Here is a 47,509-nt window from a genome sequence, read left to right as displayed (position 1 = left end):
TATATTGTTCTATCTGTGTTGCGAGAACCAAGCAACCTCATATCAGGCGCGGAACGCGCCGTTGAGCCTGTGGACCTGCCTCAATGGAGGAGGAATGAAGCAGGAAGCCGCGCCCGAGAGCGCGGGGTAGTTCACATCCGTCTCACCCAGCCCTTCATGATGATGGTCTATCAGATTTTCTCGCCCTCTACCGGAAACGTTCGACCAGGGAGGCGTACGAGAGGGCCGTCCGGCGTTATCTTGAGTACGTCTACGACCTCCCCGGAGGGGAGCGCAAGGAGTACGATTATAGCGGGCTCTCGCTCCGATACCTGCAGGAAGACCGCGACCCCTTCACGGATCTGCGGGGGTTCATCGGTTTCCTGGGGACCATGCTCCGAAAACTGTTGGCCTCCATTGGACGGCCTCCCTTCTGTGGCTGGAGGAGACCAGCCTGTAGCTGAAAGCGCGCGAGCAGAAGCGTCTTGCCACCCGTCTCCTGAAGGGTGGCGCGCAGACGATGGATGCATCGATCGATCATTAGTTCCTCCAGCGGATCCTTCCTTACCTCTCTCCTGGGGCGGGCGCTCGTCCTGGTTCTTGCATTGTCGGGTATGGGGATCGGAGAGGCGTTTTTATCTCCTTTGATGATACTGATCTCGATGCCTCCCCCGCCCGGCTCTATGTGCAGGGATCGACGAGAAAGGTTAGTTCGGTAATATTAGTATAAATTGATATAATAATGTAAGTATTATATATAGGGTACATTAGAGTATAACGATGTAATACAATGCAAGCCGATGCAAGGTGTTACATTGCGGATATCTGGAATACAAGTGCAAGGGGCAGGCGCACTTGATCATGGCTTTGGATCTCTGAAAGGAGAGAACCCTGGGGAGGAGGTTTATGGCTGCATACACAATGAAAAATTCGTTTAACCATGAAAAAATTTAAACAAGTCTTACATTATGCCATTAGTCGTTCATGTCACGCTCCCAATGTCGGCAAAACAGTTCTCTACAAGATCCTGTATTTCGCCGAATTTGACTTCTATGAGTTATATGAGCGGAAGTTAACCGGCGAACGTTATTTCAGGCTTGAGCATGGTCCCGCTCCAAGTCATTTTGACGCAATTTTAACAGAACTGGAGACTGAAGGAAAAATAACTCAATTTATGGCAAAATATCACGGCTACGATCAAAAAAGATATGTTTCGAATGAGGAGCCTGACATAAGTTTATTAAGCGCCGAAGAGCTACAGCATATAGAAAATACCCTCGCAAAATATTCCAATATGACGGCGGCGCAAGTGAGCGCGTTGTCTCACATCGATCTCCCGTGGATGGCCACCGAACCTAACGGAGAAATTGACTACGAACTTGTGTTCTACAGAGACCCGCAAACTTCAGTGAGAGAATATGAACAACCTGTCTCCCCCTAATATCGCTTTTTGGGGGAATTTTGGCGGGATTTTAAAAAACTGAAGAAAAAATATAAGACTCTTGACAGTGATTGGGAAGTCTTTCAAAAGGCGTTTGTTGCGAAATATCCTCATCTATTACCCGAAACGTATCGCATCCCCTTAGGGCAAGAAGCAGGAGATGATCCAGTATATAAAGTAAAGCAATTTCGATGCCGATGTCTCAAAGGCGGCGCTCGGAGCGGTCTAAGAGTTATATATGCCATCGATCCTGCATGCAACGTTGTTACGTTTATAGAGATCTATCACAAAAGCCAACAAGAAAACCATAATGTAGAGAGGATACATGTATACTTCCAACGAAAGCGGGATTTGAGAGAGTAACTCTCAATCTCATGGGAAACCCGGACCTCTCCTAGAGTGATGTCCAGAACATCGTCACCGGGGATCAGGTTCTGGTGTGCCTTGAGGATCTCGACCGAAAAGTCTCGGCGCCGGAGAATCCCGGATGATGCCCTCGCTTCCCGGATCGGTCCGGATCGGCCGGGGGAGACTCAAACCGCCCGGTGCGTGAGGGGCGCCGCGCTCCCCCGGGAAAAATTGTTTTGGTGGGGGTGCGTGCCTTCCTCCCTCTGCCCTCCGTTCACCCGATGGCGACGAGACCGAGCGCTTTGTTGGTCGTCCTGATGGACTCTTCCGGGTCCTTCACGGTCCCCATCATGGCGCGGATGCAGTCGACGTTCTCGGGGACGACGTCGGCCTCCTGGTGGATGGCCTGGAAGCAGTAGAACTCCCTGCCGTTGAGGACCGCGACCGACTCCTCAAAGACCCCGTTCTCCCAGAGGTCCGTCCTCGGCCGGCCGAGGTCCTGGGTGTACTCCCGGAGCTGGGCGTTGCTCTTGATGCCGGTGGCCTTGCGGACGATCCCGATGCGGCTGTGGTTTTCAAGGACCTTCAGCGCCTCTTCCCGCGTGGTCTCGCGCTTCAGGTCGATCTGGACAGAGTGCATGTGCATCAACGTCGTCGGGACGATCATCGCGAGGGTGACGATGTTTACGCTCGGGAGGATGGTCTGGACATCGGGGCCGTGGTGGCTCGGGATGGTGACCGGGTTGAGGACGATGGCGTCAACCGGCCCCCGCTGGATGTCGTCGGGGTCCGCCGCCCGCCGGATCATCACCGCCCGGACCCGTTCGACGCCGAAGGCCCGATCCATGGCGGTGATGAGCCGGACGAGCCCGGTGGTGTTGCACGAGACGACCCGGGCGAACTGCCTGCCCATAGCCTCTTTGTAGTTCGCGTGGGCGTTGAAAGAGAATCCGGCGACCTCGTGCTCCTCGCCGCCCTGGAAGATCGCCTTCTTCCCGAGTTTTTCGTAGACTGGCCTGTTCTTCTCCCCGACGCCACCGGGTGTGGCGTCCACGATGATGTCGGCGGCTTTGAGCATCGTCTCCACGTCGCCGGCGACCTCAAGCCCGGCCTTCTCGAACGCCGGCTTTCTCCCGAGGTCTGCGATGTAGAGGGGGTACCCGCGCTCTTTTGCAATGTATGCTTCGGCGGAGACGCTTGTCTTTGAGACCCCTATGATCTCCATATCGGGCTGTGCGGCGACCGCATCGGCTACCCGTTTACCGATGGTGCCGTATCCGTTGATCGCGACTTTTATCATGCATGATGGAATACAGACCAAAAATTAATAAAGGTTGCTGGTTGGCGAATACAATCGATAATATACACCCTTCTCAAAAACCAGATTGCCTAACTCTCCGTCTGCATCGAACGCGCGATAATGCCGGGAAAGAAGACTCCCGATAGAATCGGGAAGATTTTTGTACGGGCGCCCGGGAGAGGGGCCGGACGGCGTCGCGGCAGGATTATTACCGGTCGGTGCCATGGGAGTATTCATGGGAACGCAACCCACCCTTGCCACCGACCGTCTGCTCCTGCGGTCGTTTACCCTCGCGGACGCTCACGCGGTTCAACGGCTGTGCGGCGACTACGCTGTTGCTGCAACGACCCTCCTCCCCTACCCCTACCCGGACGGCCTCGCGGAGGTCTGGATCACCTCCATCTGCGGGGGCATCGAGCGCGGCGACGCCGCAGCCTTCGCCGTTACGCTTGCCGGGAAGGGGACCCTCATCGGCGGCGTTCGCCTGCGGATCGACGCTGATCACGCCCGCGGCGAGCTCGGGTTCTGGGTCGCGCAACCCTGCTGGAGCCGGGGGTATGCTACCGAGGCGGTCCGTGCGGTGATCGATTACGGGTTTTGCGTTCTCGGACTGCACCGGATCTACGCCATGCACTTCTCCCGGAACCCGGCGTCCGGCCGGGTCATGGAGAAATGCGGGATGGTTCACGAAGGCTGTTTCCGGGAGCATGTCCGGAAATGGAGTGTTTATGAGGATGTGGACCTCTGGGGGATCGTCCGGGAGCCGGTCTCCCGTCCCGGGGCGTCCGCTCCCTCGCCGTTGCAGGAAAAGCCCGTATAGCCGCCGAATTGCCGCTCACAAACCTTAAGCCTTCTCCTTCGCCCAGTAGGCCTCCGCCTCGTCTTCCATCTTCTCAAGCCGGTCGTAGTAGTCCGGGAACTCGTTGAGGTGGGCAAGCGCGATCTTTGCCGTCAGGAGGAGGTCGTCGTCGGTGACGTTTGTTGCCGGGTCGCGGAGGCCGTGTTCGAGTTCGACGATCATGCCGCGCCGGAACTGTTCGACGTCGAATTCCTTCCAGGCGATCCCGATCTGCTCGCCCATCGCCTTTGCCTCTCTGGTGGTTACATCTCTTCGTGCCATGCAGGTATCCTCAAATGGAGAATAGCGTTCGAACGTTATGAGGTTGACGGGTGGGAGTGTACCCCGGGGTGGCGGGTGCGGGCCCCCCGGCGGCCGCAACCGCTATCACTACCATCGGCCACTACCCTCCGGTATGCCTCAACACTCAGCCGTGGGGATACAGTCCGTCGGCTACGACCCCACAACGAGGGCGCTCCTCATCGTCTGCGGAAACGCCAACGCCTACCGCTATGTCGGCGTTCCAAAGGATGTCTACGAAAGTCTCCTTTCCGCCGCGTCGAGGGAGCAGTTCGTCCGCGAATCGGTCCAGGGCAGGTACCCCCGGGAGAAGTATCCCTGTCTGGCGGTGGGAGAGGGCGTTTGACGCGGGATATGGGTAGGTTTATGCCGCTCGTTTGCGTAATTTCGTGAGGAGTAGACTCACTCCGGGAGAGACCATGATATGACGACCGTAATTGCCGTTGACCTCGGCGGGACCAACCTCCGTGCCGCCCTGGTGACCTCCGATGCGACCGTACTCGCCCATACCGCCGTCCCGACGCCGACTCTCGGGCCGTCCGGGACGGCGATCACCGCCGCGATCGCCGCCCGGGTGGAGGCTCTCCTTGCATCGCCGCGGGGGCGGGAGGCAACGGCTATCGGCGTCGCATCGGCCGGCCCCCTGGACCTCGGCCGCGGGCGGGTCGTCAACTCGCCGAACATGGCCTTTCCGGTCGTGGAGGTCACCGAACCCCTTGGGAAACGGTTCGGGTTGCCGGTCTCTCTGGTCAACGACGCCCGGGCAGGTGTCCTCGGCGAACGGTGGTCGGGCGCCGCCCGCGGCTCCGACAACGCCGTCTATATCACCCTCTCCACCGGGATCGGCGGTGGCGCGGTGGTGAACGGCCGTCTCCTCCTCGGAGCGGACGGCAATGCCGGCGAAGTCGGGCACATCCCCGTTGATACCCGCTACAACCTCGTCTGCGGGTGCGGCTACCGGGGCCACTGGGAGGGCTACGCCTCTGCAAAGAACATTCCGCGGTTCTTCGCGGCGTGGCGGGAGCGGGCCGGCGTCGGGCCGGTCGCCTTTGACGCCGGTTCGACCCGGGCGATCTTCGAGGCGGCCCGGGCGGGGGACCCCGTCGCCCTCGCCTTCATGGAGGCGCTCGGGGAGGTGAACGCGCGGGGCGTCTCGGCCGTCATCGTCGCCTACAACCCCGACGTGATCGTGATCGACGGGCCGCTCGCCCGCTACTACGGAGATACCGTGATCCGCTTTATGGAGCCCCGCATCGACCGTTACCTTCCCCTTCCCCGGATTGCCGTCTCCGAACTCGGCGGGCGGGCGCCGCTCCTCGGTGCTGCGGCCTACGTGCTTGAGACGGGAGGACGAAGCGCATGATCGAGATCTATCCGAACCTGTACATCGGAACACAGGAAGACTATGAGGTCGCGGTGGAAGCCCACGAGTCCTGGTGCGTGGTGCACGCCTGCCGGAGCCCCTACCACTGCCTGGCGGTCACCTACTCCCCCCTCGGCACGGTGCCGCCGGACCACCCCGAGCACCTGGTCGCCCGCCGGGGGAACCGGCTGATGCTCAACCTGATCGACTCAAGGGACCCCGCCGACGTTCCGAAGGAGGCGATAGACGCCGCTCTCGTCTTCATCGACCGGTGCCTCTCGGAGGGCCGCCAGGTGCTGGTCCATTGCGGCTTCGGGGTCTCCCGGTCGGCGGCGATCGGGCTCCTCTACCTCGCGGCCTACACCGACGTCCTGCCGACGGAGAGCCTTGCCGGCGCCGAGGAGGCTTACCGCCGGATCTATCCGCCGTACAAACCCGGCCGGGGTATCCGGGGGTTCCTTGAGGCCCACTGGGACGAATATGCGAAGAAGCGGATGGCCGCGTGACCGCAGAATGCCCCTTTCGCATGTATCCCGGGCGTTCCCGCGCTCACGGTGTATCCTCTCTCGAACCGGATTTCGGGAGCGCTACCCGGCCTTTATCGGTCAGAAGGTACTTCTGGTTCCGGCTGCCCGGTTTTTCGGGGATGGTGTACCGGATCATACGGTCGGCCAGGAGCTGACGGACGACCTTGTTGAGCTGCCCTGAGACCCTCTTCTGCCCGAGTTCCCGGGACAACTCCGCTTTTGACCTCGGGTCGCCCTCCAGGAGGAGAAGGATTCTCGTTTCTAGCGACTCTGGCTGTGACTCCGGCTGTGACTCTGGCTGCGACCCCCGCCCGGGAGCCGGAGCCCGGCGAATGATCGTCTGGAACCCGCACGCTCCCGGCAAAATCCGGCTCCGGCAGACCTGCCTCGATGCAGTGTCGGATCATGTCCCGCGTTCCCGTACCCATCCGCTCGATGTATCCGGCGAGATACATGGGCTCTGCGAGGAGCGGGTTGCCCGGTACCGACCCATGGGCCTGCCGGAGTTTTTCGAGGGTCAGGGACGGTGGGAGCTCGCCCGGGTTCCAGACCTCCAGGCGGTCCGAAAAGAGCATCACCTGCACGCTGCCGTTGCTGGTGTAATCGCGGTGGGCGACGGCGTTTACAATTGCTTCCGCCACCGCCTCTTTCGGGATCTCGTATTGTACCGGCGCCTGCGGGCCGGCCTCGCGTGTACCCACCGCGAGGGCGATCTTGCTGAGGACGAAATCCACCGCCGCGTTCACGAGATCGAAGACCGTGCCTTTGTAGACCTGATAGGATGGGATCGGTTTGGCCACCTCGGTACCGTGGAAGTGGGCGCACTTGAGCTCGGAAGAGATCAGGAATCGTTGCGGCTGTTTGCCGAAGAGGAGGACAGCCGCGTTCGTTAGTTGCCCGTCGTCGAGCAGGTTCAGATGCTCCAGCAGTTCCTGGGGAGAAGCGCCATCGACGAGGGGGAACTGTCGGGTCTTTCTGGCCGTACGAATGAACCGCGCTATACGCTCCGGATCCAGATCCTCTATCTTCGCCTTCGTGCACGGAGCCGCGTCGAAGGGACCGGAGCGGATCAACTGCTTCTCCTCCAGATATCCGACCAGCGCCGTATACAGTCCTGCGACAAGTTCGGCGGAGGTGTTGAACCGCTTTCGGATCAGGCTCGCCTGCGCCCTTCTAACGAGGGAACACATCTTCGGGTGGCGGGCCTCGTCGTCCGAGCCCTTGACGTAGATGAGCCGGTGCTTTCCTTCGGCAGTGGCGAGGTCAAACTCCCGCTCGGTCGGAGAGAGCCCCTCGGCGTTCTCGACGCCGTAGTCGTTTCCGAACAGCCCGACATAGAGGTCGCAGCGTCGAACTTCGTCCAGATACAGGTCATCTATGCGGCGGTCGGCGGCCGGGACGTCTTCGAAAAGGAAGACCTCGACGAATCGCCGCATCAGTGCGTCGCCTCGCAGGTAGTCACGGAGGGCCGCCCGCTCGTCGACAAACTCCTTCTGCACGCTGCTGATGAAGATGCGAACGGGGGTCATGCTCCCGTCTCCGCGGAGTTCAATCGCAACTGCCCCCGGATGAGCCGGAGAGTTCGGATCTTTTTGATTGCTGCTTCTTCCATCCTTATGTCGCTGATCACTTTCTGCATATCTTCCTGAGAAATACCCGCCAAAAGCAAGATAATGGGTTCAGCGTGTTTGTTGTGCCGCCTCTGTAGTGTATATTTCGGTATCTCCCGCACAGGTCTTGAAGCCGCGCCGTGCGCGGGGCGAATGTGTCAGTATCCCGGCATCTCCCACGCCTGCCACCTCGTCCGCCCGCGGGCGATGAGGAGCGCCGCCGGCGGGATGAGGAAGAGGCTCAAAAACGCGTAAGCCGGGTCGAGGATCGACGCAAAGATCAGGAGGAGGAGCGCCGGGCTTATCGCGAGCAGGTAGCAGAGGAAGACTCCGGCGTGGTAGAGCATGACGTTCGGGTGAAGCCCGGTGAGATAGACCGTCACCGAGAGGGTGTAGGCCGAGACCGAGATAAACGCGACGAAGGCCGGGAGGAACGCCCCCGCTTCGCCGGCGGTCGCCGCCGCAAGCACGAGCACCGCGACCGGGAGGATGCCGAGAAGGGCGTAACTCTTCAGTTTTCCGTCGATCACCTCCGAGACCTTCACCGGCAGGAAGGCGTAGGACGAGAAAGAGTCGAACTCGGTCAGCCAGTTATAGATGGTGGCCGAGAGCACCCCGAGAAGGACCGCAAAGACCACGAGGGGGTCGATGCCCGGGATGAACCGGATCAGGACCCGGAGACAGACCCAGACGAGGGCGAGGGGGAGGAGGAACGAGAAGATCACCTTTCCGGCGCCGCCCTCGCTCCGCAGCAGGTCGAGGGCGTCCTTGGCGATGAAGTGTGCGCTCCCGAGGGCGCGGAGCCTCCCGATGAGGGGGTCGAGGCTGTTTCTGAACCGCTTTTTCCGATCCGGGTAATCGACGGTGACAAAGAGCACCGATACGGCGGCCGGGACCAGGATGAGGAGGAGGGCGAGCGCAAGCGGTTCCGGGCCCGGGTCGATGAAGAAGGCGTACGGGGGAAGACCGGCGATGCCGGAGTGCGCCGTCCGGAGCGCGAGTGCCGCAACCGCTGCAATTACCGCAACCGCTCCGGCAAAGAGCCGGACGGAGTGTGCATAGAGGGTCGAGAGGAAACAGGCCGCGGCGAGTCCGAGGAGAAAAGCGAGCATGAGAGAGACGAGCGCGAGAAGGCCCAGGGCCGGGTTGAGGGAGATGAAGGGCGTTGCCGCGGCAAACCCCGCCGCAAAGGGGAGGACGTAGAGCAGGATGTAGTAGACGGTGTCCTTCGCAAGAAACGCGGCAAAAATCCGCCGCTCCGAGACGGGGAGGCTCCGGGAGGCGTAGGCAACGAGGCTTATCTGCCCGAACCGGCGGTTCATGAACTCGCGCCCCGCAAGACCGAACGATCCCACCATCAACCCCGCGAGCAGAAAGAAGAGATGCGCAAGAAGGGCGACCGCGCTGTACGGGAGCGCATCCGAGAAGAGCGGGAGAGTGAGCGACCCGAAGAAGGCAAAGGCGGCGACCACCGCCGGAAAGAGCGCAAACCCGCGGCTCCCGAAGACGGTCGAGTGCATCCGCCACTCTTCCTTCATCATCGCAAAAAAGAGGTCAGGCACCGGTATCGCCCCGCACCAGGTCAAGGAAGAAGGGCTCAAGGCTATGGCCGGACCGGACAAGGTCTTCGACGAAGCCGGCGTAGAGGAGCCGCCCGTTGTGGATGACCCCGATCCGGTCGCAGATCTCCTCGGCGATCTCAAGGATGTGGGTGGAGAGGAAGACGGTCCCGCCGTCCCGGACGTATTCCTGCAGGAAGTCCTTGACCGTCCGCTGCACGATGGGGTCCAGGTTGATGAGCGGTTCATCGATGATGGCGAGCCGGGGCTCGTGGAGGAAGGCCTGGGAGAACATCAGTTTCTGCCGGGTGCCCCGCGAGAGGTCTTTGCAGAGGACGTCCTTTTTGTCCCGGAACTCCAGCAGGTCAAACCAGCGGTCGCACCGCTCGCGGACGCGGTCGAGGTTCCGGATGCCGGCGACGAAATGGAGGTACTCTTCGGCGGTGAGGAAACTCGGCGGCGTTTCCTGCTCGGGGATGATCCCGACAAGTCGCCGGACCCCGATGGGGTCTTCTGCCGCATCGAGTCCCATCACCCGTGCCGTCCCGGCGGTCGGCCGGACCTGCCCGGTCAGCATCCGGATCATCGTCGTCTTGCCCGAGCCGTTCGGCCCGAGCAGGCCGAAGAGTTCCCCTTCCGCGACGGAAAGGGATACCCTGTTCACCGCGGTGACGCTGCCGTAGTTCTTCGTGAGGCTCTCCGCCTCGATCATCCGTCGCACCCGGGTTCACGCTCCACCGTCTTTCTGGTGAAGGAAGATCGGCAACAGGCATGTATAATGTCTTTCTATTCTTCTCCGACCCCGCCGGGAAGGATCTGTAGGGATCATCGTATCATCACGCTCCGTTCTTCCTTCGGGGGCTCATTCACCCCGCCGATGCGAACCATCGGCGGCACAGGTAGGTATAAGAGTCCGGGTTCGCAACCGGGGCCCATGGACGAACAGGAACGGTATGTCCGTGCGAGGAGACGGGTCGAGGAGATCCGGGGATTCTATGAACACCTCGTACTCTAATCCGTAAGGGTGGGGGGTAGTTCACTGGGTGACTTTTTTCTGGGGGATTGGCGTGGCGCTCCACTGGTTCGGCGTCTATGTTGAGGGCCGGATCTTCGGCAGAAGGTGGGAAGAGAGGAAGATCCGGGAGATCATGGAGCGCGAAGAGCGGCGGTGATCCGGCGCCCCGACAGAAGCACTTATCAGGTGCGACGGGCAATGCCGGGCGGATGAAGACGGAAATACCTTACGACCGATTTGCCCATGTCCCGGAACGGATCTTCGGACTCGTCGACCTCGCGTACAACCTCTGGTGGAGCTGGCACTCCTCGGCGACCGTCCTCTTCAAACTGCTGAACCGGGCGGAGTGGAAGATGAGCCGCCACAACCCGGTCAGGATGCTCCTGGATACACCGCCGCGCTACTTCGAGCGGGCGGCGGCAAACCCGGAGTTTCTTCGCCGCTACGACGTCATTATGTACCGGTTCCGGCAGGACATGGAACCGAAGACAAGCTGGTTCGCACAGCAATACCCCGGGCAAAGACCACTGACGATCGCCTATTTCTCAAGCGAGTTCGGGCTGCACCACTCGCTCCCGTTCTACGCGGGCGGGCTCGGAGTCCTCGCGGGCGACCACGTCAAAGCAGCGAGCGATCTCGGCGTGCCGATGGTTGCCGTCGGGTTCATGTACGCCGAAGGTTACCTTCACCAGCACATGGAAGCGAACGGGTGGCAGAAGAACGTCGCCGAGGTGCTGGACCGCGACGCCGCACCGGTTCTCCGGGTGACAGGCGACGACGGCCGGCAACTTGTGGTGCAGGTCCCCCTGATCGAGCCTCCCATCTACGTTGCCGTCTGGAAGGTGCAGGTGGGAACGGTCCCCCTCTTCCTCCTCGACACCCATATCGATGAGAACCTCCCCGAGAACCGGAGCATCTCTCACCGCCTTTACTTAAAGGAACTTGAATACCGTATCCGGCAGGAGGTGGTGCTCGGTATCGGCGGCCGGAAGGTCCTCCACACCCTCGGTATCGATTACGCGGCGATGCACTTAAACGAGGGGCACTCGGCGTTCGCTCTCCTGGAACGGCTCCGGGAGCGCCTCGTTGCCGGGATGCCGTTTGAGGAGGCGCGTGAACAGGTCCGGGGCACTTCGGTCTTCACCACCCACACCCCCGTCGCCGCCGCCCACGACGTCTTCCCCGGGGATCTGATAGCGAAGTACTTCCGCAGTTACTGCCCGTCGCTCGGTCTTTCCTGGGACGAGTTCATGGCGCTCGGGGAGGACCCGCATAATCCGGGCGCCGGGTTCAACATGACCGCCTTTGCGCTCCGGATGAGCCGTTTTCACAACGGCGTCTCAAAAAGGCACGGCGAGATCGCCAGGGAGATGTGGCAGCCCCTCTGGCCCGACCTTCCGCCGGGGGAGGTGCCGATTGACGCCATCACGAACGGCGTCCACATGCCCACGTGGCTGAACCACCGGATCGAGACGCTTTTAGACCGGTACATGGATGCGGTCTACCCGAACTGGCGGGAGGACTACGACAACCCGGTCATCTGGGAGGTGGTCGACGAGGTTCCGGACGATGAACTCTGGCGCGAGCACCAGTGGCTGAAGATGAAACTCTTTTCCCGGATCCGGGAGCGAAAACGCATCAAATGGGCGGGACACCGGGATGAGCCCGCGAATCTCGCGGCCGAGGGGCTCATGCTGGATACCTCGGCGCTGACGATCGGGTTCGCCCGCCGGTTCGCGGGCTACAAGCGGGCGGACCTCATCTTCGAGGACATCGACCGGCTCGACCGGATCGTGAACAACCGCTGGAGGCCGGTGCAGTTCATCTTCGCCGGGAAGGCCCACCCGGCCGATGATCAGGGCAAGCGTATCCTGCAGAGGATCTATCAGTATTCTCAGGACCCGCGGTTCGGGGGCCGGATCGCGTTTGTCGAGGATTACGACGAACAGGTTGCGCACTACCTGGTCCACGGCGTCGACGTCTGGATGAACACCCCCGTCCCGCTCATGGAGGCGAGCGGCACGAGCGGCATGAAGGCGGGGATGAACGGGGTGCTGAACCTCTCGATCCTCGACGGCTGGTGGGTCGAGGGCTACAACGGCAGGAACGGCTGGGGTTTCGAGGGCCACGCAGAGGACAACCGGGCGGATGCAAATACGCTCTACGACCTGATCGAGAACGAGATCGCACCGCTCTACTACTCGAGGACGATGAACAACGTCCCGCACAAGTGGGTCCGGCTGATGAAGGAGTCGATAAAGAGCATCGCCCCGCAGTACTGTGCTCTCCGGATGCTCAAGGAGTATGTCACCCGGTACTACCCCTCGGTCTGCACGTATGCGGTCGAGCCCGGGAAGCGGACGGCCGGGCTTGATGAGTCCTGCCCTCCTCCCGGGTTCGACCAGTTCCGGCAGGTTCAAAGGTAACGGGGGGCTACCTAACGGTATATGGCATCCGGTTCGATACGGTTTCCTGACTGCGGTTCAGGCTCGTCCCGACACCCTTTCCGGTCACGGGCTGGGTGTTCATGAGATGTCAACCCCCTCCTCCTCTCGTCGGGACCGTGATCCGCCCGCCGGGGTTCTGACCGTCCGGATAGCGCTGCTCGTTGCCGTGATCGCGGTGATGCTCGGGGCGGGCCTCACCGTCGCCCCGCCGGCAACGCCGGCATCGGCCCTTCTCCTCTTTGTGGTCGGCTTCGTTGCCGGAGTCTTCGGCGGCCTTGTCGGGGTCGGAGGGTCGACAATCCTGCTCCCGGTCATGTACTTCTCCCTCGGCTTTTCGGAGCCCGTCGCTATCGGGACCGGGCTCTTCGTGGTCATCTTCACCACGATCTCCGGCGCCGCCGGCCACCTTGTGCGGGGAAGTCTCGACCGCCGGGTGGCGGCGCGGATCGCTCTCGGCGGCCTTGTCGGCGTCCTCATCGGGTCCTGGCTCTTCTCCTTCCTCGTCGATTACACAGGCCTCCTCGCTCTCATCCTGGGGCTGGTCTTCCTCGTTCCGTCTCTCGGGATGATCCGCGAGGGGCTCTGGCCCGGCACCCGTCCGGAGCCGGAACGCATCGGGGGCACGCGTCCCGGCCATCTCCTCTTCGGGGCCGGGGTCGGCGTCCTGACCGGGATCACCGGCCTCGGCGGCGGCTACGCCATTGTTCCGGGGCTGCTCTACCTCTTCGGGGCGCCGGTCTACGTCACGGTGGGGACGTCGCTCGCGTCCATGATCCCGATGGCGGTCGTGGGCGGCGGGGTCAAGCTCCTGGAGGGCTACGTCGCCTTCGGGGCGGGGCTGATCCTCGCGGCCGGGTCGATTGCCGGCGCCCGGGTGGGGGCCGCGACGATCGGACGGTTTCAGCCGGCGACCCTGAAACTGGTCTTCGGTCTCTACTTCTTCTACGCTGCACTCCGGTTCATCGCCGCGTTCTTCGGCATCGGAGCGCCGTGAGAAAGGTCCGGTGATCCCGTTCGCCCCCCGGCCTGCCTACGGCCGTATATCAACGTATTTATCGGGAAGTCGCCCATACTTAATATCTAGACGTGGTGGAACCCCGGAGATGGAGCGGAAAGATGTTATCCCGGTTCTCGCGGGCGGGATCGTGATCCTGGCCGTTGCGCTCGTAGTGAAACCCGCCCTCCTCGGGGAGCCGATCGGTCTCGGTTCCGCAGGACCGGTTTCGGGACCGGCACCGCCCGTATACGTCCCCCCCGCTCCGGTACCGACGGCAACGCCCTTCCCGGATGATGGTCCGGTCTATACCCGGAATTTCCGCTGGACGGCGATCGACGGCGGTGTCCAGACGACGGAGGTCCGGGTCCCGGAAGCGCTCTTCCTTGAGCACCGGGAGACGCCGCGGCTCACCGACCACGTTGCCTGGGGGCGATACGCCCTCGCGGACGCCGACCGGCCGATCCTGGAGGACCTGGCCAGTCGGATCGCACCCGCCGCGGGCAACCCCGAGGAGGGGTACTTCCGGCTGATGAACGTCGTCTTTTTCGTTCAGCAGATTCCCTATGCCCTCGACAACAGCACGGACTCCTACTTCAACGTGGTCCTCCCCCCGCACTTGAGGAGCGGCGTCGAGTACCCCAAATACCCCACCGAGATGCTCGTCGACGGGAAGGGGGACTGCGAGGATGCGGCTATCCTGATGGCGGGGCTCCTCGATGCTCTCGGCTACGATACGGTACTGCTTGAATACTCGGACCACATGGCCCTCGGCATCAGGATGGATGGATTCAACCCCTATTACGCGAGGTACACGCCGAAACACTTTGAGTACGAGGGAGAGCACTACTACTACGTCGAGGGGACGAATTACACCGTGGTCTCCTCGGAGAACTCGACGTGGGTAAAGCCGTTCCCTATCGGAAACGTTCAGGGCGGCTTGATCCAGAGCGTAAAGTCGGAGACTCCGAAGGTCGTACCCCTGCGCTACACCCTCGCACCGGTTGAGTACCGCATTTTCCCGGTCCGCCTGCCGGCGGGAGGAGCGTGACGGATATGGACTTCAACATCCCCGATCTCCCGGACCTGAAGAGTTTCAAACTCCCGAACGTCGCCATCGGCCGGAGGAAGGCGCTCATCGCCGGCGGCGTGGCGGTTGCCGTGATAGCGGTTGTCTTCGTCGGCGGGCTGCTTCTCCACGACTACATGGAATCCCGGCAGGTTGCCGCGTTCGGCGGCCACGTGGCGGCGTCGGAGGCCGACCTCTCCCGTGTCTACGAGAGGACCTCGGTCTACCTGCACTCTTCTCCGGACAGCCCATCGATTGCTGAAGCCGATGCTTATGCGCGGGAGTTTGCGGCCGTCGCCGACTACGGCATGGCCGTTACGGCATACCACCGGCAGGTCATCGGGGCCGACGCGGTCCCGGAAACGTATGCCGGAGCGCAGGCGGCCTATCTCCGGGCGCTTGACAACCTGAACCGAGCGTTCTCGCTCTGGTCTTCGGCTGCAGTCGCCTACGATATCCAGGCATATTCCTCGGCAACGAGAAACCTTGCCGCGGCGGATCAGGCATGGAAGGATTATGTTGCCGCGATAGAGGATTACAGCCGGGAACTCCGGGTCGCAGAAGAGGGGGAGGGGCTCCCTTCCACCTAGACGAGATATTTCTCAGGGACCCTGATGGTGAGGGTGAGCGACTTCAGCGATTCCGAGCGAATAACAAAGTAGAAGTCGTCATACCCTTCCCGGATGGTGAATGTCTCCTCTCTTTCCGAAAAATCGACTGTCGTGGAACTATTTCCTGTTGAGCGCGAACTGTTGTCGGGATACAGGATATCGGATCGGGAGTACTGGATCTTCTTGACAACCCGGTTCGGGTCCTCCGGGTCCCGGACCTCGATCCCGAGCCAGGGGTATTCGTTCATCGGCGTTACGCTCACGTTCAGGTCCCAGTAGGGGTAAGGGATGTGGTAGGTCCCGGTGGCGAGAACGCGGGGAGGGTAGTCGACGGTTGCTGTTGCGTACTCCACCATCTTTCCGGAGACCCGGAGGTCGTCCGGCAGTTTCGTCATTGTGATCGCGGGCGTCGGGGTCGGGATGTGGTAGACCCGCGGGTCGACAAACTCCACGCTCTGCGGCGTCTTCTCCCCCCGGACGGGCCCGGCCGGGGTGGGGGCCGGCTGGCCCGATCCCACCGCCGGCGCCTCTGTCGGCGACGGGGTGGTGGGGGAGACCGGCGGCTGTATCTCACCGGTATCTTCAGGGGCCATGCAGCCTCCGGCGATGACGGCGGCCGCGAGAAGGATCAGGAGCAGGATATGGCGCCGTTGCATGATACTCTCTTTCTGAGGGGCCCTATTAGTAATTACCTATCCGCTCCGCCCCGACGGCGGCAAAAAAAAAGTGTATTTTCGGGAGGGGGTACACGGTTTTATGGGCAGGAAACACCCATGTACGACGGATCAAGCGTTCGGGAGGACCACCGATCAATGGAAGATAGCGAACTTGTCAGGATATCTCAGGGATCGCTTGCGATCATGAACCCCACCACACCGGAGAAGGTGCTCGCCGCCGGGCGGGCGTCGGGGCTCCGGAAAGGGTCCCGCGTCGTGGAGGTCGGGTGCGGGAACGGCACGATTCTCGCCCTCTGGGGAAGAGAGTACGGGATATCCGGGGTCGGGATCGAGGTGCGTGAGGATGCCTGCCGGCGGGCGGAGGAGGCGTTTCGGGCGTCGGGGCTCGGGGACCGGATTGCCGTCCGATGCATGGACGCCCGGGAGTACGTCCCCGACGAGCCGTTCGACTGCGCGGCGGCGATCGGAGCGTCCCACATCCGGGGCGGGTTTGCGGCGACGCTCGACGCCCTCCTCGGGATGGTCTCGGACGAGGGGCGTATCGTCATCGGCGACCGCTGCTGGAGGTCCGACCGCGCCCCGCCTGAGTTCGCCAGGGAGTGGCCCGACGTCCTGACGGAGTATGAGACCCTCGGTACCGTGCGGGAGGCCGGGCTCGACGTCGCCGCCGTCATTCGGGCGAGTCGGGACGACTGGGACCGCTATGAGTCGGGGATCTGGCGGTCGGTCCTCTCCTGGCTCGGCGACCACCCCGACCATCCTGAGCGCGACTTCATGATCGACTACCTCCACCGCCTCCAGGACGAGTACTTCGGCTACGGCCGGGAGCATATGGGCTGGGCGATGTATGTCCTGGTGCCGGGGTTCTGGTGAGACCGTATCACTCCTCCTGCAATTGTTGACTCACGCGAAGCCGCGAAGGGGGAGACGATCACGCAGGTTTCGCGTCCTTCGCTCGCGTGCGGACGGTCTCTATCGTCGACAGAGGTTCTTTTTCAGCCCGAAAAAGGGAAGATTTCCGATTACGCCCCGGTGTATACCCCGGAGCGAGGTAAACAGAGTTTGAGCCCGTCAGGCCAGGTATCCGGGTTGTAGAGGTGACGTACACATACCCACCTCCGGCCTCTGCGGCGGCGATATCGAGCGCCATCGCCGGTCTTTTGGCCCCCTCCGATGCACGGGGTGTATGTCCTGCTCGGGTACGACCCTGCGCCCTTCCCCCCGGACGTCGCCTGTCTGACGCCGGGAATGAATCGTTTCGTATCTTTGCCTTCGATTTATCGGTTTTTTCCTTATCAGGAGTTCGGATGTTGCAGGTACTCGGGAAAACAGTGGATTCTTCAAAAGTCTTTCGGAAAATCGGGGCAAAACTGGGCGTTGATCTGCGATATTAAATAGAATCGTATAAATATCGCATACAGCATCTAATTACTTGGGGAACTATTACCCCGGTGACATGAGAGAACTGTAGACGCAGGAGTTAGGGCACATCCCGATGGGAGGTGCTCGCACTCATTCGTCGCGTGCGGTGTTTGCCGCGTTCGGGTGGTCGGGTGGGCATTCACCCCCCTGCACCCCTTCTGGTGTCGTTGCGCTTCTCTTTTTCCATTCCGACAACGTGCCGCCGACGGCGGTCTTCGATTACATATACAGCGCCTGGATGGCGACGACCTCGGCGCTGTCCTTTGCCTGCGCGTACTCCGCGAGAGGGTCGGCATTCACCTCCAGGAACCGCAGCCCCCACCCGAACGGAGCAAGGATGTCGCGTGCCTGCTCCTTCTCCCCGAGGATGTAGAGCGTTGCGGCCATCGCCTCCACCGATGTCAGCCGGAACGGCCGGCCGAAGTTCACCGGGTTTGCGGCTACGAGGAACGGGAGCGCCCGGCGGTTGCGCCAGGAGGCGACGGCCCCGGTGTCGAGCACCTCCCAGGAACAGTCGAGCGCCGTTATCGAGGAGAGGTGCCGGTCGGCGGGGGAGACCGCTCTCTCCGCCGTCGGGTCGAGGAGGAGGGTCGAGCGGGGGATCTTTGCAACGGCGGTGACGATCCTCGCAAGCCCGCGCTGCGCGAGTTTCTTCGCCGTGCACTTCCGGGGATCGCAGGTGTTGTCCCGGTAGGCGTAGAGCGGTATCATCTGTCTTGTTATTGTACGCCGCCCAGGTACTATCAATGTACGTGCTCATCGCTCCCTGTATCCAGAACCCCGCATGCCGCGCCCGCGGGATAACGACCGATGAGGACCTCCGCGACTTCCGTCGGACCGTCGAGCGCTGCCGGCGCTTCTCGATCGAGATGGTCCCGCTCCCCTGCCCGGAGACGATCTACCTCGGTCCCGACCGGTCGCCGGGCTCGTTTCAGGACCTGGTCGGACCTATGGCCCGACCGGGTCGGTCCCACGGGGACCGACGCCGTCTCGCAACCCCCGCATTTGCAGCGCTCCTCGACCGGCTCGAGGCGGAGGTCCGTGCTGCGATCCGGGATCGCGGTGAGCCGCCGCTCGCGATCATCGGGGTGGACTCCTCGCCCGCCTGCGGGGTGACGACGACCTATTATTCGTCCGAAAAACAGCCCGGGCGCGGGGCGTTCCTCGCCCGGTTTCCGGACATCCCGGCTGTCGACGTGAAGGAGTTCGCCCGCTACCGGGTCTATCTCGCCGCCCCGCTCTTTTCGGAGGCGGAACAGGCCTACAACCTCGCCCTTCGCGCCCTCCTCGAAGCGCATCTCTTTGAGGTCTACCTCCCCCAGGAGGTGGGGGACACGAGTCATACCCGGTGTCGGGAGGAGCGCCGGGCTATCTTTGCCCGGCACCTCCCGGCCCTCCGGGGCGCCGACGTCGTCGTCGCGGTCATCGACGGCGCGGACGCCGATTCCGGGACTTCATGGGAGATGGGCTACGCGTATGCCCTGGGAAAACGGGTCGTCGCTCTCAGAACCGACTTCCGGGTCGCCGGGCGTTACGAGCGGGTCAACCTGATGCTCGAGGAGTCGGCCACGGTCGTCACCGCAAAGGAGGACCTCCCCCGGGTGCTCGGGTCGCTTCTCGCGGCGTCGCCCTGACGGCGGATGCCGCTCTCTTCCGGAGCAGTTCTTCAAAAAAAAAGAGGAATGAGGTGTATTGTTGGGTGTGTGATAACCATGGCGGCGTTCCGACGGGGTTATCCCGGGCGGTTGTGCCTTCCGCCCGGGCCGCCGGACACCGTGCCGGTTGCGTTTAGAGAGGTGTGTCTGGATACTTGCATGCACCGGGTTTCCCCGGTGCACCGTGACGTTGGTGCAATCAGCGTGGTGAATGTTCCGTTCACCGATCCCAGCCGTTCTTGTGCCGGCCCGGACCACCTGTGCCCGTGTGGCCCGGTCTGTCGGAGAGTTCCTCCAGACTCTGGGGATCATGTGTTGGATAATATCAATTATATACTTTTCTCTCATTGCCTTGCATTGAGGCGTAGCATTGTGTGCGGCATAAAAGCATTGCGTCACTGCAAAACCCTATATCCCCTTGCGCGAAATTCTGTTTGCACATGGACCCCACTACCGACGCACTCTCTCTCCTGCTCAACGCGTTAAAAGAGCACCCGCGGGGCATGTCGGTCTCTGATCTTGCTGCCGCCGTAGGAATCAACCGGAACACCGTCTCCCGGTATCTCGATGTTCTCCTCGTGTCGGGCCAGGTGGAGATGGAGACCTATGGCAAGGCCAAGGTTTTTTACCTCTCGCAACGGGTTCCCATCGCCGCCATGCTCAATTTTTCTTCCGATCTCGTGCTGGTTCTCGACCGCGACCGCCGGATCGTCCAGGCAAACGATGCCGTCTGCACGTTTGCGGGAAAGAACCGGGATGATATCCTCGAAAAAAGCATCGAGGCGTCGCCGCTCGCTGCGTTTGACCACCCGCTGATACGGAGCCGGATCACCGACGCCCTGAACGGCCGCGAGGTCACGGAAGAGCTCAGGTTCCTGCGGCAGGACGAGGAACTCTTCTTCCGGATCAAGTTTCTTCCCACGGTCTTTAACGACGGGGCGCCGGGGGTCACCATCATCCTTGAGGACATCACCGAGGGACGGCGGGCGGAGGAGGCCCTGCGCGAGAGCGAGATGCTCTTCCGGAGCCTTGTCGAGAACATCAACGACCTGATCCTGAACGTCGACGAGACCTGCACGTTCACCTACGTCAGCCCAAAAAGCCGGGATATCCTTGGTTATGCGCCCGAAGAGATGCTTCAAAAGACACCCTGCGATTTCATGGCCCCGGAGAAGGCCGAGCGGGTCCGGGAACAGTTTGCCGGGCTCTTCGCCGACCCGAAACCGCGCGTCCTCTTTGAGTGGACGATGCTTCACAAGAACGGAAGCGCCGTCATCCTCGAAGTGAGCGGGACGCCGATCTATGATCTGATCGGCGACTTCACCGGCTACCGGGTGGTCTGCCGTGACGTCACCGAACGGCTGCGCGCTGCAAAACGGGTGGCCCAGTGGAAGTCGTTCCTCTACTCGGTGGTCAACAACATCCCGAGCATGGTCTTCGTCCGGGAGGTGGAGGGGAACACGTTTGTCTTCTCGAACCGGGCCGCCGAAGTCTTCCTCGGGATGACGCAGGAGGAGATTGTGGGGAAACGGGCGACGGACCTCTTCCCGCAGGAGATGGCGGCCTTCTTCGCCGACGGCGACCGGGAGATGCTGGAACGGTCGACCGCCCCCGAGAAGAAGGTCCGCCTCCCGACAGGAACGAGCCTCTCCATGAAGAAGGTCCCGGTCTTCAACTCCCGGGGCGTGCTGAAGTACATGCTCGGGATCGCCGAGGACATCACCGACCGCACCACCGCCGAAGCTCTCCTGGTCGCTGAGCGCGACCGGGCGCAGGGCTACCTGGACGCGGCCGGCGTGATGATCGCGGTGATCGAGGCGGACGGCACCATCGACCTTGTCAACCGGCGGGGAGGTGAGATCCTGGGGTATGCCGAGAAAGACCTCGCCGGAAAGAACTGGTTTGCAACGGTCGTTCCGGAGCACCTTCGCGACCGTCTCGCTCAGAACTTTGCCCTTCTCGTGGACGGCGGGATTGAACCTCCCCCCATCGAGGAGAGTCCGGTCATCACCCGGGATGGCCGGGAACGGCCGATCCGCTGGCGCAACGCCCTTCTCCGGGACGCGGACGGGAAGGTCGTGGCGATGGTGAGTTCCGGCGAGGTGGTCCAGGAGCAATCGGACCGGACCGCGGAAGGGCCGGTCGGCCCCGTGCGTACCTCACTCCCGGGGTCTTGAGAGTTATCCCTTAAATATTCCGCAAGGCACATATTTTACTGGTGACAACCTTGGTGGACATCATCTCTCTCGTCCTTATCGCTGTCGTGGTGCTGGTTATCATCGGCATTGTGGCAGTCGTCATAGGCATCTATAACCGGTTCCTGTCGCTCAAAAACTCCGCCGAAGCGACGGTCGGGCAGGTGAAGGTCGCGATGAAGAAGCGGCTGGATATGATCGAGCAGCTCCTCGGCGCGGTGAAGAGCTACGCGACCTTTGAGAAGGAGACCCTGACCGGCGTGACCGCGATGCGGGCCCGCATCGGCAGCGCCGGGGCGGGCGACCTGAACGAACTTGAGCGCGAGTCCCGGTCGGTCCTCGGCCGGCTCCTCGCCGTCGCGGAGAACTACCCCGACCTCAAGACCTCCAAGACGGTGCAGGAGTTGATGGGCGCGGTGAAGGGGGTCGAAGACGAGATCGCCCGGCACCGCTACACCTACAACAACATCGCCCAGCAGTACAACACCATGACCGATACGATCCCCTCGAACCTTATCGCCGGCGCTCTGGGTTTTACGAAGCTGGATTACCTCGAGTTCGGTGAAGAGATCGAGCGGGTTCCGACGATAGCGTTCTGATGAACCATGCGCATGACTGAGCGGCAGCAGATCCTCATCCTTGTCGCCATCACCCTGCTTGTCGGGGTGCTGGCGGTCGCCGGAGCGGCGGCGCTCCCCGAACTATTCCGGGAGGACCTGGAGGTTCAGCACTACGATGCCGTCTTTTACGAAAACGGGACCCTGGTCGAGCGTTATACCTACCTTGTCCGGTCGGCCGGGGAGTACCGGATGCTCTTTCGCTACTGGGATGCGCCGCTCACTTTTGCCCCCATTGACCAGCCGCACATCGAGTTTATCGGGATGACCGCCCCGCCCGGGACCATCGGCTACGTCAAGAACGCGGGGGGCGAGGTGCGGACGGCCGCCGGGACCGCGAGTTCCTCCGATCTCGCGGGAATCCAGAGCCTTGCGTTTGCAAACGAAGTGGGCCTCTACAACCCCGACTACTTCGACCCGGGCACCTACACGGTTGAGTACCGCTACCGGGTCCGGCCGCCGGTCGAGTACGACGACCAATGGGCGCACCTGAACCTGAAACTCGTGGACGAGCATGTTCCCTTCCGGGACCTCCGGATCACCCTGCCGTTCGGCGGGGATATCGAGGAGGTCTACACGCATCCGCCGACCCTGAACATCGAACGGATGGTCGAAGAAGTCTCCGCGGATCCCTCGGCCCTCGATGTCGAACGGACGGCGGAAGCCGTCGTCATCACGGGGAGCGCCACGCAGGACGACGCGCTGAACGTCGAGTTGATCCTCGACCGCGGGTTCATGGAGAGAATCGACGGTTTCCCGACGTTTGTCCCGGACGTGCGGCAGCAGGCGGCCGACGCCAACCGCTGGCCGCCGATCCTCTACGGGGCGGCCAGCGTCCTCTACGGCCTTGCGGCAGTCCTTGTCCTTGCGATGCCGTTCATCCTCCTTGGCGTCTACCTCCGCTACGGCAGAGAGAAACCGTTTACGGTGCCCGAGTATCTGAGTTTCACGCCGAATACCACACTCAAACCCTGGCAGGTGAACCTCCTCTTCAAAGGCGACCCCCTCGAGTTCGACGACAACGGGTTCTACGCGACGGTCCTCGACCTCCACCGGCAGGGTAAGATCGTGGTGACGGAAAAATCGGAAGGAGAGGGGGTCACGGTTCGGATCGTCTCGGGGGAGTCCACGGACCCCTACGAGCGGCGGGTGCTCACCTTCCTTGGGAACATCGCCGACGACCACGTCGTGGACACCGCCGAACTGGCCAAGTTCGCCGAGACCGCCCGGCGGAGCCCCGGCTACCAGCACCGGATCATGCAGTACCAGCAGTCGCTCACCGCCCTCTCCCGGGACGTGGACACCACGCTCTCCCGGCAGTATGTGAAGGACGGCCGGACGCTGATCCTCCCGCTCATCTTCCTCGGCGCCATCCCCTGCGGGCTTGCGATCCTCGCGTTCATCTTTGCGCCGGGTGCGGCCTACCTCCTGATCCCTGCCGGTGTCCTCTCGTTCATCGTCGCGGTCCAGGTCGGGATCGCGGCCCTCTTCCCCTCGACGCTCTTCGGTTTCTGGAAAGGCGACCGTTACAAAGAGAAACTTGAGTGGGACGCGTTCGCCTACTTCCTCTCGGACCTGGCGCTGATCCGGCAGTATTCCCCTGCCGACCTCTCGATGTGGGGAGAGTGGCTGGTCTACGGGACCGCGCTCGGCCTTGGCGATAAAGTTGAGCAGGCGATGAAGAACTTAAACATCAGCCTCCCGGACGTCGGGATGCCGCTCTACTCGAACATGCCGGTGATCTTTGCCCCTATTGTCCTCTACTCTCCGCCGTCGAGCGGCGGTTCCGGAGGGTTCGGCGGTGGCGGCGGGTCCTTCGGCGGCGGTGGCGGTTTTGGCGGCGGCGGCGCCGGGGGACGGTAGCCCCTATCTTTTTTCCGGGATAACTTCGAATCCGTTCGTAGTTAAGGGAATCTACTTACCTCCGGCGAGGGAATGTATCCATGTTGATGCCTATGAAGGATTCATACCCCAGTTATCTGGCCGTCGTCCTCACGCTCCTCGGTGCGGTTGTCGTCTGCGGGTGCATGGCCGCCGGGGGGGAGGACCGCCCGGCCGACCGCATATCCGGGAACGGGACAATCACTTACGTCGACCTTGAGGGTGGTTTCTATGGAATCGTAGCCGATGACGGGACGCACTACCTCCCCGCCGACCTCCCGGAGGAGTACCGGACCGACGGTCTCCGGGTAGCGTTCAGCGCCGACCCTGCGGATGACGGCGCCGGAATCCAGATGTGGGGGACCCCGGTCGAGATCCGGTCGATCGAGCGGATCGACGGCGTTCTGCTCGTCTCCGGGAACGCCACGGTCACTTATATCGATCTCGAGGGCGGGTTTTACGGGCTTGTCACCGACGACGGCAGGCACTACCTCCCGCTCGGTCTCGACGAGACCTGGCGGGTCGACGGCACGAACGTGACGTTCGTTGCCGGGGTGTTGGAGGATACCGCGACCATCCAGCAGTGGGGCGTTCCGGTCGAGGTCATCGCCATCGATACGGCAGGAAACGCGACCTACGTCGCGGAGACCGGGACGGTCGCCTACATCGACCTCGAGGGCGGTTTCTACGGTATCATCGCCGATGACGGGATGCACTACCTCCCGCTCGGGCTTGAGGAGCGCTACCGCGTCGACGGAATGCGCCTCACTTTCGCCGGTGAGGTCTCCCGCGACGTCATGACCGTCCAGCAGTGGGGGACGCCGGTCGAGATCATCGCCGTCCCGTGGGCCTGCGCGCGGTGCGGCGAAAGCGTCGTTGGCATCGCCAACCCGGCCGCGGTCTGGTGTAAGGAGCAGGGTTACGCCTACGAGATACGGCAGAACCCCGACGGCAGTGAATACGGCGTCTGTATCTTTGAAAACGGTACCGAAGTCGACGCCTGGGACTACTACCGGCAGACCCATTAACTCTTTTTATCGGGAGACGGCGGGTCCGGCCGCCCCCCCGGTTCTGCCGACCTCGCTTACCGGCGCCTGCCGATGAGGATCGTGGCGAGACCGAGCGCGGCCGCGGCCAGGGCGACCGGGAGCGGGGCTCCGGTCGGCGAGGGGCTGGGCAGCGTTGTTGCGGTTGCGGTCACCGCCGGCGTGGCGGTCTCCGTCGCTGCCGGTACGGTCGTGGGGAGAGTCGTCGGGACCGCGGTCGTCGGTGTGGGCGTCACGGTTGCCGTCGGTGCGGTCGTGGGGAGGGACGTCGGCGTCCCGGTATCGACCCCGACACGGTTCCCGACCGTGAACGTCACCGGCTCGGAGTCGGGAGCGTAAGCGTCGAAACCCTCCGGCGTCCTCCAGACGGCCCGGGCGGTGTAGGTTCCCTGCTCACGGAGGCCGGAGAGCGCGATCGCGCCGGGCCTGCCGGAGTCGTCGGTGTAGAACCGGGCCGAACTGACGTTCAATCCGGCAAGGTTGATCCCGCCGATGACGGTGCTCTCCGCGCCGCCCGGATGGGTTATCACGATGTCGACCGTCGCCGGGTAGACGCCGCCCGCCTGGTAGAAGGACCCGACATCGGGGGAGGCTATCCTGAACGCTATCCGGGTGTTCGGGGATACCGAAAGCCCGGTCAGGGGTTCGTTGTGGTAGGGGTCCGCGAGCACCACGTCGAGAAAGACCTCGGGCTCGCGGACCATGACGAGCGCCGTCGTGCCGTCGGCGGGGTTGAAGGCGTAATAGGTCCCGTACTCTCCGTTCACGGAGAAGTCCTGGACCTCAAAGTCGGTATCGTCGGCGACCGGGATGACCTTCGTGACCCCCCGGTCGGGGTTGCCGTCCTGATACCTCCGGAGCTCCGTGACGGGGTTATCCGTGGTCGCGTTGCGGAGCCCCGTGAGGTTGAGCCCCTCTTCGTAGACGAAGATCGTATCGTAGGGCTGGATGTCGTTGATCCCCGGCCCGCGCGCCCCGGCCGGCCCCGCACAGAGAGCAAGAAGACAGATGGCGAGGAGGACCGGGAGACCTCGCCTGCGGATCCATTCGGGTGCCATGACATCCCGTGTGCTGATTCTGTTGATATAGGTTGGCGTGGCGGCGTCCCGGCACCTATCTTCTCTTCAGCACATGTCCGGTCAGCCCTATCGCAAGCGCCGCTGCGAGCGGCACCGTGGGTCCGGCCGCGGTCGGGGTGGGGCTTTGCGTCGGCGCCGTTGTCGACGGTGTGACGGCGGTGACCGCCGGGGTGGTCGGGGCGGCCCCGGTGACGGCAAAGGTGGTGCTTGCGGTGGCGTCGCCCTCGACCCATTCCACGGTCGCGACATATTCGCCGGGCTCAAACCCGGTTGTGTCTGCCTCAAACGACCAGGTGTTTGTGGTGGTGCTTCCCTCCTCTACGACGGCCGTCCCCGACGTGCCGCTCGTCCTTCCCGATGCGGACTTGTTCGTCGGTTCAAACCCGACCGGTGTCACCGTGATGATCAGACGGTTGCCGGGGGCGAGGTTTGTCGTCCCGCTGATGGTGACCATCTCCCCGGCGACAACGCTCCCGACCTCGTCGATGGTCGTCCCCTGTGCGGCGGCAATGCAGCAGAGCCATACCCCGAGCACAAGCGTGATCACGGCGCCGACGGGTATTCCAGCGTTCATGGTATGGTCCACCTTCCTTCCTCATGGAATAAGAAGATAACCGAATCCGACCCGCCGGATCATCTCCTCCTTGCGGCGAGTCTGCTCCCGTCCCGGTGGGTAAATTACTTACCCTCTGCCTCCGATACTAGAACAACCATGACGGAAATGCAGCATGTTCCTGGAGTTGACCGCGGCAAGGTGATCCTCTACGCCCTGAGCACCTGCGGCTGGTGTGCCCGAACAAAAGAACTCCTCACCAACCTCGGCGTCGGGTTCTCGTATATCTACGTGGATCTGCTCACGGGGGAGGAACGGGACCGTGTGGTCGATGAGGTTGAACGCTGGAACCCGCACCTCTCGTTTCCGACGATCGTCATCGACGACAAAAAGGTGATCGCGGGGTTCATGGAGAAGGAGATTCGGGAGGCCGTCGGTGCCTGAGACGGTGAGCGACGAGGAAGTCGACCGCTTCATACGGGACCTCGAGCGCGATGCGAAGACCGGCGGTTACCATGTCAACCCCGACCGTGAGTTCACCCGTAGCCTCGCCCGGGGTCTGCTCGCCAACCGGGGACGCTACGGGTATATAGCCTGCCCCTGCCGGCTCGCCTCCGGGAACCGGGAGGACGACCTCGACATCGTCTGCCCCTGTGACTACCGTGACCCCGATCTCGCCGACTACGGTGCTTGCTACTGCGCCCTCTATGTCGCGCCCGACGTGGTGGCCGGGACGCGCGCCGCCGCTTCCGTCCCGGAGCGGCGCCCGCCGCCGGCAGAACGCCGGCGGCGAAAGGAAGCGCGCACTGCGGCCGTTCCGACTCCGGGAACCCTGAAGTACCCGGTCTGGCGGTGTCGGGTCTGCGGCTACCTCTGCGCGCGGAACGAGCCGCCCGAGGCCTGCCCGATCTGCCGGGTGCCCCGCGACCGTTTTGAGCGGTTCCTGTAAGCCTTCTCCGGGAAAACCGCCGGCGTCCGTGAGGGGACCGGCCGATCCTGCCCCTCACCGTTCGCTGTGTTACGATCTATCCTGTAATAGATGAATCCTCCCGGCTCTTTGCGGGCGTGTTTTTCCGAATATTCTCTCCGGAAGGCTCCCGGACCGATCCAAGGTATCATATATCGGGTCGGATGATAACTGTCCTGTATGCCGAGCGTGCGGATCAACGACGGAGACCTCCTCTCAGGAACCGGTGTGGAGGGGGGACGAAAGAAGCGGCCCGACGAGACCCCGGCGCCCACCCGCCGGGAGTCCGAACCGGACACCACGAAGACGAAAGAGATCCCCGCGAAGCCCCGGCGGGGGCGGCCCTATTTCGGAGACGGCGACGGTGCCGATATCTTCTACACAAAGAAGAAGTGACCTATCCGAGCACCCGGATGTCCGCGGCGGAGGAGACCACCACCTCCCGCTTCCCGCGGTAGGTCTGCACGACCCCATAGAGCGTTACGCTCTCGTTCTCGCGGAGTTCGAGCGCGGCAGCCGCGTCCTGCGGCAGGAAGACGGCGGTGCCGTTGACGGTGAGGACCAGGTGCCCCCCGGTTGCGGTCTCTCTGACCTCCTCGATCCTCCCCTCAAGAAGGACCAGGGCCCCGTCCGGGACATCGTCGGAGTATGGGGTCGCGACCAGCGGCCGACCGACGGCGCCGAAGAGGAGGTGCGCCGCAAGCACGATCCCGACGACGCATACGAGCGCGACGAGGGCTGTTTTCTCCTGCCGTTCCAGCATAGGTATTCTATAGGCTCACGGGATGATAACATCCGTCAGTTTGATATGTTAACAGCGTTAACATGCCTGTATGGATGATGTGAACCTTCCTCCGTCCTCCCGGAAGATCCTCCTGCTGCTTGAGGACGGGGGTGCCCTGACCCACAAGGAACTCGTCCGTCTCAGCAGCCTGGCCCCCCGCACCGTCCGCTATGCCTTAAAGAGGCTCAAGGACAACGATATGATCGTGGAGAAGTTCAACTTTCGGGACGCCCGGCAGATCCTCTACGAGTACAAAGACTCCGAGATGGTGTCCGCACAATGACCGAGCCCCCTCCCTGCGACATCATGCACTGCGACAACCTTGCGCGTATGCTCCTTCCCCGGATGCGCGCCGAGATGGTCTACCGGCTGGTGAACGACCGGGGAATCAGCCAGAGTGAGGCGTCCAAGCGCCTCGGAATCAGCAGGGCTGCGATCTCCCAGTACCTGAGCCGGAAGCGGGGATTCAGCCGGCAGGAGTTCCCCGACGACCTCGATCTGGTGATCGAGCGCTGGGTCTCGGCCGTCGCCTCGGGCGAAGGGACGATCACCATCTGCGACGTCTGCCGCTCCGCCGGCTTCCCGGAACGCCGGTGAGGCCGCTCACGCGCGCTCCCGCCGGTAGAGATAGAGCGCGAGAAGCCCGATGAGGATACATGCCGCCGCAACTATTTTGCGCCGGTCCGGCCCGGGAGCGTCGTCCGCTTTCGAGGCGTTCCAGTCGTCCAGAAAAATCTGGGTATAATACGCGGCGATCTCCGGGTGCTCGACGATCACGCCTGCTTCGCGGTTGAACGCCGGCGAATTGGCGTTCCAGTTGATGCTGCTGACGAGGACCGCACGCCCGTCGACGATGACGCCCTTGTTATGGATCTTCGCGAGGTTGTTCGCCTCGATATCGGCGAGCCGCGCCTCGAGCGGGAGTCCTTCGGCCGCGGCGATCCGGTTGACGACCCCGACCATCTCGTCGTTGTCCGCGTCGCCTTCGGTGTTGAACCAGGCTGAATCGAGGAGCACCTTCACCGCGACCCCCCGGCGGGAGGCGTTGATCGCGGCTGCGAGATAGGGGTTCAGGTCGTAGGCGGTCTCGTTTGTGATGTAGGCCTGCTCGATTGCGATACTCTCCTCTGCGCCCTCGATCAGGTGCGTGACGAGCGCGCTTGTGTCGGGAGAGAGCACCGGCGTGACCCGCGCCCCCTCCGCGCGGCAGGGGGCGAACTCCACCGTGTAGGCGGGCGCCCAGGATCTGCCGGGATCGGCCGCCGTGCCCTCTGCCGGGACGATATCCCCGCCCGCCGCGTCGAGGAGAAAGACCTCCCGGAAGTAAGCCGCGAGTTCGGGGTCTTCAAGAGAGACCCCCCACCCGCGGTTGCCCTGCAGTCCCGGCGCCGGATAGCCGCCGGGCTTGAAGTTCTCGCTCCCGAGAAGGACCGTCCCGGCGTCAATGACGAGATACTTCGCGTGATCGTAGCGGTACTTCGCGTGGGCTGCATCGGTCGTCGTCATCGAAAGGACCACAACGCCGCTCCGGTTGAGAGTGCCAGCGACCGCCCGCTCCTCCGGCGGGATGCCCCCCACCGGCCCGCCCTCGAGGAGGACGGTCACGGCCACGCCCCGTTCGCGGGCACGGATGAGCGTCTCCGCAAGGTCCGGGTCGGTGAACTCGTAGACGTTGGCGAGGATCTCGCGTTCCGCGCCCGCTACGGCCGCCAGAAAGACTTCGCGCGAGCAGTCCGGGGCGGCGAATGCGGTCACCGCGACGTCGTCGAAGGTCGCGGATGAGAGGCGGGACTGACCGATGGCGAGCGGGCGCGGGTCCCAGACGCCATCCGCGAGGTAGTGGACCTGCCCCTCCCGGGGGCGGACGTCGTCAGGCCAGGCGACCTGCTGGACGAGGTCGGTCCCCCGGTAGAGGAGAAGTTCGTCGGCCCGGTTCGCCATAAGGAGGTTTCCGTTCGGGATCACGTCCGGCACGGCCGGCGTCCGCTCTTCGCTCTCAAAGTCGGGCGGGTAGCCGTGTGTCTGCTCGAAGGCCGGGCCGCTCCGCGCGACCACCAGCCGCCCGTCGACCCGTGTCCCCGGAGGGAACCGGTAGCCGCCCTCGCCGTCCGAGAGGACGAACCCGTCGAGCGTCCCTTCTCCCTCGATCACCAGGTACTCGTCGAGGTCGCCGGGAAGGTAGGGGTCCGGACAGAACTCGACGATCTGGATACCGCCGGCTGTTCCGGCAAGGAGGCAGAGGAGCAGGACGGTCGCGGCGATCCGGCGCATACGCGAGAGTTATTATGTATCCCCCGGTATAATACCAGAACGATATGACACCGCTTGAACCCCCGCTGGTCGTCAAGGTGGGCGGCAGCCTCTTCGACCGGGTCGCCCCCCTGCTCGAGATCTTCCGGGAGGTCGGCCGTCCGGTGCTGATCGTGCCCGGCGGCGGGAAGTTCGCCGAGCTCGTCCGGCGCCTCGCTGTCTCCGATACCGCCGCCCACTGGATGGCGATTTCCGGCATGGAGCAGTTTGCGTGGTATATCGCCTCGCACGGCGTCCCGGCGGCCCCCGTTCTCGTCCGCCCGTCCGAGGTGACGGTCCTCCTCCCCTACTGCGCCCTCCGGCGGGCCGACCCCCTTCCTCATTCCTGGAACGTCACTTCCGACACCATTGCCGCCTGGGTCGCGAACGAACTCTCGGCCGACCTTCTTCTCCTCAAATCGGTCGACGGCGTCCATCACCACCGCCGGCTCCTTTCGCGGGTCACCGACCCCTCCTTCGTTCCCGAGGAGGTCGACCCCACGTTCATCGGGTTCGTCTTCGAGCACGGTCTCCGGGCCCGGATCGTGAACGGCAGGCACGACGACCGGGTCCGCGGCGCCCTCCGGGATGAGGAGGTCATCGGGACTCTCGTCGATCCGAGATTTTAACTGCTCCGGAGGCGATATGATAGGATAACGTTCGAGGAAATTAACGATGACAGCGAGAGATCGATGTACCTCCTGCAACGCCCCTCTGGCTGAGGCAGGCTCTACCTGGTTCTCGTGCCCGGTGTGCGCGCACGAGATCAACAGGTGCTACCGGTGCAGGGAGCAGAGCATACCCTATACATGTCCCAAGTGCGGGTTCCAGGGGCCGTGACCGATGGGAAACGTAGCCATCATCGTGAAGATAATGCCCGAGTCTCCCGATGTCGACCGTGAAGCACTCAAAGCGGCGATCAGGGCGGCCGTCCCGGTCGACGATATCAGAGAAGAGCCGATTGGCTTTGGTCTCGTGGCGCTGAAAGCCGCCGTCGTCGTCCCCGACAGGGCCGGGGCTCCTGATGAGATCGAAACCGCGCTCCGGAACCTTGAGGGTGTCGAAAGCGCCGAAATTGTCGAGTCCACTCTCATATAAAGTGGATCTCGGTTACCTACTTTTCCCGACTTAGCGGGCTTCTTCGAGCCGCTCCATCACTTCGGCGGTGATCTTTCGGATCTTCTCGACCGATTCCGCGAACCCCGCGATCTCGTCCTCTTCCAGACTGAGTGGAATCGGGAAGACGCCGTCGCGGTTGATGCGGGCGGGCACGCCGATGCAGACGTCGCCGATCCCGTGGATCTCGCGTTTGATGTACCTTGAGACGGTGAGGATCCGGTTTTCGTTCCCGAGGATCGTCCGCACGAGGGTTGCAATCGCTTCACCCGGTCCGTAGACGGTAGCGCCCTTATCCCTGATGATCGCCTCGCCGCTCGTTTTGACCGTGTCGATCATCTCCTGCGCTGGCAGGCCAGAGAAGGTTGGCAGGTTGCTGATCCGGATGCCGCCGATCGTCGTCGCCGACCAGAGCGGGACCATGCTGTCCCCGTGTTCGCCGATGATGCGGGTATGCACCTCGCTGACGTGGACCCGGAAGTAGCGGGCAATCAAAGACTTTAAGCGCATCGAGTCGAGGTGCGTCCCGAGGCCAAAGACCTGCCGCGGCTTGAGCCCCGAATACTTCAGGGCGACGGCGGTCATGACGTCGACGGGGTTCGTGACGACAAAGAGAAGCGTATCGGGCGCGCATTGGCCGATGGTCTCGGCGGTCTTTGCGGTGATCTGTGCATTCTCAAAGGCCAGGTCGTTCCTGTTCTGATCGGCCCGGCGGGGCACGCCTGCCGTGCAGATGATGACGTCCGAGCCTTCCGCGTCGAGAAGATCGGTGCTGTAGGAGAGCCGGACATCGGTGCCTCGCGCAGCAAACGAATCGGATAGGTCGCGGCAGCAGCCTGCAAGATAATGCTCACGGCCGGGTCTCCCGACGAGCAGCATATCGCTGACGTACGGGATCTCGGATATGGTGTGGGCTGCAAACGTACCGACGTTCCCTGTAGCCCCAAGAATCGTTACTTTTGCCATGGAGATCGCCGTTGGGGACGCGTCCTCGGTCGACCGTGCGCGCAGGCATTCACCGCTGCATTCCTCCTCCACCCCGCAACCCCATGGGCGCCGAACGTCCACGGTGAGTCTGCTCCCTTCCGGGCCTGAACCGGTACCCGCGGCAAAAGGTCGCCGCCCCCTCCGGGGCATTGATACCTTTCCGCCGACCTCATGGGACGAGGCTTCTTTGTCGGAATGCAACGGATTCTGCAAGCCGCTGCGGCCTTCTCCGGACTTCGCCCCCCGCACAACGACGGTTTCGGGTAACAGGTGACGCCGAGCCACCCGGGCTAGTCCCCATATGTACTATGGTCTACGGGATAAAAATAACTCCGCCCACCCGGGCCTGCCAGGCCCGGGTGATCCGGCCGACCTTCCCGGTGTCCGCCTTCTCGAAGAGGTCGAGGGCGGAAAGGTCGATCTCGGGCGGGAGGACGGCCGGGAGCAGCCGGAGGTCCCCCTGATAAACGTGGACCTCTTCTCTCCCGGCGGCGGTGGCGACCAGGAGCGGGTCCTGCGCAACCGGGCGGCTCCGGAGGTCGTCATAGGACCGGTGTATCGTCACTTCCTCGATGCCGAGTGACTCCCGGTTCACCTGAAGGTTGCAGGCGGTCCAGCAGGCGGCGGCGTACCAGGCGTCGTTGCAGATTACGTGGGGGACGCCCGCCCGGGCGGCGGCGATCCCGAGGGTGCCGGCGCCCGAGCAGGCGTCGACGAAAGTCCGGGGTCGGCATCGCCCGATCTCCCGCTCGAGGGCGAGGATCTTTTCGTTCCGGCCCCGGGGGAACTCGACGTGCAGGGCCGACTGCTGTTTGTAGACGACGACCGGTCCTCTCCGGGTGGAGAAGACGTCGGCCCGGACGTCGCAGCCCGCAAGCAGGGTGTACATCATGGGTGCAGCGTCGGTATCGCTGATCCCCGGCGTCCCGGCACCCGTCCGGACGACTCCCCGGACTTCCGGGACCTCGGCGACAAGGCGGGCGGCCGCCCGGTCCCCGACCGACCGGGAGAGGAGGACGAGCGACCGGGACGGGAGGTAGGGGGCCCGTTGCAGGGAATGGCCGGGGTGGATGAGCGGCGTCCCGGCGGCGGCGAGAGGTTCGGCCCCGGAGAGGTCCCCCTCGCCGACCATCACCCGGTAGATATCGGCAAAGACCTCGTCGATGAACCGTTTCCCGCAGGAGGGGCAGGGTTCCGCCGCATCGATATCGGGCGGAGGGCTCTGTTTGTCGTAGACAAGCCCCGTGCAGTCGGGACAGGGGGCGAAACGCCCGGGAAGTTCCGTGAGGAGCGCACGGGCATCCGTGACGCAGTCGTGCCCGCAGACGGGACAGTGCATACCGATGGGTTGGGGCCCGCGGTATATAGACGTTTCAGGCAACCTGCGGAAGGACCGCAAGTCCTTCCCGCAGCCAACCCCAGGCGTCCCGGAGACGGCTTTCGGGGAAGTAGCGGACGTCGACTCCCGGGAAACCGACAAAGAGCCCCGGCAGACGGTTCATCCATTCCCGCCACCGCTCTCCCCCGACGACTGCGATCCGGTCGACCCTCGCTATCCCGGGCCACTGCCTGAAGGCCTCCCAGCCCTCCCCCGGCCTCCAGCTGCGGAAATTCTCGATCTTTAAGAGGACCCGGATGTTCTGGCGATCGTTGTTCATCGCTCGTTCGAGTTCCGGGACCAGAATGGTTTCGTACTCGATCTCGCTCAGTTTTCCGTCGAACCTGAAACCGACCACAGGTCCTGAACTTTCCCTCATCCGATCAAGCATGGGAGCCCCTATCGGTTCCTGAAGAGAAAAAGGCTACGGCCCTCTTCCTGCAGTGGGTATCTGCACCCTCGCTTCCCCGGCTACCGGCCGGAGATTCCGTTTACCCTGCGGAACTGGTTCGTCAGGCAGGCCTCCGGAGTGCAATGATGATTGTCAGGGCTCCTCCGATGATGGCGAGGACCGCAAGGACCGTTACCAGAGCGAGAGCGGCGATGAACGGGTTTGCGATCAGAATGATCCCGAAGATGATGCTCACGATGCCGAGAACTCCCGCTCCCGTGCCGGCGCCGGAGAACCCTCGTACCAGATGGACGGCTCCGATGATCAGCCCTTCCACGCCGATGATGATGGCAAGGAACGTCGGAAGAAGATAGGTGCTGTAGAGCGGATAGGCAAGGACCAGGATGCCGGCGATAATGCCGAGGACGCCGACGACTGTCTTCCACCCCCGGTCCGATCTGTCCGAATAGAGGCTTGCCAGGACGAATATTCCATTGATCATCCAGTAGATCCCGAGGAGCACGGTAAGAACGAGGAGGATTCCGACGGGGTACGCCAGGAGCAGGATGCCCAGGGCGAGGGCGACGATGCCCTGGATCAGAACGAGCCACCGGGGCAGGGGAACCGGCGTACCGAATCCGCCTATACCGATGCCGGATGTTGTGGTTGCCATAACTGCATCAAAGCATCGGATTTGGTATATAAACATGCCCGGTCCGACAGGGGCAGGATAGATATATACGCTCTAACTCTCCCTGCGGCACGGGAAGGCGGGGTGCAATGTTCCTCTCCGTGGTATTCACCTGGTTTCGTTATGCCGCAAAAGCAGTGGCAACCGGTTTCATCTTCACCACGCTCCTTCCCCTGATCTTCGGTCTGACGCTCGGCATCCCGACGGCGCAGGTGCTCGGCCTGATCGCGTCCACCGTCATCCTCCAGGCGAACGCCGCTTTCGTCGGCGTGGGAATGGGGATTCATCCCGCCGCGATCCTCACGATCATGACGCTGGTCGAGGTCGGCGCCGTGCTTGCCCTCTACTTCGTCTGCGACGCGTTCGCCTTCCAGTCGGCGCGGGTCGGAAACCTGCTGAAGCGCACGGAAGAGAAGATGAAAGGAGTGCCGCTCCTTGCAAGGTACGGTGCGGTGACGCTCCTCATCCTCCCGGTGGTCCCGCCTTTCGGGCTGTACTCGAGCGTCGTGATCGGGTGGGTCCTCCAGTGGGACCGGCGTCTCTCCTTCGTCTTCATCACCATCGGGTGGATCGGCGTCGCCACCTTTCTCATATTCATCGCGCTCGGGTTCGTATCCGTGTTCGTCTGACAATCGCCGCCCGGCAGATGGATATACTTCGCCGAGAGATAGAATGTCATATCCGATTCCATCGGGGAGGCAGGCTGAATGGAACTGGAAATCTCGATCGCCGTTATCCTGATCCTCAACGTTATATTCGCCGTCACCATCGTCTTCTTCGAGCGAAGGAACCCGACGGCGGCGATGGCCTGGCTGATGGTCCTCTTCCTCCTGCCGCCGGTCGGGTTCTTCCTCTACCTGCTCTTCGGGCAGAACTACGCCCGGCAGAAGATGTTCGTCGTCAAGGAACGGGAAGATCGCCGCTTTCTGCGTGAGGTCTTCGAGGAGCAGCATCGGGAGTTTGCCGATCCCCGCTACCGGTTTACCACCCCCGAGGCGACGGCGTTTCGCGAGACGATCATTCTCCTCCTCCGGAACAACCGGGCGTTCCTGACCGAGAAGAACCGGGTCGATATCTACACCCGGGGTGAGGATAAGTTCGGCGCGCTCTTTGCCGCGATCCGGGAGGCCCGCCATCATATCCACCTGGAGTACTTCGTCGTCAACAACGATGAACTCGGTCGGGCGGTCGTCCACGCCCTTGCCGAAAAGGCACGAGCGGGCGTCGAAGTCCGCCTCCTCTTCGACGCGATGGGGACCCGGGCCGGGGGCGGGTCGCGGAAGGCGTTCTCCGAACTGACGGACGCCGGCGGGAAGATCGGGGTCTTCTTCCCCTCCTTCTATCGGGTCAACTACCGCAACCACAGAAAGATCGCCGTCATCGACGGGGTCATGGGGTTCATCGGGGGGTTCAATATCGGAGACACCTACCTCGGGAAGGGGCCGCTCGGCCGCTGGCGCGACACCGCCATCCGGATCTCCGGATCGGGCGCCCAGATGCTCCAGTTCCGGTTCTTTCTCGACTGGAACTATACCACCGGCGAGAACCTGGTCCTCGATGGCCGCTACTTTCCCGACCCGGGCGCCCCCGGCACGACGCCCGTCCAGATTGTCTCGGGCGGTCCGGATACCCGGTGGAACCCGATAAAAGAGGGCTACATCAAACTGATCAACTCCGCCCGGGAGTCGGTCTACATCCAGACGCCCTACTTCATTCCGGATGGGAGCGTCACCGACGCCCTGCGGCTCGCGGCGCTCTCCGGCGTCGATGTGCGGATCATGATTCCCTGCAAACCCGACCACCCGTTCGTCTACTGGGCGACCCTCTCCTTCATCGGCGAGCTCCTGGATGCCGGGGTGCGGGCCTACACCTACGACGACGGGTTTCTCCATGCAAAGACGATTGTCGTCGACGGGAAGGCGGGTTCGGTTGGGAGCGCGAACTGGGACATCCGGAGTTTTCGGCTGAACTTCGAGGCGAACGCCTTCTTCTACGATGCGGCCGTCGGGGCCGAACTTGTGCGGGTCTTCGAGGAGGACCTTGCCGTCTCCACCGAGATCACGCCGGAACGCTACCGGGCGCGGTCCCGTCTGGTCCGGATGAAGGAGTCGGTCTCCCGGCTCTTTTCGCCGCTCGGGTAAGGCTCCTCACCCGTTCAGCCGGGACCGGACGAACTTCCTGATCCGGGGGAGGCTCTGCTCCCAGCGGGCCTGGAGGATGGGAATGGCGTAGGGGAGGTGGTGCGGGAGGACCGCAGTCCCCATCACCGCCTTCTCGACAAGCGGCCGTTCGCGGCCGATGACGACGGTGTTTTTCATCCGGACGGCATCCAGAAGTTCTTCCACGGTATCGGCCTCGGCGCAGGTGACGACCCCGCCGAGTTCGTGGAGGAGGTGGCCGTCGGTTCCGCCCGTCCGCCCGAGACCGTGAGCGACGGCGAGCCCGGCCGCCTTCAGGTTATGGGACCGGGCCATTCCGCCGCAGATGACCTCGAGGGCGTCGAGGCGGGAGAAGACCTCTTCGCCGATACATGCACCGGCGACGCACCGCTCGACCCCCCGGTTCAGGAAGGCATAGCCGCAGGGGTGCGCCTCGGCGGCGATGCAGGAGTAGTCTTCCCGGCGTTCGAGGATCTCCGGGGTGCTGAGGCGTATCGCGGTGAACGGGCCGTTCCTTCGGTTCTTCTCGATGTGGCGCCGGTAGAAGTCCAGAAGGTCGGAGACCGAGTAGAAGTAGAGGAGGATGTGCGGGCCGTCGTTGGCGCTGACCTCGATCCCCGGGACAAGGGGGACGTTGATCTTCTGGCCCCTGGCTTCAACGACGCCGCTTGCCTGGTTGTGGTCGGTTATCGCGAGCCCGATCCCCTGCCGGGCCGCGAGTTTCAGTGCGTCCCGTACGCGGGTCGCCGAATCGGAGTGCCGGGTGTGGAAGTGAAGGTCCGCCGGGAGCAGCCCGAGACGGCGGATCTCCTTCGGGAGGGGTTTCTGGAATATGATATCTTTATAATAGTGCATGGGTCGTTGTCTGATCAGCGGTTGGTCGTCCGGGGTGAAAAAGGGTTGCCTGTCCGTTGGAGAGATAGCCTCTCCGGCACCTATTGGGTTACCCGGCTTCATTTTGGGCCTCTTTTTACTCTGTCGGCTCCCGTACCCAGTCGAGCGCGGCATCCAGGTGGTCGGCGGGGAAGTGCCGTACATCGGTCCCGGTGAGGTCCACAAAGAGCCCCGGCAGGCGGTTCAGCCATTCTTCCGATCTCTCTTCGCCGACGAGCGCGATCCGGTCGACCCTCTCCATCTCCGGCCGGTCCTGGAGGGTCTCCCAGTGCCCGTGCGGCCTCCAGCCGTGGAAGTTCACGATGTAAAAGAGCATCCGGAGAGTCGGGTGCGCTCCCGCTTCTTTCAGCGCCGGGATGAGCGTCCCGTTGTAGTCTCTGGCCGTCATTTCGCCGTCGAACCGGAACCCGACGACGTTTCCCGCACCTGTCTCCATCTCCTCAAGCATGGCGCCCCCTCTTCGGGGCGAGTCGGAAAAAGGTTCCGGCCGTCACCCCGGCCCGGGCCCACCGGGGGCCACCATCTTTCCGGCGATCTCTTCCTTCGAGAACTCCGAGAGGTAGCGGTTCCCGGCGAGCGCAACGCCGATCGACCCGACGAGGACGAAGATCATGTCGAGCATGGTGTCGTCGAGGCCGTGCTGGAGATTTGTCCCGAGGAAGGTGTCGAAGACCCATTCGTAGATCTCCCAGAACCCCTCCATCGCCATCGCGGCCATGATGATGAACCCGACGATCATCCACCGGGAGAGGTTCAGCCGGCTGAACCGGTCGAGCAGCAGGACGGCGACGAAGGCGAGCACCGAGACGGTTATCCCGGAGACGAGGTGGGCGATCTTGTCGTAGTAGGGGTAGTAGATATCGTAGTATCCGAGAACTCCGCCGGCGATGTGGAGGTAGAGCGAGAGGGCGATAAGGAGGCTGACTTCCCAGGGGAGCGTGATGCTCCACCGGCGGGTGATGGCGGAGGGGACCAGCGTCAGGCCGAACGCGATGACGCCGCCGAAGACCTGCGAGTAGTCCCGAAGCGAGAGAGCGATAAGGACGTTTGCCGCGATGAGGGCCTGGAAGAGGCAGGCGAGGTAGAGTCCGGCGGGTCTCTTCATACAAAGGTTATGGGGCGCCGTCTCGTAAACGTCTTACGCCGCCGGCGTCACCACCCTTCGACCTGGATATCGATACCCGCGAGTTTCTGGTAGATCCGATGTTTTCGTATCTCGCGCCGGTAGTTGTAGATGAAGTACTCGTAGGTGTCCCAGGCCGTCACCCAGTTTAAGATGGTGATCATCCCGGTGAGCAGGATGGCGACGGGACCGTCGAGATACCCGGCGAAGACAACGACGAAGAGGATGGCAACGCCTGCGTTGAATGCGGCGAGGACGAGACTGATCCTGCCCTCCCGGAGGGAGACCCTTCTGTCGTCGTCGAGGTCGGCTATACGGAACGAGAAGTGCTGCCGGACCGTCTCCGGGAGGAGCGCGGCGATATCCGGGGTGAGCGATTCCCGGGGGAGGCCGATGGTGATGCCGACGATCTCCTTGATGTTGTAGCCGTCGAGATAACTGGCGATGTATTCCTCGGCAAACTCCGTGAGTTCCCGTTCGGGGAGCGGCGAGGGGTCTTCCGGGTCGAGGAGCTGGTCGATCGATTTGAAGAGGAACCCGACCTCGACTGCCCCGTCCCGCCCGGTCCTCGTAACCCTGACTTTCCGCATCTTCCGCCACTCCCGGGCCCTTTAGCCTCGAACTGGGAAAATGAGAACCTGTATCCTGTTATATCCGCGTTTACCGGGGATTATTCTTCCGAAATTCTCCCGGGACATACTCTCTCTGTCGTGGGTGAGGGACGATCCGGAGGTTCACGGATGCCTTTCTGCTATTGGTATTCGCCGAAAATACGGCTGATGTAATGTCGGGGCCGATTGCCCGGCCGTTACTCCCGCCGGTCCCCGGAGCCCATCAGTTCGCCGATCCACCGGGTCTCTTCCCAGCTCTCGAGGAAGAGTTTCACCGCGATCGTCAGCGGGATGGCGAGGAAGACCCCGACCGCCCCGAGGATGAATCCCCAGAAGACGACGGAGAAGAGGACGACGAACGGCGAGAGGTTGAGTTCCCGCCCGGCCATGCGAGGGAGGACGAGGTTTTCGGCGGCGGCGTCGATGAGGGCGACGGCGACGATGACGGCCACGGCCCCCGCCGGCCCGAATTCAATGAGAGCGAGGAGGGTGGGCGGGATGGCGGCTGCAACGAGGCCGATGTAAGGGACGTAACTCAGGACGAAGGCGATAAAGCCCCAGAGCACCGCGAAGTCGACCCCGAGGAGGGTGAGAAAGAGCCCGGTCCCGACGCCGGTGACCAGGTTCACCTTCGTTCTGACCACCACGTAATTGATGAGAAGCCGGCCCGACTGCGAGAGGTGCCGGTAGGGGGAACTATCCGGCCCCAGGTACCGCGCGAGGGCCGCCGCAAGCCGGGGCGCCTCGATGAGGAGGAACCCGATCCCGACGAAGATGAGGAAGGCGTCGACGGCGGTGCCCCCGATCTGCCGGGCAATCCCGGCCGCCTGCTGGATCAGGAACCCCTGGTCGACGTAGTCCCATATCCTGATGCCGGCGAAGTCGATGCCGTAGTCGGCGAGTACGGCCGCCTGTGCTTCGAGGCTCTCCCGGTACTGCGGCAGGGAGCGGATAAACCCGGCGAGGGCTGCGCCGAGAAAGATGATCACTCCGACGAATAGCCCGATGAGCCCCGCGACCACCGTCCCGGCGGCGAGGACCGGGGGTAATCCCCGACGGGTCAGCCAGACCATGACGGGCGCGGTGATCATGGCGAAGAAGACGGCGACGAGGAGCGGGCCGAAGATCGGTGTTGCTGCCCGGACTCCCGCGAGCACGATGACGATCGCGGCCCCGATGATCGCGATGCGGGCAGGAGGGGAGAGGTTCCCGGCGAGATTCACAGGGATAGTATGGTACTTCCAGAGGAAAGAGGTTTCCGGAGGGTTCTGAGACCGTGGCCCTGTGGTCCCGGCGGTTATGACGTCGCCTTGACATGGCGGAGGTCCTGAGTTCGAATCTCAACGAGCCCATTGTTTTTGGGTTGAATTGGTGAAAAGGTCACTATTGTGGCTAGAATACCATTTTAAGCGCTTTCTATCATCCCTTAGATAAATCTAGACGCATTTGTGACTCTGTTTCTCAGAAATTCGTCAGTCTCAGGACTCAGGGTAATGTGCCTTGTGATGCGGTTTTGAGTGGATTTTCGTTCTTTCACCATTTTTTTCTCCTTTCTCTTTTTCTCTTATGGCCATACTTTGGTATGGTTAATGGTCTGCTGGAGGGGTCTTAAAGGGGGGTTCCCTCGTGGCTGGAGGGCTATAGAGAGTTCCACTGGAAATAACCCCATTCTAATAAATACAGTTCCAAAAGCAGTAGCACTGATCTGAACATACTCGCCTACCGAAACCTACGTTAACGCCGACTACCTGAAACGTGAGAGGGATCTGACCGACCTTGAAGCGGCGCAGTTGGCGGATGCGCTGAGAAACGAATTGCTGGATCGTCGCGAAGATTTTTCGTTTGAAACGGTTTTATCCACCGATCGGAATCTACTGCTGTTGCAGAAGGCAAAAGAGTGCGGCTACGAGGTGCAGTGCATCTACGTCCTGACCTGTGACGAGAACATCAACGTCGCACGGGTTCGAGGACGCGTCGCCGCTGGCGGGCATGACGTGCCGGAGGGCAAGATCCGGGAACGCTATCACCGTGCGCTGGCGTTGCTTCCTCAGGTGATTGATGTCTGTGACAAAATTCGGGTATACGACAATTCCACTACTGAACCCACTACTAAACCGTCGCCAATTTTCGAGAAGGATGGCGAGTACTCGGAGGTATTTCCGAACGACCACTGGCCGGAAGCTAAACTGCGGGACCTGCTTACACTGAAAATCTGAGTCTCTTCTGCCTTCGCGCAACCTGCCGTCCGACATCCGACTCGATCCCAGGCCCAGAGTTTCCTGCTATTTTAGCCCGGAGGACCTCTTTCCGTCCCAAAACGGCCCACAAGACATAGATCGCGCAGAGTACAGTCTTCCGTTCGGCGGGAGAGAGTTTTTCCGGTGACATCTATTTCGTAAGTTATTTATTTCAATTCGTTGCACAACTAAATTTGTTGTAACCCAATAGTTGTTGACAATGTATGAGCAACCCTGAGCGTCCCACCATGGGGCGAGCAGAGAACAAGTGTGGGGCTCCCCTCAACCATCCATAGTAGCGGGAACCCCACAATACCCGAAGGCAGAAGTACGTTGGTAGCCCCCTACTTAAGGATAGCTTTCGACGCTTTTTGCCTCCGGTTCGCGATGGAGGCAGCATATGAGCACATCCCGGATTGAAAAATTCTCCTCTCTCCTCATGGCAGTACTGCTGGTTACGTCAGCACTTTTCCCTGTCGTGGGTGCAAACGCAACGACCGAATACGTAACCACCGTCGAGTTTACCACCCCGGGTAATCATACCTGGACCGTCCCGGTAGGCGTAACGAACGTGAGCGTTACTGTGGTCGGTGGGGGTAGTGGCGGTGGCGGATCAAGTCCCTGGGACCCAAGTCTGGACGGGTACGGCGGGCCCGGCGGACTTGCAGGTCAGATCATAGTAACCACGATCCCCGTGGTCCCGGGTAACCAATACTCCATTACGGTTGGTGCCGGAGGTACTCCCGGGTTCGGGTCTATCGTTGACGATGTCGATTATGGGGGTTATGGAGATTATGGGGCCTGGATCTACGCGACGGAAGGGGGCGCCGGAGGGTCATCATCGTTCGGGTCGATATCCGCTGCTGGAGGTCAACCTCAGCTCTTTAACGATTGGAGCAATTCATGGAACACTGAGTGGATGCCCTCGATATTGGGCCAACCCGGGGAAGCCGGGTTCGGGGATGTCCAGATCGCGGAACGCGGGGGGCTCCCAAAAGAGGATATCCTCTGGGGGATAGGCGATCCTTCCGATCTATCGCAGTTTTATGGGTTTGGCGGTCTTGGCTACGGAGCTGGTGGCGGCGGTCGAATGGGAACGCTCAACGCCATGGCGTGGGCCAGCTCGTGGTTACCGGACGGATGGCAATCTGGAGATCCTGCCCCCGGCCTCTACGGCGGTGCCGGTGCGCCAGGATACGTCAGGATCGAGTATGTGTCTGGCGGCGACCCGCCGATCGAGGGACTCTTCGCCAACTTCACCGCCTCCCCTACGATCGGTGACGCCCCTCTTGCCGTTCAGTTCACCGACACCTCAACCGGCAACTCGGCCTCCTGGTCGTGGGACTTCGACAACGACGGCGTCGTCGATTCCGTCGAGCAGAACCCGATCCACTCCTACACTACGGCAGGCAACTACACCGTGAACCTGACAGTCGCCAATATAGAAGGATCGGACAGTGAAGTCAAGACCGATTACATCACCGTAACCGAGTCGTTCGGAGGCACCGAACCGCCGGTTGCAAACTTCACGGCCAACGTCACCAGCGGAGAAGCACCGCTCAACGTCCCGTTCACCGATACTTCCACGGGCATGGTCACGTCGTGGGCATGGGACTTCGACAACGATGGTGTCGTCGACTCCGTCGAGCAGAACCCGAACCACACCTACACAGCGCAAGGTGCCTACACCGTGAACCTGACGGTCGCCAATATAGAAGGATCGGACAGTGAGGTCAAGACCGATTACATCACCGTCACCGAGCCTGAGCCGGTCACCGCCTACAGCATCCATCTCAGCGTGAGCGGCACCCACGCCTTCCCCACGCAGACGGTTGGCTACGACCCTGTCGAGGATCTTACTATCCTCGTGAACAACACCGGCAATCAGCCGACCGGGTTGCTGAACGTATCGCTCTCCAACGCCAATTTCACGGTTTCCCCAACTTCGATCGACAACATCACCGTGGGTGAAAACGCCACCTTCACCATCACACCGATCGTCGGCCTCAATGAGGGAACCCACACCGCCACCGTCATGGTATCGGGCGGTAACGGCATCAGCAAATCATTTGACGTCTGCTTCACGGTGACCGCCGCACCGATCTACGGCATCGATCTCAGCGAGACCGGTACCTATGCCTTCACCAACCAGACGGCTGGATACGGCTCCATTACGTCTCATGCCGTCACCGTGAGCAACACCGGCAATCAGCCGACCGGCCTGCTGAACGTGACGCTCTCCAACGCCAATTTCACGGTTTCCGTACCCACGATCAGCAGCATCGGCATGGGTGAAAACACTTCCTTCACCGTCACGCCGGTCGCCGGCCTTAGTGAGGGAACCTACATCGCCACCGTCATGGTATTGGGTGGTAACGGTATCGGCAAATCATTTGATGTCCGCTTCACGGTGACCGCCGCACCGACCTACGGTATCACTGTCAGCGAGAGCGGCATCTACGCCTTTACCAGCCAGACGGTTGGCTACACCTCTGTTGCGAACCGTACCGTCACCGTGAACAACATCGGCGTTCAGCCGACCGGGTTGCTGAACGTGACGCTCTCCAACGCCAATTTCACGGTTTCCGCACCCACGATCAGCAGCATCGGCGTGGGCGGTAACGCCACCTTCGCCGTCACGCCGAACCACGGCCTCGACGAGGGAACGTACACCGCCACCGTCACGGTAGCGGGAGGGAATGGTATCAACGAATCCTTTGAGGTTAACTTCGCGGTGCACCCGGCTCTGAACCTCCTCACGATCACATCGCCGCTCGACGACACTGTCTCCAACGAGGAGATCACGGTGGCGGGTCTCGTCAACGATCCCGCTATCGCAAACGTCACATTGAACCACAACGGCGCGGTCTCGATTATTCCGGTACAGAACGGCACCTTTTCGACGACGGTGTACCTCTCCGATGCAAACACCATCGTCGTTACGGCCACCGACACCAGCGGCCTCTCGCACGCAGAGACCATCCTTCTCGACGGCGACCTGCTGCCCGCCGCCTTTGAACTGGCGATCGGGTTCGATCCGCTCGACCCCGACTCCGGCTGCTCGCAGTATCCCGACGACCTGGCCGGAGACGGGACCATCGACGGCCGTGAGTTCCTCGACGGCTACCTCCCGGTCTTCGTGAAGTACCGGATCGGCTGCGATCCGTTCAACCCCGATACCGATGGCGATGGTCTCACCGACGCCTTTGAACTCCTCTATCTCGGATTACTGACCGATCCCACCCTGATCGACACCGACGATAACGGTATCCCCGACCCGGATGAAGATCTCGACGGCGACGGCCTCACCAACCTGCAGGAACAGCTCTACGGGACCGATCCGCTCTTCACCGACAACGACAACGACGGGCTTTCCGACAGCGTCGAGATCACGGCCGGTACCAACCCGCTTCTTGCGGATTCCGACGACGACGGGTTACTGGACGACTCCGAGCTCCGCCTCGGGACCGATCCGAACAATCCCGATACCAACGGGGACGGCATCCTCGACGGCTTAGAGGTCTACACCTCGATCGCAGAAGACCCCGCGCTCGGCGTGACGGTCGCCGTGACCGGGGCCGGCGATCTGGCCCGCTCGCTCATGATCTACAACTTCGATTCGCCGCTCTACACCGGCACGCCTGCGCGCGTCGGCCCCGTCACCGATCTGCAGTTCGCCGATCCACAGTTGAACGAGACCGTGGCTCCGGCGCTGGTGACCCTGCCGTACGACCCTGCGCTGGCGAACGCCTCGACCAACATCTCGGTCATGATCTTCAACCCGGCGATCGGCACCTACGAGCCGGTGGCGACGACCGTCGATCCGGTTGCCCATACCGTCTCGGCGACCCTCTCCGTCCCCGCCACCGTTGCGGTCTTCGACGCCGATATCTGGGAGGGGCTGTTCTTCTACCCCCAGGCTGACGAGCTGGTCCTCTGGGATGGCACCCTCGTCCACATGGATCTTGATGATATCATCTCGACGCTGGATCTGGTGGGCCAGGAATGGGTGGTCCACCTCACCACTGCCGAGCTCCAGGACCCAGGCTACCAGTCGTTCGACGACGGGGCGTCGTTCCCGGCGGGCTACTACGTGATCCAATGTGTCGGTCTCTACAACAACAACGTGTATATAGTCCCCAGCCTCTGGCGCACCGGTGCGATACCCGCATGGGAGAACTACGGCGACGGCTACGGCTCCACCGGCGGCATGGTCGTCAGTCATTCCGGGTACCAGACCCCGGTCAGTCACCTGCCGATGGTCGCCTATCAGACCCTGCTGCTTAAGCACGAGGGCGGCCCGATCACGATGTGGGACCGTTACTCCAACCCCTACTACGTCTACGGCGATGTGACCTACACCCTGATGGTCTACTCGGATTACGATTCCGATGGTGACGGCATCCCCGACTGGCTCGAGAAATTCGGCTGGTGGGATTGTCTTGGGAACGTACATACCACCGATCCGAACAACCCCGATACCGACGGTGACGGTATCTCCGACGGCGAAGAGGCGGGCGAGATGATCGTCACTGCGGACGGGAAGATCTTCTTCATCATCAGGAGCGATCCGAACAGCGTCGACGGGGACGGGGACGGGATCTCCGATTACCTCGAATGTTACGTGTACGGTACCGACCCGCTCTCGCGGGACACCGACGGCGATGGTCTGACCGACGATTACGAATTTGAGATCGGAACCGATCCGTTCAACCCCGATTCCGACGGCGATGGGTGGGTCGACGGGAAGGAGGGTGAACCGCTCGATGCCGGTACCCACGAGTACGGCGTTTTTGGTGCCGGACGAGAACTTGTGCTGGGAGCCGTCTACGGCGCTTACGCCGAGGAGAACCACGACAACGTCTACTATATGTTTGGTTCGGTTCTGAGCGGCATCCTCGTCTTCGGCGACATCCGGGACGCCGGGGTGTACATCTCCCAGGGAGACAAGCAGATGGCGCTTGTCTGCCTCATCGGGCTGGTCCCCGGTGGCGGTGACGGTGGGAAGTATATTGGAAAACTTGCCCGGCAGTTCACCGAATTCCCGGAACTGGCCCTTAAAAAAGAGTGCAGAGAGGTTGCCGTCGAAGCTATCCGGAAGAACTGTCCGACGGAAATTGAAAAGATCGCGGCACTCGACGAGATCTATGCCGGTTCAGGAACAAGGCTTACCGGCGCCGGTGTCCAGGCGGACGACCTCATAGGGATCATTTCTGAAAGCAAAAAGAATGGAGACCTGCGCCTGATCCAATCCGGTAAGAGGTGGGGCGATAGGCTGGTGCTTTATCCTGATTCACAGGTTAATCATTATATCAACAAACATGTCCTCGGGACGGAGCATGGGCGGCCGGGAACA

At 62.3% G+C, this 47,509-nt stretch carries 48 protein-coding genes, 1 other RNA gene and 1 pseudogene; 28 read left to right on the top strand and 22 right to left on the bottom strand.

Translation table 11 applies throughout. The features are described from left to right. The first annotated feature begins 919 nt into the window (after positions 1–919). Positions 920–1,420, top strand: coding sequence for a Panacea domain-containing protein (locus BRA42_RS00245; RefSeq protein ID WP_292409516.1), 501 nt, complete (start codon positions 920–922; stop codon positions 1,418–1,420). A 622-nt stretch (positions 1,421–2,042) separates the two neighbouring features. On the opposite strand, the gene BRA42_RS00240 is transcribed toward BRA42_RS00245, so the two are convergent. Next, positions 2,043–3,068: a type II glyceraldehyde-3-phosphate dehydrogenase gene (locus tag BRA42_RS00240; protein ID WP_292409515.1), complete on the bottom strand. Its 1,026-nt coding sequence runs from the start codon at positions 3,066–3,068 to the stop codon at positions 2,043–2,045. A 235-nt stretch (positions 3,069–3,303) separates the two neighbouring features. Here BRA42_RS00240 and BRA42_RS00235 point away from each other — a divergent pair, with 235 nt between their 5' ends. Next, positions 3,304–3,888: a GNAT family N-acetyltransferase gene (locus tag BRA42_RS00235; RefSeq protein ID WP_292409512.1), complete on the top strand. Its 585-nt coding sequence runs from the start codon at positions 3,304–3,306 to the stop codon at positions 3,886–3,888. A gap of 24 nt (positions 3,889–3,912) precedes the next feature. On the opposite strand, the gene BRA42_RS00230 is transcribed toward BRA42_RS00235, so the two are convergent. Next, positions 3,913–4,188 carry a DUF5661 family protein gene (locus BRA42_RS00230; protein ID WP_292409511.1) on the bottom strand — a complete coding sequence of 92 codons (276 nt, stop codon included), beginning with the start codon at positions 4,186–4,188 and terminating at the stop codon, positions 3,913–3,915. 133 nt (positions 4,189–4,321) lie between these two features. Between BRA42_RS00230 and BRA42_RS00225 the strand changes: the two genes are divergently transcribed. The 3 genes from BRA42_RS00225 (at position 4,322) to BRA42_RS00215 (ending at position 6,075) form a co-directional block, all read left to right on the top strand. Further along, positions 4,322–4,552 (top strand): KTSC domain-containing protein, encoded by a 231-nt coding sequence (locus BRA42_RS00225; protein WP_292409509.1) that lies wholly within the window; start codon positions 4,322–4,324, stop codon positions 4,550–4,552. A 78-nt stretch (positions 4,553–4,630) separates the two neighbouring features. Beyond that, positions 4,631–5,569 carry an ROK family protein gene (locus BRA42_RS00220; RefSeq protein WP_292409507.1) on the top strand — a complete coding sequence of 313 codons (939 nt, stop codon included), beginning with the start codon at positions 4,631–4,633 and terminating at the stop codon, positions 5,567–5,569. Beyond that, positions 5,566–6,075: a dual specificity protein phosphatase family protein gene (locus BRA42_RS00215; RefSeq protein ID WP_292409505.1), complete on the top strand. Its 510-nt coding sequence runs from the start codon at positions 5,566–5,568 to the stop codon at positions 6,073–6,075. Before BRA42_RS00220 ends, BRA42_RS00215 begins: the two co-directional genes overlap by 4 nt. A 43-nt stretch (positions 6,076–6,118) precedes the next feature. Here the strand turns inward: BRA42_RS00215 and BRA42_RS14455 are convergent, their stop codons facing one another. The 4 genes and pseudogenes from BRA42_RS14455 to BRA42_RS00200 form a co-directional block, all read right to left on the bottom strand. Then, entirely contained in the window at positions 6,119–6,307 is a 189-nt protein-coding gene (locus BRA42_RS14455; protein ID WP_394339239.1) for a hypothetical protein, read from the bottom strand. Positions 6,308–6,515: 208 nt separating this feature from the next. Then, a pseudogene (locus BRA42_RS00210) lies at positions 6,516–7,625 on the bottom strand (DUF4062 domain-containing protein); the annotation flags it as partial. A 239-nt stretch (positions 7,626–7,864) separates the two neighbouring features. Next, positions 7,865–9,268 carry a hypothetical protein gene (locus BRA42_RS00205; protein WP_292409501.1) on the bottom strand — a complete coding sequence of 468 codons (1,404 nt, stop codon included), beginning with the start codon at positions 9,266–9,268 and terminating at the stop codon, positions 7,865–7,867. Continuing rightward, positions 9,261–9,977, bottom strand: a complete 717-nt coding sequence (locus BRA42_RS00200) for an ABC transporter ATP-binding protein (RefSeq protein ID WP_292409571.1) — start codon at positions 9,975–9,977, stop codon at positions 9,261–9,263. The genes BRA42_RS00205 and BRA42_RS00200 overlap by 8 nt, the downstream gene beginning before the upstream one ends. Before the next feature lie 331 nt (positions 9,978–10,308). Here BRA42_RS00200 and BRA42_RS00195 point away from each other — a divergent pair, with 331 nt between their 5' ends. From BRA42_RS00195 to BRA42_RS00175, 5 genes are all read left to right on the top strand, one after another. Continuing rightward, on the top strand, positions 10,309–10,437 hold the full coding sequence (locus BRA42_RS00195) for a 2TM domain-containing protein (protein ID WP_292409499.1): 129 nt from the start codon (positions 10,309–10,311) through the stop codon (positions 10,435–10,437). Positions 10,438–10,489: 52 nt separating this feature from the next. Beyond that, positions 10,490–12,706: an alpha-glucan family phosphorylase gene (glgP, locus tag BRA42_RS00190; protein WP_292409498.1), complete on the top strand. Its 2,217-nt coding sequence runs from the start codon at positions 10,490–10,492 to the stop codon at positions 12,704–12,706. Between the two features lie 106 nt (positions 12,707–12,812). Beyond that, positions 12,813–13,721, top strand: coding sequence for a sulfite exporter TauE/SafE family protein (locus BRA42_RS00185; protein ID WP_292409496.1), 909 nt, complete (start codon positions 12,813–12,815; stop codon positions 13,719–13,721). Between the two features lie 109 nt (positions 13,722–13,830). Further along, positions 13,831–14,772, top strand: a complete 942-nt coding sequence (locus tag BRA42_RS00180; protein WP_342770315.1) for a hypothetical protein — start codon at positions 13,831–13,833, stop codon at positions 14,770–14,772. A 5-nt stretch (positions 14,773–14,777) separates the two neighbouring features. After that, positions 14,778–15,380: a hypothetical protein gene (locus BRA42_RS00175; RefSeq protein ID WP_292409569.1), complete on the top strand. Its 603-nt coding sequence runs from the start codon at positions 14,778–14,780 to the stop codon at positions 15,378–15,380. Here BRA42_RS00175 and BRA42_RS00170 read toward each other — a convergent pair. Continuing rightward, the gene (locus BRA42_RS00170) at positions 15,377–16,057 is read right to left on the bottom strand and encodes a hypothetical protein (protein WP_292409492.1); all 681 of its coding nucleotides are present in this window, start codon (positions 16,055–16,057) and stop codon (positions 15,377–15,379) included. The genes BRA42_RS00175 and BRA42_RS00170 overlap by 4 nt on opposite strands. A 156-nt stretch (positions 16,058–16,213) precedes the next feature. On the opposite strand from BRA42_RS00170, the gene BRA42_RS00165 reads away from it, so the two are divergent. Next, complete coding sequence (locus BRA42_RS00165) at positions 16,214–16,951, top strand: SAM-dependent methyltransferase (protein ID WP_292409490.1); 738 nt, start codon at positions 16,214–16,216, stop codon at positions 16,949–16,951. Between the two features lie 768 nt (positions 16,952–17,719). Here the strand turns inward: BRA42_RS00165 and BRA42_RS00160 are convergent. Beyond that, the gene (locus BRA42_RS00160) at positions 17,720–18,211 is read right to left on the bottom strand and encodes a DUF367 family protein (protein WP_292409488.1); all 492 of its coding nucleotides are present in this window, start codon (positions 18,209–18,211) and stop codon (positions 17,720–17,722) included. Positions 18,212–18,246: 35 nt separating this feature from the next. Here BRA42_RS00160 and BRA42_RS00155 point away from each other — a divergent pair, with 35 nt between their 5' ends. The 5 genes from BRA42_RS00155 (at position 18,247) to BRA42_RS00135 (ending at position 24,876) form a co-directional block, all read left to right on the top strand. Continuing rightward, positions 18,247–19,134, top strand: a complete 888-nt coding sequence (locus tag BRA42_RS00155) for a nucleoside 2-deoxyribosyltransferase (protein WP_292409486.1) — start codon at positions 18,247–18,249, stop codon at positions 19,132–19,134. A gap of 461 nt (positions 19,135–19,595) precedes the next feature. After that, positions 19,596–21,332: a PAS domain S-box protein gene (locus BRA42_RS00150; protein WP_292409484.1), complete on the top strand. Its 1,737-nt coding sequence runs from the start codon at positions 19,596–19,598 to the stop codon at positions 21,330–21,332. 38 nt (positions 21,333–21,370) lie between these two features. Then, entirely contained in the window at positions 21,371–21,949 is a 579-nt protein-coding gene (locus BRA42_RS00145; RefSeq protein WP_292409567.1) for a LemA family protein, read from the top strand. A gap of 6 nt (positions 21,950–21,955) precedes the next feature. Further along, positions 21,956–23,830 carry a DUF2207 domain-containing protein gene (locus BRA42_RS00140; RefSeq protein WP_413788529.1) on the top strand — a complete coding sequence of 625 codons (1,875 nt, stop codon included), beginning with the start codon at positions 21,956–21,958 and terminating at the stop codon, positions 23,828–23,830. A gap of 92 nt (positions 23,831–23,922) precedes the next feature. Beyond that, on the top strand, positions 23,923–24,876 hold the full coding sequence (locus tag BRA42_RS00135) for a DUF333 domain-containing protein (RefSeq protein WP_342771736.1): 954 nt from the start codon (positions 23,923–23,925) through the stop codon (positions 24,874–24,876). A gap of 56 nt (positions 24,877–24,932) precedes the next feature. Here the strand turns inward: BRA42_RS00135 and BRA42_RS00130 are convergent, their stop codons facing one another. Both BRA42_RS00130 and BRA42_RS00125 read right to left on the bottom strand, forming a co-directional pair. Next, a complete protein-coding gene (locus BRA42_RS00130) occupies positions 24,933–25,952 on the bottom strand; it encodes a DUF3821 domain-containing protein (protein WP_342770674.1) in 1,020 nt (339 codons plus the stop codon). A gap of 55 nt (positions 25,953–26,007) precedes the next feature. Further along, on the bottom strand, positions 26,008–26,547 hold the full coding sequence (locus tag BRA42_RS00125; RefSeq protein WP_292409474.1) for a hypothetical protein: 540 nt from the start codon (positions 26,545–26,547) through the stop codon (positions 26,008–26,010). Positions 26,548–26,694: 147 nt separating this feature from the next. Here BRA42_RS00125 and BRA42_RS00120 point away from each other — a divergent pair, with 147 nt between their 5' ends. The 3 genes from BRA42_RS00120 to BRA42_RS00110 all read left to right on the top strand — a co-directional run bounded on the left by BRA42_RS00120 (position 26,695) and on the right by BRA42_RS00110 (position 27,889). After that, positions 26,695–26,970 (top strand): glutaredoxin family protein, encoded by a 276-nt coding sequence (locus tag BRA42_RS00120; RefSeq protein WP_292409565.1) that lies wholly within the window; start codon positions 26,695–26,697, stop codon positions 26,968–26,970. After that, a complete protein-coding gene (locus tag BRA42_RS00115; RefSeq protein WP_292409472.1) occupies positions 26,963–27,475 on the top strand; it encodes a ferredoxin-thioredoxin reductase catalytic domain-containing protein in 513 nt (170 codons plus the stop codon). The genes BRA42_RS00120 and BRA42_RS00115 overlap by 8 nt, the downstream gene beginning before the upstream one ends. Before the next feature lie 198 nt (positions 27,476–27,673). Further along, positions 27,674–27,889, top strand: coding sequence for a hypothetical protein (locus tag BRA42_RS00110; protein ID WP_292409470.1), 216 nt, complete (start codon positions 27,674–27,676; stop codon positions 27,887–27,889). Position 27,890: 1 nt separating this feature from the next. Here the strand turns inward: BRA42_RS00110 and BRA42_RS00105 are convergent, their stop codons facing one another. Beyond that, the gene (locus BRA42_RS00105) at positions 27,891–28,256 is read right to left on the bottom strand and encodes a hypothetical protein (RefSeq protein WP_292409468.1); all 366 of its coding nucleotides are present in this window, start codon (positions 28,254–28,256) and stop codon (positions 27,891–27,893) included. A gap of 70 nt (positions 28,257–28,326) precedes the next feature. Here BRA42_RS00105 and BRA42_RS00100 point away from each other — a divergent pair, with 70 nt between their 5' ends. Together BRA42_RS00100 and BRA42_RS00095 are read left to right on the top strand one after the other, a co-directional pair. Next, positions 28,327–28,560: a winged helix-turn-helix domain-containing protein gene (locus BRA42_RS00100; RefSeq protein WP_292409466.1), complete on the top strand. Its 234-nt coding sequence runs from the start codon at positions 28,327–28,329 to the stop codon at positions 28,558–28,560. Then, entirely contained in the window at positions 28,557–28,874 is a 318-nt protein-coding gene (locus BRA42_RS00095; protein WP_292409464.1) for a transcriptional regulator, read from the top strand. The genes BRA42_RS00100 and BRA42_RS00095 overlap by 4 nt, the downstream gene beginning before the upstream one ends. A gap of 6 nt (positions 28,875–28,880) precedes the next feature. Here BRA42_RS00095 and BRA42_RS00090 read toward each other — a convergent pair whose 3' ends face one another. Next, entirely contained in the window at positions 28,881–30,548 is a 1,668-nt protein-coding gene (locus BRA42_RS00090; protein WP_342770673.1) for a phospholipase D-like domain-containing protein, read from the bottom strand. Between the two features lie 44 nt (positions 30,549–30,592). On the opposite strand from BRA42_RS00090, the gene BRA42_RS00085 reads away from it, so the two are divergent. From BRA42_RS00085 to BRA42_RS00075, 3 genes are read left to right on the top strand one after another with little or no spacing between them, the layout of a single operon-like run. Next, positions 30,593–31,195, top strand: coding sequence for a uridylate kinase (locus BRA42_RS00085; protein WP_292409460.1), 603 nt, complete (start codon positions 30,593–30,595; stop codon positions 31,193–31,195). A 46-nt stretch (positions 31,196–31,241) separates the two neighbouring features. After that, positions 31,242–31,406, top strand: coding sequence for a zinc finger domain-containing protein (locus tag BRA42_RS00080; RefSeq protein ID WP_292409458.1), 165 nt, complete (start codon positions 31,242–31,244; stop codon positions 31,404–31,406). A gap of 3 nt (positions 31,407–31,409) precedes the next feature. Next, complete coding sequence (locus BRA42_RS00075) at positions 31,410–31,664, top strand: elongation factor 1-beta (protein ID WP_292409456.1); 255 nt, start codon at positions 31,410–31,412, stop codon at positions 31,662–31,664. Between the two features lie 30 nt (positions 31,665–31,694). Here the strand turns inward: BRA42_RS00075 and BRA42_RS00070 are convergent, their stop codons facing one another. The 5 genes from BRA42_RS00070 to BRA42_RS00050 form a co-directional block, all read right to left on the bottom strand. Further along, positions 31,695–32,648 carry a malate dehydrogenase gene (locus BRA42_RS00070; RefSeq protein ID WP_292409454.1) on the bottom strand — a complete coding sequence of 318 codons (954 nt, stop codon included), beginning with the start codon at positions 32,646–32,648 and terminating at the stop codon, positions 31,695–31,697. 11 nt (positions 32,649–32,659) lie between these two features. Further along, positions 32,660–32,970, bottom strand: an RNA gene (ffs, locus tag BRA42_RS00065) — signal recognition particle sRNA. A 12-nt stretch (positions 32,971–32,982) separates the two neighbouring features. Continuing rightward, the gene (locus tag BRA42_RS00060) at positions 32,983–34,008 is read right to left on the bottom strand and encodes a hypothetical protein (RefSeq protein WP_342770672.1); all 1,026 of its coding nucleotides are present in this window, start codon (positions 34,006–34,008) and stop codon (positions 32,983–32,985) included. Between the two features lie 34 nt (positions 34,009–34,042). Beyond that, positions 34,043–34,438 (bottom strand): STAS/SEC14 domain-containing protein, encoded by a 396-nt coding sequence (locus tag BRA42_RS00055; protein ID WP_342770671.1) that lies wholly within the window; start codon positions 34,436–34,438, stop codon positions 34,043–34,045. 121 nt (positions 34,439–34,559) lie between these two features. After that, complete coding sequence (locus BRA42_RS00050; RefSeq protein WP_342770670.1) at positions 34,560–35,111, bottom strand: HdeD family acid-resistance protein; 552 nt, start codon at positions 35,109–35,111, stop codon at positions 34,560–34,562. Positions 35,112–35,218: 107 nt separating this feature from the next. Here BRA42_RS00050 and BRA42_RS00045 point away from each other — a divergent pair, with 107 nt between their 5' ends. Further along, on the top strand, positions 35,219–35,758 hold the full coding sequence (locus BRA42_RS00045; protein WP_292409446.1) for a hypothetical protein: 540 nt from the start codon (positions 35,219–35,221) through the stop codon (positions 35,756–35,758). Between the two features lie 78 nt (positions 35,759–35,836). Next, a complete protein-coding gene (cls, locus tag BRA42_RS00040) occupies positions 35,837–37,270 on the top strand; it encodes a cardiolipin synthase (protein WP_292409444.1) in 1,434 nt (477 codons plus the stop codon). A 6-nt stretch (positions 37,271–37,276) separates the two neighbouring features. On the opposite strand, the gene BRA42_RS00035 is transcribed toward cls, so the two are convergent. From BRA42_RS00035 to BRA42_RS00015, 5 genes are all read right to left on the bottom strand, one after another. Beyond that, complete coding sequence (locus tag BRA42_RS00035) at positions 37,277–38,143, bottom strand: PHP domain-containing protein (protein ID WP_292409442.1); 867 nt, start codon at positions 38,141–38,143, stop codon at positions 37,277–37,279. Between the two features lie 115 nt (positions 38,144–38,258). Then, positions 38,259–38,630, bottom strand: a complete 372-nt coding sequence (locus tag BRA42_RS00030) for an STAS/SEC14 domain-containing protein (protein WP_292409440.1) — start codon at positions 38,628–38,630, stop codon at positions 38,259–38,261. A 42-nt stretch (positions 38,631–38,672) separates the two neighbouring features. Next, positions 38,673–39,287 carry a hypothetical protein gene (locus BRA42_RS00025; protein WP_292409438.1) on the bottom strand — a complete coding sequence of 205 codons (615 nt, stop codon included), beginning with the start codon at positions 39,285–39,287 and terminating at the stop codon, positions 38,673–38,675. A gap of 47 nt (positions 39,288–39,334) precedes the next feature. Continuing rightward, on the bottom strand, positions 39,335–39,895 hold the full coding sequence (locus BRA42_RS00020) for a hypothetical protein (protein WP_342771202.1): 561 nt from the start codon (positions 39,893–39,895) through the stop codon (positions 39,335–39,337). Between the two features lie 218 nt (positions 39,896–40,113). After that, positions 40,114–41,139 (bottom strand): AI-2E family transporter, encoded by a 1,026-nt coding sequence (locus tag BRA42_RS00015; RefSeq protein ID WP_342770668.1) that lies wholly within the window; start codon positions 41,137–41,139, stop codon positions 40,114–40,116. A 525-nt stretch (positions 41,140–41,664) separates the two neighbouring features. Here BRA42_RS00015 and BRA42_RS00010 point away from each other — a divergent pair. Together BRA42_RS00010 and BRA42_RS00005 are read left to right on the top strand one after the other, a co-directional pair. Beyond that, positions 41,665–42,132, top strand: a complete 468-nt coding sequence (locus BRA42_RS00010) for a zeta toxin family protein (RefSeq protein WP_292409563.1) — start codon at positions 41,665–41,667, stop codon at positions 42,130–42,132. Between the two features lie 421 nt (positions 42,133–42,553). After that, a partial coding sequence (locus tag BRA42_RS00005; RefSeq protein ID WP_342772059.1) for a PKD domain-containing protein occupies positions 42,554–47,509 on the top strand: 4,956 nt, incomplete at its 3' end.

Source organism: Methanoculleus sp. UBA374 (assembly GCA_002508705.1).
Lineage (GTDB): Archaea > Halobacteriota > Methanomicrobia > Methanomicrobiales > Methanoculleaceae > Methanoculleus > Methanoculleus palmolei.
The sequence above is the reverse complement of the archived record's forward strand: the minus strand, read 5'-3'. Positions and strand labels throughout refer to the sequence as shown.

What these genes read in the sequence shown, in the direction of transcription:
- BRA42_RS00240 (WP_292409515.1), bottom strand. Translation starts at nt 3,068, where the DNA reads ATGATAAAAGTCGCGATCAACGGATACGGCACCATCGGTAAACGGGTA.
- glgP (WP_292409498.1), top strand. Translation starts at nt 10,490, where the DNA reads ATGAAGACGGAAATACCTTACGACCGATTTGCCCATGTCCCGGAACGG.
- BRA42_RS00175 (WP_292409569.1), top strand. Translation starts at nt 14,778, where the DNA reads ATGGACTTCAACATCCCCGATCTCCCGGACCTGAAGAGTTTCAAACTC.
- BRA42_RS00090 (WP_342770673.1), bottom strand. Translation starts at nt 30,548, where the DNA reads ATGCGCCGGATCGCCGCGACCGTCCTGCTCCTCTGCCTCCTTGCCGGA.
- BRA42_RS00080 (WP_292409458.1), top strand. Translation starts at nt 31,242, where the DNA reads ATGACAGCGAGAGATCGATGTACCTCCTGCAACGCCCCTCTGGCTGAG.
- BRA42_RS00035 (WP_292409442.1), bottom strand. Translation starts at nt 38,143, where the DNA reads ATGCACTATTATAAAGATATCATATTCCAGAAACCCCTCCCGAAGGAG.
- BRA42_RS00155 (WP_292409486.1), top strand. Translation starts at nt 18,247, where the DNA reads ATGTACGTGCTCATCGCTCCCTGTATCCAGAACCCCGCATGCCGCGCC.
- BRA42_RS00135 (WP_342771736.1), top strand. Translation starts at nt 23,923, where the DNA reads ATGAAGGATTCATACCCCAGTTATCTGGCCGTCGTCCTCACGCTCCTC.
- BRA42_RS00060 (WP_342770672.1), bottom strand. Translation starts at nt 34,008, where the DNA reads ATGCACTGTCCCGTCTGCGGGCACGACTGCGTCACGGATGCCCGTGCG.
- BRA42_RS00030 (WP_292409440.1), bottom strand. Translation starts at nt 38,630, where the DNA reads ATGCTTGAGGAGATGGAGACAGGTGCGGGAAACGTCGTCGGGTTCCGG.
- BRA42_RS00045 (WP_292409446.1), top strand. Translation starts at nt 35,219, where the DNA reads ATGTTCCTCTCCGTGGTATTCACCTGGTTTCGTTATGCCGCAAAAGCA.
- BRA42_RS00225 (WP_292409509.1), top strand. Translation starts at nt 4,322, where the DNA reads ATGCCTCAACACTCAGCCGTGGGGATACAGTCCGTCGGCTACGACCCC.
- BRA42_RS00165 (WP_292409490.1), top strand. Translation starts at nt 16,214, where the DNA reads ATGGAAGATAGCGAACTTGTCAGGATATCTCAGGGATCGCTTGCGATC.
- BRA42_RS00245 (WP_292409516.1), top strand. Translation starts at nt 920, where the DNA reads ATGAAAAAATTTAAACAAGTCTTACATTATGCCATTAGTCGTTCATGT.
- BRA42_RS00105 (WP_292409468.1), bottom strand. Translation starts at nt 28,256, where the DNA reads ATGCTGGAACGGCAGGAGAAAACAGCCCTCGTCGCGCTCGTATGCGTC.
- BRA42_RS00215 (WP_292409505.1), top strand. Translation starts at nt 5,566, where the DNA reads ATGATCGAGATCTATCCGAACCTGTACATCGGAACACAGGAAGACTAT.
- BRA42_RS00120 (WP_292409565.1), top strand. Translation starts at nt 26,695, where the DNA reads ATGCAGCATGTTCCTGGAGTTGACCGCGGCAAGGTGATCCTCTACGCC.
- BRA42_RS00140 (WP_413788529.1), top strand. Translation starts at nt 21,956, where the DNA reads ATGCGCATGACTGAGCGGCAGCAGATCCTCATCCTTGTCGCCATCACC.
- BRA42_RS00020 (WP_342771202.1), bottom strand. Translation starts at nt 39,895, where the DNA reads ATGCGGAAAGTCAGGGTTACGAGGACCGGGCGGGACGGGGCAGTCGAG.
- BRA42_RS00050 (WP_342770670.1), bottom strand. Translation starts at nt 35,111, where the DNA reads ATGGCAACCACAACATCCGGCATCGGTATAGGCGGATTCGGTACGCCG.
- BRA42_RS00110 (WP_292409470.1), top strand. Translation starts at nt 27,674, where the DNA reads ATGCCGAGCGTGCGGATCAACGACGGAGACCTCCTCTCAGGAACCGGT.
- BRA42_RS00130 (WP_342770674.1), bottom strand. Translation starts at nt 25,952, where the DNA reads ATGGCACCCGAATGGATCCGCAGGCGAGGTCTCCCGGTCCTCCTCGCC.
- BRA42_RS00150 (WP_292409484.1), top strand. Translation starts at nt 19,596, where the DNA reads ATGGACCCCACTACCGACGCACTCTCTCTCCTGCTCAACGCGTTAAAA.
- BRA42_RS00085 (WP_292409460.1), top strand. Translation starts at nt 30,593, where the DNA reads ATGACACCGCTTGAACCCCCGCTGGTCGTCAAGGTGGGCGGCAGCCTC.
- BRA42_RS00230 (WP_292409511.1), bottom strand. Translation starts at nt 4,188, where the DNA reads ATGGCACGAAGAGATGTAACCACCAGAGAGGCAAAGGCGATGGGCGAG.
- BRA42_RS00070 (WP_292409454.1), bottom strand. Translation starts at nt 32,648, where the DNA reads ATGGCAAAAGTAACGATTCTTGGGGCTACAGGGAACGTCGGTACGTTT.
- BRA42_RS00025 (WP_292409438.1), bottom strand. Translation starts at nt 39,287, where the DNA reads ATGAAGAGACCCGCCGGACTCTACCTCGCCTGCCTCTTCCAGGCCCTC.
- BRA42_RS00100 (WP_292409466.1), top strand. Translation starts at nt 28,327, where the DNA reads ATGGATGATGTGAACCTTCCTCCGTCCTCCCGGAAGATCCTCCTGCTG.
- BRA42_RS00185 (WP_292409496.1), top strand. Translation starts at nt 12,813, where the DNA reads ATGTCAACCCCCTCCTCCTCTCGTCGGGACCGTGATCCGCCCGCCGGG.
- BRA42_RS00200 (WP_292409571.1), bottom strand. Translation starts at nt 9,977, where the DNA reads ATGATCGAGGCGGAGAGCCTCACGAAGAACTACGGCAGCGTCACCGCG.
- BRA42_RS00055 (WP_342770671.1), bottom strand. Translation starts at nt 34,438, where the DNA reads ATGCTTGATCGGATGAGGGAAAGTTCAGGACCTGTGGTCGGTTTCAGG.
- BRA42_RS00160 (WP_292409488.1), bottom strand. Translation starts at nt 18,211, where the DNA reads ATGATACCGCTCTACGCCTACCGGGACAACACCTGCGATCCCCGGAAG.
- BRA42_RS00125 (WP_292409474.1), bottom strand. Translation starts at nt 26,547, where the DNA reads ATGAACGCTGGAATACCCGTCGGCGCCGTGATCACGCTTGTGCTCGGG.
- BRA42_RS00235 (WP_292409512.1), top strand. Translation starts at nt 3,304, where the DNA reads ATGGGAACGCAACCCACCCTTGCCACCGACCGTCTGCTCCTGCGGTCG.
- BRA42_RS00180 (WP_342770315.1), top strand. Translation starts at nt 13,831, where the DNA reads ATGGAGCGGAAAGATGTTATCCCGGTTCTCGCGGGCGGGATCGTGATC.
- BRA42_RS00220 (WP_292409507.1), top strand. Translation starts at nt 4,631, where the DNA reads ATGACGACCGTAATTGCCGTTGACCTCGGCGGGACCAACCTCCGTGCC.
- BRA42_RS00095 (WP_292409464.1), top strand. Translation starts at nt 28,557, where the DNA reads ATGACCGAGCCCCCTCCCTGCGACATCATGCACTGCGACAACCTTGCG.
- cls (WP_292409444.1), top strand. Translation starts at nt 35,837, where the DNA reads ATGGAACTGGAAATCTCGATCGCCGTTATCCTGATCCTCAACGTTATA.
- BRA42_RS00170 (WP_292409492.1), bottom strand. Translation starts at nt 16,057, where the DNA reads ATGCAACGGCGCCATATCCTGCTCCTGATCCTTCTCGCGGCCGCCGTC.
- BRA42_RS00075 (WP_292409456.1), top strand. Translation starts at nt 31,410, where the DNA reads ATGGGAAACGTAGCCATCATCGTGAAGATAATGCCCGAGTCTCCCGAT.